Raw genomic sequence first — 57671 nt, forward strand, 5'->3', positions numbered from 1 at the left:
CACGTATTCCAGCTGTACAAGAAGCAGTTAAAAAAGAAATCGGTAAAGAACCACATAAAGGTGTAAATCCTGACGAAGTCGTAGCGATGGGTGCTGCTATTCAAGGTGGTGTTATCACTGGTGATGTTAAAGACGTTGTATTATTAGATGTAACGCCATTATCATTAGGTATCGAAATCATGGGCGGTCGTATGAATACGTTAATTGAACGTAATACTACAATCCCAACATCTAAATCACAAGTTTATTCAACTGCTGCTGATAACCAACCATCAGTTGATATTCATGTGTTACAAGGTGAACGTCCTATGGCTTCTGACAACAAAACACTTGGCAGATTCCAATTAACTGATATTCCACCAGCTCCACGTGGCATACCTCAAATCGAAGTTACATTTGATATCGATAAAAATGGTATTGTTAACGTAACTGCTAAAGACTTAGGTACTAATAAAGAACAAAATATTACAATCCAATCTAGCTCTTCTTTATCTGATGAAGAAATTGATCGTATGGTAAAAGATGCTGAAGAAAATGCTGAAGCAGATAAAAAACGTCGTGAAGAAGTTGACTTAAGAAATGAAGCTGATAGTTTAGTATTCCAAGTTGAAAAAACAATTAAAGACTTAGGCGACAATATTAGCGAAGATGATAAGAAAAATGCAGAAGAGAAAAAAGATGCTCTTAAATCTGCATTAGAAGGTCAAGACATTGATGACATTAAAGCTAAAAAAGAAGAACTTGAAAAAGTAGTTCAAGAATTATCTGCTAAAGTTTATCAACAAGCACAACAACAAGCGCAACAAGCTCAAGGTGCTGAAGGTAACCAACAAAACGATAGCACTGTTGAAGATGCTGAATTTAAAGAAGTTAAAGATGACGAAGATAAAAAATAATAGCTAATCGTTTATAAATAAGTCATATACCATTTTAAATAGTAAGACTATATATAAACTGACAGCCAAAAAGTCAAAGTCAATTGAGCATTGGCTTTGACTTTTTATTTAACATGTTAGTTTAAATGACATTCGCCTCTCAAACAGCATTAAACAGTAGTAAGTGCTTAAAAATTTATCAATTAAAAGGAGCGAGATGAATTGGCCAATAAAAGAGATTACTATGAAGTATTAGGTGTCAGCAAAGATGCCTCAAAAGATGAAATAAAAAAAGCATACCGAAAATTATCAAAAAAATATCATCCTGATATCAACAAAGAAGAAGGTGCAGATGAAAAATTCAAAGAAATTTCTGAGGCCTATGAAATTTTAAGTGATGATAATAAACGAGCTAATTATGATCAATTTGGCCATAGTGGTCCTCAAGGAGGTTTCGGCAACCAAGGATTTGGTGGTCAAGATTTCAGTGGCTTCGGCGGTGGTTTCGAGGATATCTTCAGTTCTTTCTTTGGAGGATCTAGACAACGAGATCCTAACGCCCCACGTAAAGGCGATGATTTACAATATACAATGACTATTGATTTTGAAGAAGCAGTATTTGGTGCAACAAAAGAGATATCTATTAGAAAAGATGTAAAATGTCATACATGTAATGGTGAAGGTGCTAAACCAGGAACCAGCAAAAAAACATGTAGTTACTGTAAGGGATCAGGCCGTACTTCTGTTGAACAAAATACTATACTTGGTCGTGTAAGAACTGAACAAACTTGCCCTAAATGTCAAGGTACTGGTCAAGAATTTGAAGAACCATGTCCAACATGTCATGGTAAAGGTACTGAAAACAAAGTAGTTAAACTAGAAGTTAACGTGCCTGAAGGCGTTGACAACGAACAACAAATTCGCTTAGGTGGTGAAGGTTCTCCAGGTGAGAACGGTGGCCCTAACGGTGATTTATATGTTGTTTTCCGTGTTCGTCCTTCTAAGAAATTTGAACGTGATGGCGACGACATTTATTACAACTTGAACATTAGTTTCCCACAAGCTGCCCTTGGAGATGAAATAAAAGTACCAACGTTAAAAGGCAATGTCATGTTAACTATTCCTTCAGGTACACAAACGGGTAAACAATTTAGACTTAAAGATAAAGGTATTAAAAATGTTCATGGCTACGGTTATGGCGACTTATTCGTTAATATTAAAGTTGTAACACCAACAAAATTAAATGAAAAACAAAAAGAATTAATGCGAGAATTTGCTGAAGTTAGTGGAGAAGAAATTAAAGAACAACATTCTAATTTTAAAGATAAAGCACGTAAATTTTTCAGAGGTGAATAAGCAATGAATTGGGTAGAGCTCTCAATCGTAGTTAACCATGAAGTAGAACCTTTAGTCACTAACATTTTAGAAAATTTCGGTTCAAATGGTGTTGTTATTGAAGATTCTCATGACTTGATACAACCACCTGCCGATAAATACGGTGAAATTTATGAATTAAAATCTGAAGATTATCCTGAATTTGGCGTCCGTTTGAAGGCCTATTTTAACGAAATTAAATTTACAAAGTCTTTAGCAACACAAATAAAAAAAGAAATTTTAAATTTAACCGAATTAGATACCACAGTTTTTACTTATAATACGCAACCTGTGGCTGAAGAAGATTGGGAGAATGAATGGAAAAACTATTTCCATCCTTTTAGAGCTTCGAAACGATTTACAATTGTACCCAGTTGGGAAACCTATACCAAAGATAGTAACGAGGAGCTCTGTATTGAATTAGATCCTGGTATGGCTTTTGGTACGGGTGATCACCCAACGACAAGTATGTGCTTACACGCTATAGAGAAATACGTTTCCTCTGACAAAAATGTCATTGATGTCGGAACTGGATCTGGAATCTTGAGTATTGCATGCCATTTATTAGGTGTACGGCACATCAAAGCGATAGATATTGATGATATGGCAATTAAAGTAGCAATAGAGAACTTTAAAAAGAATCACTGTGATGCTGTTATTGAAGCTAACACTGGTAATTTACTCAAAGATGAAACTAAAAAATACGATGTAGTCATTGCAAATATTTTAGCTCATATTATTGATGAAATGATAGAAGATGCTTATAATACATTAAATGAAGATGGTTATTTTATAACGTCTGGTATTATCACTGAAAAACATTTAGAAATAGAAGCACACATGAAACAGGTTGGCTTTGATATCATTTCAATTGAACAAAATAATGGATGGGTATGCCTTGTTGGTCAGAAAGTGAGTGAATAAGTTGCAACGATACTTTATTAACGAAAACGCTGATGACGGTCAGCGTTTTTTTATTCGAGATAAAAATGACCGTCATCATATTATTAATGTTATGCGCAATTGTGTTGGAGATCATATCATTATTACATTCCAAAATCAAAGCGTATTCGAGTGTGAAATTACAGATATTAATGATGAATATATTCAAATAATGCCGAAAGTCAAATTAGACATACATACTGAATTACCTCTGTATGTAACAATTTGTAGTGGGCTCATTAAGGCAGATAAGTATGAGTGGATGCTTCAAAAAGCTACAGAGCTAGGTGCCAATGAGTTTTGGGCAGTAGATATGGCGCGCTCGGTTGTGAAACTAAATCAAACAAAAGCTATGAAGAAAATTGATAGATGGCAAAAAATTGTCAAAGAAGCTGCCGAGCAAAGTTATCGACTTACTATACCTTCAGTAAAGTACATGTCGAATTTGAAATCCGTTTATGATAAAATAAGTCATTATGACTATATTCTGATTGCATATGAAGAACAAGCAAAGCAAAATGAAAGAAGCCATTTCAGACAATTATTACAATGTTTTAAGCCAAACGATCACGTTTTAATGATATTTGGTCCCGAAGGTGGGTTAACAGAGTCAGAAATCGAGATGTTTAAGGATAATAGTCACACAGTAGGTTTAGGACCTAGAATTTTAAGGGCAGAAACAGCACCATTGTATGCACTAAGTGCAATGAGCTATGAAAATGAATTATTGGGGTGAATGACATGTCAACGGTAGCTTTTCATACATTAGGTTGTAAAGTAAACCATTATGAAACAGAAGCAATTTGGCAATTATTTAAAGAAGCAAATTATGAAAGAGTAGATTTTGAAACCAATGCAGATGTGTATGTTATTAACACATGTACGGTTACAAATACTGGAGATAAAAAAAGTCGACAAGTCATACGTCGTGCTATTAGAAAAAATCCTGATGCAGTTATATGCGTCACTGGTTGTTATGCACAAACATCATCAGCAGAAATTATGGAAATTCCAGGCGTTGATGTTGTAGTTGGTACGCAAGACCGTCATAAATTACTATCATATATAGATGAGTTTCAAAAAGAGCGCCAACCTATTAATGGTGTAGGAAACATTATGAAAAATCGCACCTATGAGGAATTAGATGTACCGTATTTTACAGATCGTACACGTGCTTCATTAAAAATTCAAGAAGGCTGTAATAATTTCTGTACATTTTGCATCATACCATGGGCTCGAGGTTTAATGCGTTCTAGAGATCCGAAAAAGGTTGTTGAACAAGCCACAACGCTTGTCAATGCAGGTTATAAAGAGATTGTGCTCACTGGTATTCACACTGGTGGTTACGGTCAAGACTTGAAAAACTATAATCTAGCACAACTGTTACGCGATTTAGAAACGATTGATGGTCTAGAAAGAATTCGTATTTCTTCAATTGAAGCCAGTCAACTAACAGATGAAGTGATTGATGTCATTGAAAAATCTAATAAAGTTGTCCGTCATTTGCATATTCCGTTACAATCAGGTTCAGATAGCGTGCTTAAACGTATGCGACGTAAATACACGATGGAACATTTTTCAGAACGTCTATCAAAACTTCATAAAGCGTTGCCAGATTTGGCAGTGACAAGTGATGTTATAGTAGGTTTTCCTGGAGAAACTGATGAAGAGTTTCAAGAAACCTTTGATTTTATAGCAAAACATAAGTTTTCTGAATTACATGTATTTCCATATTCTTCACGAATCGGTACACCTGCTGCTCGTATGGATAATCAGATTGATGAAGATGTTAAAAATGAACGTGTTCACAAATTAATTGCTTTAAGTGATCAATTAGCTAAAGAATATGCTTCTAAGTTTGAAGATGACGTATTGGAAGTTATTCCTGAAGAAAAAGGTAGTTTCCATGGTTCACTGGTTGGTTATGCAGATAACTACATGAAAGTACAATTTGATGGTGATGAATCATTGATAGGTCAAATTGTCAAAGTAAAGATTGTACATGCTGATTATCCGCTAAATAAAGGTGAAGCATTAAGAGTAGTTGAACACGCTTCTAATTTATCTGAGCAAGAAGTACTAGTGTAAACTTTCCGCGCTTTACTAATTGACCGCACAATGGAGATATATTATACTAAATAAAGCATAGTCTATTGTACTATGCACATAATTATTAAAGTTCCGTTGATATTTGGAGGGAGGGAAATACAGATGTCTAAAACAGTAGTACGTAAAAACGAATCACTTGAAGATGCGTTACGTAGATTTAAACGTTCAGTATCAAAAAGCGGTACAATTCAAGAAGTACGTAAACGTGAATTTTACGAAAAACCTAGTGTTAAACGTAAAAAGAAATCTGAAGCTGCGCGTAAACGTAAATTCAAATAATTAATAGCTCTGTTGACTCCCTCAACACGAATGTTAATTATATATTAGGTTAGGACTATAAATAGGTTCCAACCAACGAAAAATGGCAATTTCTATTGAAATAACGTAGAAATTGCCATTTTGTTATACTTTTGTTTTTTAGTTTGCAAAGTTATTATCTTTTCATATATTTTAATGATGTATTGCAAAAGTATATTTGAATATGAATTATCGTTTCATGGAACTGTAGAGAAAGTAGTACCAAGCAGGGGTTAAGTGATAACAACATATTATACAAGTGATATTACAATATAAAAAATATAATTAAAAATTCTAAATGCATTTCAAAAATCATTAAACTTTATTATTTAGGTTGTTGATTTTATCAGACTCATTATATCGTTAAAAATAAATACCAGCTATTATTCATTTATTTAATATATTGTTGTTGGAAATCTTATAGATTCTCTTTTATATCCCTATAATCTTAGTCATGATTCATGTATAATCAAAATGGGAGCGAGGTGAATTTATGACAGTTATAAATGGAATACATACCTTTTTCTTGCTGAACTTTTCTTCTGATGTCTCTTGGATATTTGATGTAGCTCAAATTCTTACACATCCATTGATGACACTTATTCTGACAGTCGCTATATTTTTAGGATTTTTATATCAATTATACTCTCCTAAAATTAATTTAATAGGTGTAGTTGCAGCATTATGTTTATTACTATTATTTTTAGGATTTCTCATCAATGGCGACGTCAATTTGATATCGGTAATTTTATTTGGCATAGGGGTAATTTTTGTTATTATAGAGCTCTTTATTGTAGGTGCAATAATAGGCTTTTTTGGCATAGTTCTAATCTCATTAAGCTTAATAATGCTTGGTGATAACTTGTTTATTATGTTATTCAATGTCATTATTGCAGTTATTCTTAGTATTGTTGAATGGGTCATTTTAGTAAAACTTTTAAATCGAAAAATACCTTTTTTTGAAAAAGTTGTACTTAAAGATTCGACAAATGCTGAAGCTGGTTATAGATCTCACGATGACCGTTCTCACTTAGTTGGCAAAATAGCTCGTACTTCTACAGACTTACGTCCAGCAGGCATTATTTTAATAAATGATGAAAGAATAGATGCTGTGTCAGATGGTTCATTTATTTTAAGAAATAAAGATGTCAAAATATTAGAAGTAGAAGGCACTCGAGTTGTAGTAAGAGAGATAGATTAATTTATAGGAGTGATTTAATGTTTAGTATTGGATTTATTGTAATTGCTATTATAATTCTTGTAGCAATTCTTATTTTATTTTCATTTGTTCCAGTTGGACTGTGGATTTCAGCAATTGCAGCAGGCGTTAAGGTTGGAATCGGAACACTCATTGGTATGCGTTTACGTCGCGTTTCGCCTAGAAAAGTAATTGCGCCATTAATAAAAGCACATAAAGCTGGTTTAAACTTAACAACTAATCAGTTAGAATCTCACTACTTAGCTGGTGGTAACGTTGATAGAGTTGTTGATGCAAACATCGCTGCGCAACGTGCAGATATAAATCTACCGTTTGAACGCGGTGCTGCGATTGACTTAGCCGGTCGTGATGTATTACAAGCTGTTCAAATGTCTGTTAATCCTAAAGTTATAGAAACACCTTTTATTACTGGTGTGGCTATGAATGGTATCGAAGTTAGAGCTAAAGCACGTATTACGGTTCGAGCTAATATTTCTCGATTAGTCGGTGGTGCTGGTGAAGAAACAATTATTGCTCGTGTAGGTGAAGGTATTGTTTCAACTATCGGTTCAAGTGAACATCATACACAAGTTCTTGAAAATCCAGATAATATTTCTAAAACTGTATTAAGTAAAGGTTTAGATTCAGGTACAGCCTTTGAAATTTTATCCATTGACATTGCTGACGTAGATATCGGTAAAAATATTGGTGCTGATTTACAAACTGAGCAAGCACTAGCAGATAAAAACATTGCTCAAGCTAAAGCCGAAGAACGTCGCGCGATGGCAGTAGCTAAAGAACAAGAAATGAAAGCAAGTGTACAAGAAATGCGTGCAAAAGTTGTTGAGGCAGAATCTGAAGTACCTCTTGCTATGGCAGAAGCACTACGCAACGGTAATTTAGGTGTCAAAGACTATTATAATTTAAAAAATATAGAAGCTGATACAGGAATGAGAAATGCTATCAATAAACATACAGACAAAGAAGACCCAGAATCACCAAAATAATTAAAGGGGTGATGTCATGAACATTGGTATTCTCATATTTGCTATTTCGGTCATCATTTCAATTATCAGTGCGATGGGGGATAAGAGTCATAAACAACGTCAGAATCAAAAACCACCTAAAAAGAAAGCTCAGTCTAAACCAACATCACGTCAACCACAAAAAGGTTCGTTCTTAGATAAAGTTGGAGATAAGCTAAATGAAATGAATGAAGAAATTTCAGGTGAACATACGAAACATAAAAAAGTACAACACGATAAAAATACCTCTCAACCTGTGTATAAAGATCGTAAATTAGAACGAGAGATTAAGGTGGAAACACAAGATAAAGCACGTCCTACAGTTCAAAGATCTTCAAGGCAACTAACACAATCTCAAAATAGCAATAATGATACCTTACAAACACAGCCATCATCAAGAGATGTTGTGAATAAGCAGCCTTCAAATCAAGATTTAGAACATACACTTATGGATGATTTAAAACGTGTTCGTTTAGATATTGATAATGAAAAAGAAAAGCAACTCGCAATGATTGAGCAAAAAGCAAAAGAAATTATTAGCGATAAATATTTATCACCTAGAGCTAAACAATATCGCTTAAAGCAATTGCTAAACACCAAATCAATCGAACAAAATATGACCCATCAAGCACTACAATTTGATAACAATCCTGTAGTTAATGGTTTAATTTGGCAAGAAATATTGAATAAACCAAAGCAATTATAATATATAACATATTCCACTAATTAAATTGTATGTAGTGGGATATGTTATTTTTTATATTTTGAGCCCATTAGCCAATCTTTTTTAAATTTACAAACACATTAATTTGTATCAATATGGATTGTTTAGTAAACTTTTATTGAAAGTGAGTTTTAATAATTTTCACATCCAAGGTTATCTAGTTATCATGATATAATAATCATAAATTGACCTATTTATATCATGCAGTAAAAATTTGATAAATAATGTTACTTGTAAAGGAGCCCGTTTATGCCAGAAATAATTCAAATCGACAACATTAATCAATCTCAAGCTTTAATCGGAAATAATGATGAGCATTTAAAAGCGCTAGAGGATGCATATGATGTTGTCATACATGCCAGAGGTCAAGAAATTGCTGTTAAAGGCGAACGTCTGGAGCATGTTGAAAAGGCAGAACAAATTCTTAAAAATTTATTAAAAGTTATAGAACTCGGCCATGTTATTACACTTAAAGACGTAGAAGCTGCTATTAAAATGGCTGATAATAATACTTTGCAATTTTTATTAGATTTATATGAGGATGAAATTACAAAAGATGCATATGGTAAAACCATTCGTGCAAAAACTATGGGACAACGTATGTATGTCAATGCAATGCAACGAAATGATTTAGTTTTTGGCGTGGGTCCTGCTGGCACTGGAAAAACATTTTTAGCTGTTGTTTATGCAGCTAAACAATTACGAAAAGGGAAAGTCAAACGCATTGTGCTAACACGCCCTGCTGTTGAAGCTGGTGAATCTTTAGGATTTTTACCAGGTGATTTAAAAGAAAAAGTAGATCCTTACTTAAGACCATTATATGATGGCTTAAATACGGTATTAGGTCGTGAACAAACAGCACGTTTTATTGAAAGAGGAATTATCGAAATTGCACCACTTGCTTATATGAGAGGTCGTACATTAGATGATGCCTTTGTGATTTTAGATGAAGCACAAAACACAACACATGCTCAAATGAAAATGTTTTTAACAAGGTTGGGCTTCGATTCAAAAATGGTTGTTACTGGAGATCAAACCCAAATTGATTTACCTAAAGGCGTTAAAAGTGGTTTGAAAGAAGCTATAAGCAAATTGCAAGGGGTAAATGGTATTCATATTATGAATTTGGATCAATCCGATGTTGTTAGACATCCTTTAGTAGGTAAAATTATCGCAAGATATGATGGGGAGGTAAAATAAACATGTTTACCATAGATTTTAGTGACCACACGCAAATGGTTGATGAAGCATGGTTTCAACAAATTGACGATTTACTTAACTTTGCAAAAGAACAAGAAGGTATTACACAAGATGCAGAATTATCCGTGACATTTGTAGATAAAGAAGAAATTCAACAAATTAATAAAATATATCGAGATAAAGATAAAGTAACCGATGTTATATCCTTTGCTTTGGAAGAGGATGAACCTGAAATAACAGGCTTGGAGATACCTCGCGTACTAGGTGATATTATTATATGTACAGATGTAGCACAAGAACAAGCTACGACATATGGTCATTCATTTGAACGAGAGTTAGGCTTTCTTGCTCTTCATGGATTTTTACATTTATTAGGCTATGATCATATGAATGAAGAAGATGAAAAGAAAATGTTTGGTCGGCAAGAAACAATATTAACTGCATATGGACTGACGAGAGATTAAAGAGTTTAAACGTTTTAGATACGCCTTTAATGGTTTTAAAGCACTGCTTGTTAAAGACCATAATTTCTTACTTCATCTTATCATTTCAATACTTGTTATTGTTTTAGGATTTATCTTTCAACTTAACAGATATGAGTGGCTTTTTATCCTATTATCCATATTTCTTGTCTTAACATTAGAAGCACTGAATACGGCTATAGAATTTGTTGTTGATTTAGTAACATTGGATTATCATGAGTTTGCAAAGTACGCCAAAGATATCGCGGCTTTTAGTGTCATGCTAGTATCTATCTTTGCTATTATTACTGGACTAATTATTTTTATTCCTCATATATTTTCGTAAAGGAGTTTGTTACAATGAGTTATCAACAACATTATTTTGAAGAAGCTCAAAAAGCTCAAAGTAACGCTTACACGCCTTATAGTCAATTTAAAGTAGGCGCTTATTTGAAAACTAAGGATGGCAGAGGGTTTTATGGTGCCAATGTTGAAAATGCATCTTATCCTGCAACAATTTGTGCAGAACAATCCAGTCTTGCCGCAGCAATCGCTCTTGGATATCAGCCTGGGGATTTTGAATCAATAACTGTGACAGTTAATAGTATAAAACCAACATCGCCATGTGGTATTTGTAGACAAGTTTTAAAAGAATTATGTGATGATGATATGCCCATATATATGACAAATAATACAGGTGAAATGCGTGCTTCCTCAGTTTCAGAATTGTTACCATTTGGATTTTCCGGAAAGGATTTAGAAAATTAATGACAGTACATAAATCAGGTTTTGTTTCAATTATAGGTCGACCAAATGTTGGTAAATCAACATTTGTTAATAGAGTGATTGGCCATAAAATAGCAATAATGTCAGATAAAGCTCAAACAACGCGTAATAAAATTCAAGGCGTAATGACGCGAGATGATGCGCAAATTATTTTTATCGATACACCAGGTATTCATAAGCCAAAGCATAAGCTTGGTGATTATATGATGCGCGTGGCTAAAAATACATTGTCTGAAATTGATGCTATCATGTTTATGGTCAATGTAAACGAAGATATCGGACGTGGTGATGAATATATCATGGACATGCTACGTAATGTGAAGACACCCGTATTTTTAGTATTAAATAAAATTGATTTAGTACATCCAGATTCTTTGATGCCACGTATCGAAGCTTATCAAAAATATATGAACTTCACTGAGATAGTACCTATTTCAGCATTAGAAGGACTTAATGTTGACCATTTTATAGATGTGCTTAAAAGCCATTTACCAGAAGGACCAAAGTATTATCCTGACGATCAAATTTCAGACCATCCCGAACAATTTGTTGTTAGTGAAATCATTCGTGAAAAAATATTACACTTAACTAGCGAAGAAATCCCTCATGCTATTGGCGTGAATGTCGATAGAATGATTAAAGAAAATGAAGATCGTGTTCGCATTGAAGCAACGATATATGTTGAACGTGATTCTCAAAAAGGAATCGTTATTGGTAAAGGTGGAAAAAAATTAAAAGAAGTAGGTAAACGTGCACGTCATGATATTGAAATGTTACTTGGTTCCAAAGTATATTTAGAATTGTGGGTAAAAGTTCAAAAGGATTGGAGAAATAAAGTGAATTTTATACGTCAAATTGGATATATTGAAGACCAAGATTAAACAGAGAGTGGGTGTTATTTATGCTCATGAAACAAAAAGGGATTATTATTAAGTCTGTGGATTATGGTGAATCAGATAAAGTAATTACTATCCTTAATGAACATGGCGCTAAAGTACCCTTAATGGTACGTCGTGCAAAAAAAGCCAAAAGTGGTTTTCAAGCTCATACACAATTATTTGTGTATGGCTTATTTATTTATAACCAATGGCGTGGAATGGGAACCCTTAATTCTATTGATGTTATAAATCAGCATTACGAGTTAAGGCTTGATTTATACACACATAGCTACGCATCACTTAGTGCTGAAATTATAGACAAAGCCATGGACGATCAAGAAATTTCAAAATATTATTATGAATTATTGCATTTTGTTTTAACAAAAATTACTGCAGGTACTTCTGCACAGCTAATGTCGATAATTACGATGTTGAAATGTATGCATAAATATGGCTTTTCCGCAAACTTTAACCATTGTGTCATAACTGGTTCAACTAATCCGTCTAACTTAATAGGGTACAGTTTTAAATTTCATGGTGCTATTTCACAAGAAGCAGCTTATCGAGATCCACATGCCTTATTAATATCAAATAAAACCTTGTACCTGTTAAATATATTACAACAATTACCCATTGAAAAAATGAATCAACTTAGCATCCATCAAGAGATTATAAACGAAATGTCTGACTTTATGATTATGTTATATAGAGAATATGCTGGTGTATTTTTTAAAAGTCAAAAATTAATTAATCAACTCAATAGATTAGAACCCAAATAACTATTAAAACCTCCCATAACTGTTGTCCATTTCTAGACAATCTTTTTACGGGAGGTTTTATTTAGCTATTGATAATCTATTGCGCACAGAATTAGCAAGTATTAACCTTTACGTATATCTTAAAATTTAACTTTTTCTGTTAAAAATGCTTCTAATTCAGCAATCGGCATACGTACTTGATCCATAGAATCACGATCACGAACAGTTACTTGATTGTCTTCTAATGAATCAAAGTCAAATGTAATACAATAAGGTGTTCCAATTTCATCTTGTCGACGATATCGCTTACCAATTGATTGGGATTCATCAAAATCAATAGCAAATTTTGAACTTAAATCTTCAAAAATCTTAATCGCTTCTCCTGAAAGCTTTTTACTCAATGGCAACACTGCTGCTTTATACGGCGCTAAAGCAGGGTGGAAATGAAGAACCGTACGAGCGTCTTTACTGCCTTCAACACCTTCTTGATCATAGGCATCACACAAGAACGCTAATGTTACACGGTCAGCACCAAGAGACGGTTCGATACAATAAGGAATATATTTCTCATTTGTTTCAGGATCATGATATTTAAAATCTTCTCCTGAATGCTCACTATGTTGTTTTAAGTCGAAGTCAGTACGGCTTGCAATACCCCATAATTCACCCCAACCAAATGGGAATTTATATTCTATATCAGTCGTAGCGTTAGAATAGTGAGATAACTCATCTTCATCATGGTCTCTTAAACGCATATTTTCTTCACTAATATTTAAGTCTTTTAACCACTGACTAGCAAAAGTTTTCCAATAGTTCTGCCATTCGATTTCTTCGCCAGGCTTACAGAAGAATTCTAATTCCATTTGTTCAAATTCTCTTGTTCTAAAAATAAAGTTACCTGGTGTAATTTCATTACGGAATGATTTACCTATTTGACCAATACCAAATGGCAACTTTTTACGCATAGAGCGTTGCACATTTTTGTAATTAACAAAAATACCTTGCGCAGTCTCTGGACGTAAGAAAATTTCATTTGTTGAATCTTCTGTTACACCTTGGAAAGTTTTAAACATAAGGTTAAATTGACGAATATCTGTCCAATTTGCAGTACCACTTACAGGACAAACAATGCCTTCTTCATCGATAATGCGCTTCATTTCATCAAAACTCAAGCCATCAGCAATAAAGTTTTCGTCTCCTTTTTGTTGTTGCATATAATCTTCAATTAGTTTGTCTGCACGATAACGAATTTTACTATCTTTATTATCAATCATAGGGTCATTAAAATTACCTAAATGTCCAGAAGCTTCCCAAGTTTTAGGATTCATTAAAATCGCTGCATCAATCCCGACGTTATAAGGTGATTGTGTAATAAATTTTTGCCACCATGCTTTTTTAACGTTATTTTTTAATTCTACACCAAGAGGCCCATAATCCCATGTATTTGAAAGCCCTCCGTATATATCACTGCCAGGGAATACAAACCCTCTGTGCTTTGCTAACGAAACAATTGTATCCATATCTTTTACCATATGCTTATCCTCTCCTTGTACACAAAAACGTCCCAAAGACGTTGATATAATATATCTCCATCTTTGGGACGAGTCATTATTTTTAACCGAATAATAAATATTCGTTTATTAACATATTAACCCGCGGTTCCACCCAAATTAGTGTAGCCACTCTCTTTACTTATCAAATTGTTATGCCAATGTCATCGTTAAGCTTGCACCGTCCTTAACTCGCTTAAGTTTATTCTAATTGAAAGTATTTTTTTAAGCAAGTATTTATATGTATTTGTAGCAACAACCATTTACAGTTATAATATAATAGAAATTAAGAGGGGTGAAGACCTATAGAACTTAGTAAAAGGCAAGAGCAAATAATTGATATTGTTAAGCATGAAGGACCTATCACTGGTGAGCATATTGCTGAACACCTAAATCTTACACGAGCAACTTTAAGACCTGATTTAGCTATTTTAACTATGTCTGGTTTTTTAGAAGCACGACCTCGCGTTGGCTATTTTTATTCTGGTAAATCTAAAAATAAAATATTTAAAGATCAATTGCGCCAATATAATGTCAAAGATTACATGTCACATCCAGTTGTAGTAAAGGGAGATATGACTGTTTACGATGCCATTTGCACGATTTTCTTAGAAGATGCGAGCACATTGTTCATTGTGAATAACAATAATGATTTTATAGGCATTTGTTCTCGCAAAGATTTATTACGCGCTTCTATGATTGGTGAGGATATACATACTATGCCGATTAGTATCAATATGACAAGAATGCCAAACGTCACATATTTAGAGGAATCGGAATTAGTCGTATATGCTGCAAATCAAATGATAGAAAAAGAAATTGATGCTTTACCTGTAGTTAGAAAAAAAGACAATAATAAATACGAAGTTGTGGGTCGTATTTCAAAAACAACAATAACAAAACTTTTTGTATCTTTATTTAAAGAATAGGTGGTATACATTAATGGAAAATATAAAGATTATTATTGCCTCAGATTCAATTGGAGAGACAGCTGAACTCGTGGCACGGGCTTGTGTGTCTCAATTTAATCCTAAACAATGCAAAAATGAATTTTTAAGATATCCTTATATCGAATCGTTTGAAAATATTGATGAAGTCATTCAAGTTGCGCATGACACAAAGGCTATCATTGTTTATACATTAGTTAAACCTGAAATGCGCAAATATATGGAAGCAGAACTTAAAGATAAACAGATTCAGTCTGTTGATATTATGGGTCCATTGATGAGTATATTATCAGAGTCAGTTGAACAAACACCTTATTATGAGCCTGGAATGGTTCATCGATTGGACGATGCTTATTTTAAAAAAATAGATGCGATTGAATTTGCTGTAAAATATGATGATGGTAAAGATCCAAAAGGTTTGCCAAAAGCAGATATCGTGCTCATAGGTATTTCAAGAACATCGAAAACACCGCTATCTCAATATCTTGCTCATCGTAGTTATAAAGTAATGAATGTGCCAATTGTACCAGAGGTTACACCGCCTGATGCACTATTTGAAATAGATCCTGCAAAATGTATTGCACTTAAAATTAGTGAAGATAAATTAAATCGTATTCGAAAGCAACGTTTAAAACAACTTGGCTTAGGAGATTCTGCACGTTATGCAACCGACGCTAGAATTAAAGAAGAAATTAAATACTTCGAAGACATTGTTGCACGGGTAGGATGTCCTGTTATCGATGTTTCTGACAAGGCGATTGAGGAAACTGCAAATGATGTTATTGCACTTATAGAACAGCGTCAATCAAAATAATATCTTTTGAAACAAAAAAGCGTTATAATTTGACGACTAACAAGTAATAGGTGATCGAAATTGCGAATAGAACAATCCGTGATTAATGAAATAAAAGAAAAAACTGATATCTTAGATTTGGTAAGTGAATACGTTAAATTAGAAAAAAGAGGGCGCAATTATATAGGTTTGTGTCCTTTTCATGATGAAAAAACACCTTCATTTACAGTTTCTGAAGATAAGCAAATTTGTCATTGCTTTGGTTGTAAAAAGGGTGGAAATGTCTTTCAATTTACACAAGATATAAAAGATATCTCTTTTGTTGAAGCAGTGAAAGAATTAGGTGCACGTGTCAATATAAACGTTGATATTGGTACACCTTCAGAAACACCACAAATCGCATCTGATGACTTAAAAATGATAGAGATGCACGAATTGATGCAAACATATTATCAATATGCTTTATTAAAAACAGTTGAAGGGGAAGAAGCATTAAACTATTTAAAACAACGCGGTTTTACCGACGAGTTAATTCAACAACGCGGCATAGGATATGCCCCAGATAATGCACACTTCTGTTTAGATTTTTTAACAAAGAATGACTATGATATTGAATTTGCATACGAAGCAGGGCTACTGTCCAGAAATGAAGAAAACTTTAGCTACTATGATCGCTTTAGAGACCGCATCATGTTTCCATTAAACAATGCACAAGGACGTATTGTAGGCTATTCAGGCAGAACCTATCGTAATCAAGAGCCCAAATATTTAAACAGTCCTGAAACACCTATATTCCAAAAGAGAAGGTTATTATATAATCTTGATTATGCTAGAAAACGTATACGTAAAAATGATGAAGTTATTCTCTTAGAAGGATTTATGGATGTCATTAAGTCAGACGCTGCAGGATTAAAACACGTAGTTGCCAGCATGGGAACAGCTCTATCACAAGAGCATATAACATTTTTAAAAAAATTAACCAGCAATGTTACCCTTATGTTTGATGGCGACTTTGCTGGTAGAGAAGCTGCACTTAAAACAGGCCAAGTATTATTACAACAAGGACTTAATGTTTATATTATACAGTTACCAAATGATATGGATCCAGATGAATATATAGTGAAATATGGTAAAGAGGAATTTTTGAATTTTGTAGCTACTGAAAAGAAATCTTTTATTGTCTTTAAATACAAGACGAAACAAGACGAAATACAACATAATGATTTAGCCTACGAACGATATTTGAAGGAAGCTATACAAGATGTCGCATTTGTACAATCAAATATTCTGAAAAACAAAATTGTTCAAGATGTAGCTGGTGTGTTTAATATTGAGGCAAATCGTTTAAATAATGAAATAGCTCAACAATCTCATTCAATTACTGAATATGATTACGATAACTATTATTCTGGTGCATATTTTCATGATAATCAGCCTATGCATGCGCCTCAAATAGACAATTTTAATCATTTAAATAAACGTGAAAAAGCAGAGCGTGGCTTACTAAAACATTTTATGAATGATAAAGATACATTTTTAAATTATGCAGCAAATATCAATAGTCAACTTTTTTCTAATCCCTCTTTCAAACAAATATTTGAGATATTAAAAGATTTTTATGCTGAAAATGACAATTATCATATCAGCGATTTCATTCAATATACAGATTCTAGTGATTTGAGAGAAATGATGATTTCACTAGATAATTATGATTTAAATTTAGAGCCTTTTGACCATGAAATTGAAGACTATATCGCGACCTTAATGGAAAATAATGATGAAGATTCGATTGAAATCTTAAATCACAAGTTAAACGAAGCTCAGCGTACCGGCGATATTGATATGGTTAAATACTATTTACAAATGATTGTTCAAAAAAATCAACAACGAATGTGATGATGTAACAAATGATAAGTATTTCAAAACATAATAATATTAGTACACAGACTGTTTCTATTTTAAGGTTTATATTGTATAATGGTTATTATGCGCTTTTAATGGGTAAATATAGTCTGTGATTGATATTTGTCTATTAATTCAAAATGATTATAACGTAGTAAATAAAAATAACGACAATACTTGTGCGTAATTGTTATGAATTTTTAATTATACTATCGACATTATATAAGTTTGTTATATAATTAAATATCGCTATTGAAAGCTTATATTATTTTCGGGAGGCCTTTTCATGTCTGGTAACAAAGTAAAAATTAAAAAGCAAACAATTGATCCTACTTTAACTTTAGAAGATGTAAAAAAACAATTGCTTGAAAAAGGTAAAAAAGAAGGCCATTTGAGCCATGAAGAAATTGCAGAAAAAATGCAAAACTTCGATATGGACACCGATCAAATGGATGAATTTTTTGATCAATTGAATGATAATGACATTTCACTAGTAAACGAAAAAGATAGTTCAGATACCGATGAAAAACTTAATCCAAATGATTTAAGTGCACCTCCAGGCGTTAAAATAAATGATCCTGTCCGCATGTACTTAAAAGAAATTGGACGTGTTAACCTTCTTAATGCACAAGAAGAAATTGAATTAGCAAAACGTATTGAGCAAGGCGATGAAATTGCTAAATCACGTTTAGCTGAAGCAAACTTAAGACTTGTGGTAAGCATAGCTAAAAGATATGTAGGACGAGGCATGTTATTCCTTGACTTAATTCAAGAAGGCAACATGGGACTAATTAAAGCTGTGGAGAAGTTTGACTTCAATAAAGGGTTTAAATTCTCAACTTATGCAACGTGGTGGATTAGACAAGCAATTACTCGTGCAATTGCTGACCAAGCACGTACAATTCGTATCCCAGTGCATATGGTAGAAACGATTAATAAATTAATCCGCGTTCAACGTCAATTACTTCAAGATTTAGGACGAGATCCTGCACCTGAAGAAATTGGTGAAGAAATGGACCTACCTCCTGAAAAAGTTCGAGAAATACTAAAAATTGCTCAAGAACCAGTGTCTTTAGAAACGCCAATCGGTGAAGAAGATGATAGTCATCTTGGTGATTTTATTGAAGACCAAGAAGCTCAAAGTCCTTCTGACCATGCAGCTTATGAATTGCTCAAGGAACAGCTCGAAGATGTGTTGGATACATTAACTGATAGAGAAGAAAATGTATTGCGCTTAAGATTCGGTTTAGACGATGGACGAACACGCACTTTAGAAGAAGTTGGTAAAGTATTTGGTGTAACAAGAGAACGTATTCGTCAAATAGAGGCAAAAGCTTTGAGAAAACTTAGACATCCAAGTCGAAGCAAACGCTTAAAAGACTTTATGGACTAAATCATATCGCTTTATTCGGCTGAGACAATATAAGATGTCTCAGCCTCTTTTACATAAAGGAGAAATCAATGATATCACTAAATAAAAGATTGCAAACTGTTAGCAAATATATTCAACCAGGCGTTTTGGCTGACATTGGTTCAGATCATGCTTATTTACCCATCTATGCAGTTCAACATCATTTATGTAATAACGCAATAGCAGGAGAAGTTATCGAAGGACCGTTTAAGGCAGCTAAACAAAATGTCCGTGCACATCACTTAACACAACAAATAGATGTTCGATTAGGCGACGGCTTAGCAGTTATTTATGATAATGACGTAATTGATTCAATATCAATTTGTGGCATGGGTGGACCGCTCATTGCTAAAATATTAACTGAAGGCCAGGCAAAATTATCAAAACAAACACGACTTATCCTTCAAAGTAATATTCAAACTGAGACGTTGCGTAAAACGCTAGTAAATTTAAACTTTACTATTATTGCGGAAGAAATTTTGATAGAAAAAGGTCATATTTACGAAATTGTTGTCGCAAAGTATAGCAATGAGAAACCACAATATACTAAATACGAACTTAAATTTGGTCCCATCTTGTTGCGCAATAAAAGTGATATTTTCTTTTCGAAGTGGCATCGTGAACTTACTGCACTAAAACATATAAAAAAACAGTTAAATCCAACGACACATCAGGAGAGACTTCAAGAGGTCTCTCTTGAAATCGATTTGATTGAAGAGGTGTTAGCCAATGAAAATTGATGAATTAATGCAAATAATTGAAAAACATGTCCCTTTAAAAACTGCCGAATCATGGGATAATGTTGGCTTATTAATTGGTGACAAACATACAAAGATGACTGGAATTTTAACTGCGTTAGATTGCACAAATGAAGTGGTTGAAGAAGCATTAACAAGAGAAATCAACACTATTATATGTCATCATCCTTTAATCTTTAAAGGACTGACATCCATTACAGATGACGGTTATGGACAGTTGATACGTAAAATAATTCAACACGATATCCAAGTTATCGCGTTACACACTAATTTAGATCACTATTACAAAGGTGTCAACGCTATGCTAGCTACCAAATTAAAATTGCAAGATACTGAAATATTAGTGCCTCAAACTACAACTTATTACAAAGTTCAAACATTTATTCCCGAAGAACATTTGGAACAATTTAAACGCCAAATTAGTAAAGCTGGATTAGCACAAGAAGGCAACTATGAATATTGTTTTTTTGAAAGTAAAGGTACGGGACAGTTTAAACCAGTAGGTGAAGCTAATCCTTTTATCGGTAAAATAGATCACATTGAATATGTGAATGAAGTTAAGCTTGAATTTATGATTCAATCACAACAACGTAAACTTGCAGAACATTTAATTCAACAGTATCATCCTTATGAAACACCAGTTTATGATTTTATTGAACTATCAAAAGAAGCTGATAGCGGTTTAGGAATGATTGGAAATTTAGCAACACCTCAAAATGTTAAAGATTTTATTCAAGAAACAAAATCCACTCTAGCTATTCCAAGCTTGCGTTATGCTGGAAAACCTGATATAACAATTAGTCGAGTTGCAATCATTGGCGGCTCAGGTATCGGCTTTGAGCACGTAGCATTTCAAAGAGGAGCAGATATTTTTGTAACTGGAGATGTTAGACATCATGATGCGCTCGATGCAAAAACAGAAGGCATGAATATTTTAGATATCAACCATTATAGTGAATACGTCATGAAAGATGGTTTGAAACAGCTATTATCTGATTGGTTAACTGATCATGAAGCTGATATAACAATAGCATCTTCTTCTATCAATACTGATCCATTTCAATACTATTAATCATAGTAAAATAAACATAAATTAGGAGGCATTTTCATGTCCAAGCATCCATTTGAAACATTTAATTTAGAATCAACCATGCTAGATGCGATTAAAGATTTAAATTTTGAAAAGCCTACGGAAATACAAAATCGTATTATTCCTAAAATATTAAAAAGAACAAATTTAATCGGACAATCTCAAACTGGTACAGGTAAATCACACGCTTTTTTATTGCCACTCATGCATTTAATTGACATAGATCTTCAAGAGCCTCAAGTGATCGTGGTTGCACCAACCAGAGAACTAGCTCAACAACTTTATCAGGCTACTCAGCATTTGGCACAATTCAAATCAAACGTTAAGGTTTCATTGTTTATCGGGGGAACTGACATTGAAAAAGACAAACAACGTACGCATATACAACCACAATTCATCATTGGTACACCTACACGGATTAATGATTTAGCAATGAGTGGTCATTTACATGTTCATTTAGCTTCGTACTTAATTATCGATGAAGCAGATTTAATGATTGATTTAGGATTAATAGATCAAGTAGATCAAATTGCAGCGCGTCTAAATGATACGTCAAATATTGCAGTCTTTAGCGCAACTATACCTAAATCACTGCATCCATTTTTAAACAAATATCTAAATCAACCAGAGTTCATAGTTGTCGATAATCAATCTCAAAATAAGAAAAATATCGAATTCTATCTTATTCCAACAAAAGGTACAGCTAAAGTTGAAAAAACATTACAATTAATTGATATTTTAAATCCTTATTTATGTATTATTTTCTGCAATAGTCGTGAAAATGCTAATGAATTAGCAGACTCTCTAAATGCATCTGGCATCAAAGTCGGCATGATACATGGAGGTTTAACACCGCGTGAACGTAAACAGCAAATGAAACGCATTCGCAATTTAGACTTCCAATTTGTTATTGCAAGTGATTTAGCTTCTCGTGGAATCGATATTGAAGGTGTGAGCCATGTTATCAATTTTGATGTACCAAATGATATCGATTTCTTCACACATCGAGTTGGAAGAACAGGACGAGGTAATTATAGAGGCGTAGCTATTACACTATATAGTCCTGATGATGAACATAATATTTCATTAATTGAGGACAAAGGTTATCAATTTGAAACGGTCGATATCAAAAACAATGAATTACAACCAGTGAAATCATTCAATACACGGAAAAAGCGCGAACGTAAAGACGACCACTTAACTAATGAAGTAAAGCAAAAAGTACGTAGTAAATCTAAAAATAAAGTGAAGCCTGGCTATAAAAAGAAATTTAAACAACAGGTTGAACAAATGAAGCGTCAAGAAAGAAAACAATATAGCAAACGACAAAATAGACAGAATAGAAAAAACAAAAAAGGTTAGGTGATAGTTATGCTATTAGGATCTCATGTGTCAATGAGTGGTAAAAAAATGTTACAAGGTGCTGCTGAGGATGCGCATAGTTACGGAGAATCAACATTCATGATTTATACCGGTGCGCCACAAAATACACGTAGAAAAAAGATAGAAGATTTAAATATCGCAAAAGGTCATGAAGCAATGAAATCCTATGGCCTATCAAATATTGTAGTACATGCGCCTTACATTATTAATATCGCTAATACTACAAAACCAGAAGTTTTCGAATTAGGCGTCAATTTTTTACAAAATGAAATTGAACGTACTCAAGCGATAGGAGCTAAAGATATCGTCTTACACCCTGGTTCACATGTTGGTGCTGGTGCAGATGCCGGTATTAAACGTATTATTGAAGGTTTGAATGAAGTACTAACGAATGATAATGACGTTCGTATCGCACTTGAAACAATGGCAGGAAAAGGCTCTGAAGTTGGACGCTCTTTTGAAGAGATTGCACGCATTATTGATGGTGTAAACAACAATGAACGTTTATCTATTTGTTTTGATACATGTCATACTCATGATGCTGGATATAATGTTAAAGAAGATTTTGACGGTGTTTTAAATGAATTTGACAAAATAATTGGTGTTGATCGCATCAAGGTTGTTCACGTCAATGATAGTAAAAATGAACGTGGTGCACATAAGGATCGTCATGAAAATATTGGATTTGGATACATTGGCTTTGATGCATTAAATTATATTGTCCATCATGATGCTTTTAAAGATATACCTAAAATTCTTGAAACACCTTTTGTAGGTGAAGATAAGAAAAATAAAAAAGCACCTTACAAGCTTGAAATTGAGATGCTAAAAGCACAACAATTTGATCCAAAACTCAAAGATAAATTGCTAACGCAATAACTATTTAAAAACTGAGATTTTGATAAAGTCTCAGTTTTTGCAATTCTATCGTAAAGGTTACTATTTACAAATTTTATAAATATATGTATAGTAAATTGCGGGGTGAAAAGATGTCAACACCAGTATTTGAATTGAGAAATATTAATTATTATTTTGATCATAAGCAAGTTCTTGAAAATATTAATATTAAAATAAATAAAGGTGACTTTTTAGCAATTGTCGGTCCAAATGGTGCCGGGAAGTCAACGTTGTTAAAGATTATCCTCGGATTATTGCCGTTGCAAACTGGCGACATTTATGTAGATGGGCAACAATATAAAAAGAAAAAGTCATCATTAAAAATAAGCTATGTATCACAAAAAGCAATTGCTTTTAATGCAGGATTTCCTGCAAGTGTAAGAGAAGTCGTTATGAGTGGCTTAACGAAAACAAAGCGACTTTTTCAACACTTTAATAAAAACGATTATCAACAAGTAGAACATGTCTTAAACAAATTGAATATTAGTCATTTAATGCATAAAAATATTGCCAAACTTTCTGGCGGTCAACAACAACGCGTCCTTATTGCACGTGCACTAATATCTAACCCTAGTGTACTTGTATTGGATGAGCCCACTAATGGCATTGATGCTAAACATGTTAGTGAATTTTATGAAACATTAGAAACATTAAAGAGAGAAGGCATCACTATCATTTTAGTTACACATGATATAGGTGTTGTAGCAGATACTGCAACAACAGTGGCTTGTTTAAATAAACATCTTCATTTTCATGGTACAACAGAAGCGTTTAAATCTTTGGATGAAGTCGAAATTTCTAAAATTTATGGTCACCCAATACAATTTGTTGACCATCAACATAACCGACAATGTTGTCAAAAATCATAATACTAATATCACTAGGAGTCAGATTATGTTATTAAATGTATATCATTATCACACAAGTTTGATTAGAGGTGTTTACTTTTGATCGATGCATTATTAAACTTTGATTTTATGAGATACTCATTGATTAGCGGACTTTTAATAGGTTTTATTGCACCATTGATTGGCGCATTTATTGTGGTTCGTAGATTATCCCTTATTGCTGATGCTTTAAGTCATGTCACTTTAGGTGGAATATCTTTTGGCATGTTTATACTAACCGTTTTTCCTGCACTCATTATCATAAATCCAATGTGGTTTGGCATACTTTTTGCAATCATAGGTGCCTTACTTATTGAAAAATTACGTACTTCTTATACAAATTATCAAGAAATAGCTATCCCAATAATTATGAGTGCAGGTATCGCTTTAAGTGCCATATTTATATCTTTGGCAGATGGTTTTAATCAAGAAATAGTTGGATTACTCTTTGGATCGATTAGCGCAGTAAGTTTAAGTGATTTAGTGACAATTATTATTATTACTATAATTGTATTCAGCTTTGTCATGCTATTTTACAAAGAAATGTTTATCCTATCATTTGATGAAGAATATGCTACCGTTATCGGCATTCCAAAATGGATACAATTCTTATTTATTATTATTGTGGCTATGGTAATCTCAGCATCCATGCGCGTAGTTGGTATTTTATTAGTAAGTGCATTAATCACTTTGCCTATTGCAATTTCTATGAGAATTACAAATGGCTTTAAACAACTTATCATCAGTAGTATTATACTAGGGGAATTGTCAGTTGTATTAGGTTTAGTATTAGCATTTTATATGAACATTTCTCCTGGTGGTGTTATCGTTGCTTTATTAGTGATAATGCTAGGATTAACTATGCTACTACAAAAAGTAAATTTTAAAAAGGGTGTTTAATTATGAATACAAATGATGCTATTAAAATCCTTAAAGATAATGGTTTAAAATATACAGATAAGAGAAAACACATGCTTGATATTTTTGTTGAAAAAGATAAATATATTAACGCAAAGCATATCCAACAACAATTAGATCAACATTATCCTGGAATTTCTTTTGATACTGTCTATAGAAACTTACATTTATTTAAAGATTTAGGAATCATTGAAAGTACAGAACTAGACGGAGAAATGAAATTTAGAATTGCATGTACAAATCACCACCATCACCATTTTATTTGTGAACAATGTGGTGATACTAAAATCATTGAATATTGCCCAATTGATGAAGTTAAACAATTTTTACCAAACGTTGATATCCACACGCATAAACTTGAAATATATGGTACATGTGAGTCTTGTCAACATAAATCACATTAACTTTTCATCAATCATATTTATACCAATAAATGTTTAAATATAGGTCAATAGTCTGAATTTCCTTCCATTTAAGTATTTATATTAGTTTTATGTTTAAAATAATTTCAAATGCGCTATAGTAATATAGTAAGAATAATAATATAGTATATGGATAAGCAAATACTTTGTTGTATCCCAGATTACTTGTTATTATGAGTTAGAACATATTTAGGAGGATGATTAATAATGGCTTTTGAATTACCAAAATTACCATATGAAGCAGATGCATTAGAACCACATATTGATAAAGAAACAATGGAAATCCATCATGATAAACATCATAATACGTATGTGACTAAATTAAATTCTGCAGTTGAAGGTACAGACTTAGAGTCTAAATCTATTGAGGAAATTATTGCCAATTTAGATAGCGTTCCTGAAAACATTCAAACAGCTGTACGTAATAATGGTGGTGGACACTTAAACCATTCACTATTCTGGGAATTTTTAACTCCTAATTCTGAAGAAAAAGGTACTGTAGTTGATAAAATTAAAGAACAATGGGGTTCTTTAGATGAATTCAAGAAAGAATTCGCTGACAAAGCTGCAGGTCGTTTTGGTTCAGGTTGGGCATGGTTAGTTGTAAATAACGGTAAATTAGAAATTGTTACAACGCCTAACCAAGACAACCCATTAACTGAAGGAAAAACACCTATCTTATGTATAGATGTATGGGAACACGCATACTACTTAAAATATCAAAATAAACGTCCTGATTATATTAGTGCATTTTGGAATGTGATAAATTGGGAAAAAGTTGACGAATTATATAATGAAGCTCAAAAATAATTAGTCACATATCACGGTCTCGCTATCGAGACCGTTATTTTTTTACCAAAATAATAGAAATATCTCGCGATTTCATATATCATTTGATAGTAGAGAAGTTGAATAGAGGTAGGTTATTTTGCTTAAAAGGTTAAAGGAAAAATCAAACGATGAAAAAATAAGAAATACAATGAATCACCGCATTAATTTTATATTCGGACTCATTGTCTTTATTTTTGTAATAATTGTACTCAGATTAGGATACTTGCAAATCGCACAAGGCTCACATTACAAACAAGAAATCAAAGATAACGAAAATATCACTGTAAATGAATCTGTACCACGGGGACGTATATTAGATCGAAACGGCAAAGTGCTTGTAGATAATGCTTCAAAAATGGCTATTACATATACGAGATCTAAGAAAACATCCCAACAAGAAATGTTAGACACGGCTAAAAAGTTAGCCAAATTAATTCATATGGATACAGATAAAATAACAACTAGAGACAAACAAGACTTTTGGATACAACTTCATCCGAAACAAGCCCAGCAAATGATGACAAAAGAACAAAACTTAATTGATGATGGTAGTATTACTCAAGATCAATACGATGAAGCACTTCATAATAAAATAAGTAAAAAGCAATTAAATTCATTCTCTAAAGATGATTTGCAAGTACTAGCAATCTATAGAGAAATGTCAGCTGGTTCAACTTTAGACCCACAAATGATTAAAAATAAAGATGTTTCAGAAAAAGAATATGCAGCCGTATCTCAACAGTTAAATAAATTACCTGGCATTAATACAACTATGGATTGGGATCGTAAATATCCTTATGGTGATAGCCTAAGAGGTATTTTTGGTAATGTTTCTACACCTGCTGAAGGTGTACCTAAAGAATTAACGGAACAATATCTTGCTAAAGGCTATTCTAGAAATGATCGTGTGGGCAAGTCATATTTGGAATATCAATATGAAGATGTGTTACGTGGTAAGAAAAAAGAAATGAAATATACGACCGATAAATCAGGACGTGTTATTAATTCTGAAGTAATCAATCCAGGTGCACGTGGTCATGATTTACAACTAACTATAGACATCGATTTACAGAAAAAAGCTGAGGAGTTATTAGAAAAGCAAATTAATAAATTAAGAAGTCAGGGTGCAAAAGATATGGATAACGCTATGATTGTTGTTCAAAACCCTAAAAACGGTGATATCTTAGCAATGGCTGGTAAACAAATTGATAAAAATGGTAAGCTAACTGACTATGACATTGGTAACTTCACAGCACAGTTCGCAGTTGGGTCATCAGTGAAGGGTGGCACACTACTTGCTGGATATCAAAATAACTCCATAAAAGTTGGTGAAGAAATGGTAGACGAACCACTACATTTCAGAGGCGGACTCACTAAACGCTCTTATTTTAATAAAAATAATCGTATTACAATCAATGACAAAGAAGCCTTAATGCATTCATCGAACGTATATATGTTTAAAACTGCATTAAAATTAGCTGGAGATCCATATTCATCTGGCATGACATTACCAACCGATATCTCAGCAGCGGGGCAAAAACTTCGTAAAGGCCTTAATCAAGTAGGCTTAGGAGTAAAAACTGGCATTGATTTACCAAACGAAACTGCAGGTCAAACGGCACCATTGACAAATAATCCTGGTAATTATTTAGACTTAGCGATAGGACAATACGATACCTATACGCCAATACAATTGTCGCAATATGTGTCTACAATTGCTAATAACGGATATCGCATACAACCTCATATCGGTCTTGCAATACATGATTCTACAAATACCGATGAGTTAGGACCACTTAAGAAAAAAATTAAGGGTAACGTATTAAATAGAGTCAATAATACACAAGATCAACTTGATGAAGTTAAAGCAGGCTTTAAAATGGCCTTTAATAAACAAGACGGTACTGGATATGCAAGTTTCCATAAAACCACTGTGCCTTCTGCAGGAAAAACAGGTACAGCTGAAGTCTTCCAAAATGGCGAATCACGTGTTAATTCAACATATATTGGATATGCACCGATAGATAATCCACAATTAGCATTTTCTATCGTTTATACAAATCAACCGGTGCCACCACCATGGTTAAACGGTGGCGATTTAGGAAGAGATATTATTAATTACTATTTTAAAGATCATGCCGATAAAAAGGATAACGATGGTAATAATGAAACAGATTAACATCAAAATGTATATAGGTTTAAGCTAACAATAATAGCCGTCTAATACATCAACAATCCACTTAAGACTTAATATTCATTGCAGAAGTATAGGTGTTCATTTAGCAGCTATTAACACAGCTAATTAAAAATAGTACTTTTCAATTAAGTATGATAGTGGTATGATTAATAAGTCGTATTTAGATAAGGTAAGGAGGTATAATCATGCGCGTAAACGTTACATTAGCTTGTACAGAATGTGGTGACAGAAACTACATCTCAACTAAAAACAAAAGAAATAATCCTGAACGTGTTGAAATGAAAAAATATTGTTCACGTGATAATAAACATACTTTACACCGTGAAACTAAATAATTTGGTAATGGTTTGACAAGCTAGGACATTATTCCTAGATAAATTAGCCAGTAAGTGAGTTTTGTAAATTCATTTACTGGCTTTTTTATTGGCTTTGAATAGAAATCATACAGATAAAAAGATTTAGGTGTTGCAATTTTAATCCGTTTTATTTATGTTCAAACCGTTTTAATTATTACAAATTATCGTTTTGTATAAATGACAATATATTTTATAAACGTTATAATAAGTGGATAAGAGGGTGATAGATTGACTAAAAAACAAATTCGTCAAAATATGATTTCAAAGATGAAATCTTTTGATGCTTCTTCTAAAAAAACTGCAGACCTATGGCTAAAGGGTCAATTATTCCAGCAAGAAGTATTTCAAAAAGCTCAAAAAATTTCTATCGTGCTTTCTATGCCCCATGAAGTGAATACATATGACATTATAGAAACGGCAATTAAAATGGGAAAACAAATATATGTTCCTCACACTGATTATAATGAAAATCATATGACATTTAAGCAATTATTATCATTAAATGATATAAGTAAAGATGCAAAAGGAATTAATTATTCTACTTCAAACACGGCTACAACCAATGAGTTAGATTTAATTATTGTCCCTGGTGTAGCCTTTAATAAAGACGGATATAGAATAGGCTACGGGGGCGGATATTATGACCGCTTTTTAAGTGAACATCCTTCTCATACGATTAGTTTAGTTTATGATTTCCAAATCGTGAACTTTGCAACTGATTATTATGATCAGGCTGTGGATCAATTAATTATTTATACAACATAGCGCTATGGAGGACGCCATGAAATTAGAAAAACTTTATTGGAAATCAAGTTATTACTGGATTAGATATTTAAACTATGACTATATATATCAAAATAGCGAACAGCATGAACTATGGTTATGCAATAGAAAAAAACAGTCTCTCATTATTATTAAAGATACCGTTAACTCATCACAAGAAATTAGATTTGACAAATCAAAGATTAAAGAAAACATCAATGATATTGCGCTAAAATTTAACTTCCAACCAAAAACCTGTGATTTTTACTACTTTTCGGACAAACCTGTCCCCATTGAAGATTTACAAGAATTACAGCCGTTAAAAATAAGTGTTAAAATAATAGCGTCTGAAGCTGATGCGCAACAATGTATACCGAATAAATTTTTACGTCGTCTTTTTAATAAAAAAGATAGTAAAACAACAGCTTATTACAAAAAAAGAGTGCTAAATCAAAATCCTCTAGACAAATATATGGCAAAATTTTCTCCTGCTACCTATAGTTTAATTACTATAAATATTGTAATTTGGCTTAGCATGATATTACTATTAAATCGCTTTTCAAATATAAAGCTCTTAGACATGGGTGGTTTAGTCCACTTTAACGTTGTTCATGGAGAATGGTATAGACTTATTACTTCGATGTTCTTACACTTTAATTTTGAACATATATTGATGAATATGCTATCGCTTTTTATATTTGGTAAAATTGTTGAAGCGATTATAGGCCCAATGAAAATGTTGATTTTATATATTATTTCTGGACTTTTCGGAAATTTTTTATCTTTGTCTTTTAATACTGATACTGTTTCAGCTGGTGCTAGTGGGGCAATTTTTGGGCTTATAGGTGCCATAATAGCAATGATGATAATAAGTAAAGTTTATTCTCGTAAGATGATTGGCCAATTATTGATTGCATTAGTTATACTAATTGGGTTTTCGCTGTTATTATCAAACGTTAATATCATGGCACACCTTGGTGGTTTTATATCTGGCTTATTACTAATCTATATAGGCTATTATTATAAAGCGAATCGGAATATTTTTTGGTTGCTCTTAATCGTATTTTTAATACTTTTCATTTTATTGCAGGTTAGAATATTCACGATTAAAGAAGATAATATTTACAATATTCTTATAGAAGATGAAATGAATCATTATAACTATAACGAAGCCGAAAAAATAGTTTCACAGACGTTGGATAATCATTATGATGATGCTAAAACATACTATTTAAAGGGGTTAATTACAGCAGCTACCAAATCTAAAGCTGAGAGCATTGCTGAGTGGGAAAGGGGATTGCGCAATTATCCTAATTCAGGATTATTAAATTATGAATTAGCTATCGCAAATCGATCACTTAGTGACAATAAAAAAGCTGAAAAATATATTAATCATGCTTTAAAGGTAGAACCCAACAATGCGGATTATTTAAATTTAAAAAAAGAGTTGAAAATAGTCAATGAAGACAAAAATTAATAATTTTTATGATGTTCAACAATTACTTAAAGAATTTGGCTATATTATTTATTTTAAAAATCCAAAAGATACGTGTGAAATGATGGCACAAGAGATTAGAAGCTTATTTGATTATCAGCTTATTTCAAAAGATACTTATTTAAAAAGTTTATTGATTATTAACCAAAGAAGGAATGAACACAAATGAAGAACATAATTTTAGCAGCAGATATTGGTGGCACAACTTGTAAACTAGGCATCTTTGATGAACAATTGAATCAATTAAAAAAATGGTCGATTCATACAGATACTTCTGATCCATCAGGTGTGACATTATTAACACAAATTAAACAATCATTTGAAAAACAACTACCACAACAAAATTACACAATGGACAATGTAATAGGCCTTGGGATAGGAGTTCCTGGTCCTGTTGATTTTGAAAGTGGTGTTGTATATGGTGCTGTTAATCTACATTGGCCAAACCATGTAAATGTAAGAGAAATTTTTTCCAAAATGCTTGATTGTCCAATTTATGTAGATAATGATGCTAATGTTGCAGCACTTGGCGAAAAACATAAAGGTGCCGGCAAAGGTGCCGATGATGTTGTAGCTATTACACTTGGTACTGGACTTGGCGGAGGCGTAATCTCTAACGGAAAATTAGTTCATGGACACAATGGTTCAGGTGCGGAATTAGGACACATTCGAACAGATTTTGATCAAAGATTTGATTGTAATTGTGGACATGCTGGTTGTATTGAAACTGTTGCTTCAGCTACTGGTGTGGTTAATTTAGTTAACTTTTATTATCCAAAATTAACTTTTAAATCATCAATTTTACCTTTAATTAAAGAAAATAAAGTTACTGCAAAAGCAGTTTTTGATGCAGCAAAAGCTGGTGATCAATTCTGTATTTTTATCACTGAAAAGGTTGCTAATCATATTGGCTATTTATGTAGTATCATTAGTGTAACTAGTAACCCTAAATATATTGTGCTAGGTGGTGGTATGTCTACAGCAGGTGCAATATTAATAGAAAACATCAAAACTGATTTTCATCATTATGCGTTCAAACCGGCTCAGAACAATACAGAGATTGTTCAAGCTAAACTAGGTAATGATGCTGGTATTACAGGCGCTGCCGGTTTAATTAAAACTTATATTATTGAAAAGGATGGTGTTAAATAATGGCTATTGTAGATGTAGTTGTTATTCCAGTAGGTACAGAAGGACCAAGTGTAAGTAAATATATTGCAGAAATACAAACAAAATTAAAAGAGTTTAAAGACCAAGGGAAAATTGATTATCAATTAACACCTATGAATACTTTAATAGAAGGCGATTTAAAAGATTTATTTGAAGTAGTACAAGCCATACACGAATTACCATTTGATAAAGGATTAGACCGAGTTTGTACGAATTTACGTATAGATGATCGAAGAGATAAAAAACGTAAAATGAATGATAAACTAAAATCTGTCCAAAAACATTTGGACAACAAAGGTGAATAAATTATGAGAATTTCAAAACTAACGTTAGGTTTAGTTGATACCAATACTTATTTTGTTGAAAATGATCATTCCGTTATTTTATTTGATCCCGCAGGTGAAGTAGATAAAATCTTTAAAAAATTAAATCAAATTAACAAACCATTACAAGCTGTTTTATTAACACATGCGCATTTTGATCATATAGGCGCACTTGATGAAGTATTAGCAAAATATCCAGTTCCCCTATATATGAATGATGAAGAATTCAGCTTTCTGACTACACCAGAAAAGAACGGATCTGAAAAATTCCAACAATATGGTATGCCAATAGTTGTTAGCACAGCTAAACCTAAGCCGCTTCAAGAAGGCCATGCAAATATTCAAGGCTTTGAGTTTGATGTCTTGCATACACCAGGACATTCTCCAGGTAGTTTATCTTATGTCTTTAATGACTTTGCAATAGTTGGTGATACACTATTTAATAATGGCATAGGACGAACAGATTTATATCGTGGTGATTACGAAACATTAGTTGACTCTATCAAAGATAAACTCTTTGAATTAGATGGCGATTTACCTTTGTTCCCTGGACACGGAGATTATACGACAGTTGATGATGAACAATTAAATCCCTATTTAAATGGTTAAAGTAAAAATAACACCTCCTACGTTTATATATGTAGGAGGTGCTTTTATGAAAATATTATTTAAGGAAATTGTTAACAAAGCGATACAACAGAATGCAAGTGATATTCACTTTATTCCAAGTCAAACTACTGTCATCATTAAATTTCGTGTTAATGACCAACTTGTAGATTATGAAGAATTAAATTTAAGCATCTATACTAAACTGTTAACGTTTATGAAATTTCAAGCTGGCTTAGATGTATCAACACATCAAATCGCCCAAAGTGGAAGATATACCTATCAATATAAGCAACAATATTACTTAAGAATCTCAACTTTACCACTATCATTAGGTACAGAAAGTTGCGTCATTCGTATCGTACCACAATACTTTCAACAACATAAAACGTGTTACCAATTTAATGATTTCAAACAGTTTATGAATAAAAAGCAAGGATTGTTATTATTTAGTGGTCCAACTGGATCTGGTAAAAGTACACTGATGTATCAAATGGTTTTATATGCACAACAAGAGCTTAATTTAAATGTTATTACAATTGAAGATCCAGTTGAACAGTTGATATCAGGCATTACACAAGTATCTGTAAATGATAAAGCAGGCATTAATTATGTATCAACATTTAAAGCTATTCTGCGCTGTGATCCTGATGTTATCTTAATTGGCGAAATTAGAGATGCCAGTATCGCAAAATGTGTTATTCAGGCAAGTTTAAGTGGCCATTTAGTATTATCTACAATTCACGCAAACAACTGCAAAGGAACTTTATTAAGATTATTAGAAATGGGAATTTCAGTTCAAGAAATATGTCAATCAATTAATTTAATCTCTAATCAAAAACTCATTACCACCCTAAATCAACAACGAGCATTGGTTTGCGAAATGATGATAAATCATCAAATAGAATACTTTTTTGAACATAATCATACCTTGCCTAAATCATTTCATCATTTATCACAGTTAATTGGTAACATGTCAAAAGAAGGGGTCATTTGTGAAGAAACTGCTAATAAATATACTTAATTATCATCGCAAGCCTTTAACTCACAAACAACAAGCAGAGTTGTTATTAAGCTTGTGTAATCTGTTAGACAATGGTTTTACATTACTTGAAAGCTTTAAATTCCTTAATTTTTATTATCTTTCTAAAAATGTACAGTTAGCATCACAAGTAATAAGCACTATAAAAAGCGGAGGTAATTGCTACGAAGTTTTAAAATTATTAACATTTTCTCCAGGTATTCTTTCACAAATTTATTTTGCAGAACAGTATGGTGAATTTACTAATTCATTAAGACAAACAGCTCAATATATGCAACGACATATCAAAGCAAAAGAACGGTTTATTAAAACCATACAATATCCAATCGTTTTAATTATTGTTTTTCTTGGCATACTGACAACTTTAAAATTAACTGTCTTACCTCAATTTACACAACTTTATGACACTATGAATGTTCCTGTATCACGAGGACAACATCTCCTTACAATACTTATCAGCTACCTACCTAATATTATTTTACTATTCTCAACTTTATTAATGATTTCTGTACTCATAATAAAATACTTTTTAAAACGTATCGATGTATATAAGCAAATACAATTTATAACTCATATACCTATTGCTAACAACTATTATAAATTGCTAATGACATATAAATTAGCTAACGAACTAGCATTGTTTTATAAGAATGGTATATCACTGCAAAAAATAGTATCTATATATACTGAGCAGAACAATGATATGTTTTTAAATTACCTTGGACAGCGATTATTAGAAAAATCTAATCAAGGTCAATCATTATCACAAATTCTCAAAGATGAAGCTTGTTTTCAAAATGATTTAATTAAATTTTTAGAACAAGGAGAAAAGAGTGGCAAATTAGATATAGAATTGCACTTTTATAGTCAAATCCTTATTCAGCAATTTGAAGAAAGAGTCAATAAACATTTAAAATTTATTCAGCCTTTCATCTTTATTATTTTAGGTTGCTTTATCATCACTATTTATCTAGTCATCATGTTACCAATGTTCAATTTGATTCAAACAATTAAATAATAAAGGAGCTAATTATGAAATTTTCTTTTTATAAAAAATGCAAAGCGTTTACACTAATAGAAATGTTATTAGTATTACTAATTATTAGTGTCTTGCTTATCTTAATTATTCCAAACATTGCCAAACAAACAGCACATGTACAATCAACAGGTTGTGAAGCACAAGTAAAGATGGTCAATAGCCAAATAGAAGCCTATACTCTAAAGCATAATGGATCTCCAAAAAGCATTGATGATTTAATTTCTGAGGGTTTTATTAAAGATGGTCAAAAGAATTGCAAATCTGGGGAAACCATCAGCATATCAAATGGTGAGGCAGTTGCAAATTAACAAAGCTAAAGCATTCACTTTAATTGAAACAATGCTTGCCTTATTTATCATACAACTTCTTCTTTTCATCTCAATAAGCTATCTTTCAACTTATCATTACATTCAATCTGCTCACAATAATAATGTAACATTACTAATCAATCAATTTGACTTTTATAAATCTAAAGCACTTCGGAATCATCAATCCATTACTTTATTATTTTCAAAAAACAGTAATCAAATAAAAGTGATTGAACAACATGGTCAAAAGTATCATTTTAGTATCTCTAATGGTTATATTTACCGTATATCTAATATTTCACTTCTAACTTTCAATGCCCAAGGAGAAATCAACCAATTTGGTTCTCTTTATATAAAATATCCAACTGCAACTTATAGAATAATTTTTAATATCGACCAAGGGAGAATACGTTATGAAAAAATATAGACTTCAAGGTGTACTACTTATTGATAGTCTATTCGGACTGTTAATCGTTGTTTTAATATATACGACGATAATCAGTTCATTTCAACAATTAATTAATAATTATCAAGAGGAGTTATATCATTTGGATAATTTAAACGTCATGCTAAACGCAGTTAAGCACTACAAATTTCAAGAATTAGCTAAAGGAGTTACTGTTGATGAGTATTATATTCATTTAAACTCATCATCAATTTGTGGTTTAAATGCACAGACACATATTAAAACATGTATTAAAATTTAGGATCGCTTCATTTACGTTAATTGAGATGCTATTAACCCTTTTTATAACCTTCACCCTCTGTATGTTGCTTCCTCTCTTTATTCATAATGCAAATTACTATTTTCATCAAGCAACGAATGCTTTTGATGTTGAATATGAATTATTTGCTATATCATTACACCAAAATAAAGTTTTTCAGCATGCTACTTTTGAAGTCAAAACTCCTCAGAAGATACTGATAAAAAAGAATCATGAATTACTATGGCTCAAATATCAATCTCATAAAATAATTTTAGAATATCCACACAAAGGTAATATTATTTTATTAAACGATGTACAGTCAGCGTCCTTTACTATTGTGAACCATCAATTTATTAAAATTCATTTGCAAAGTGGAGGTGTCATGAATACTTATGAAAAAAACTTATACCTATCACAATAAAGCTTTTATAAGTATCGCGCTTCTTGTAATTTTTACAATTTATCTATCACTTTTATTTTTATATACGGTACAATATACAGTAAAGCTTAAGACTTTAAATAATTTAGAAATGTATTACAATAATCAGATTATTGAGACGTTCAAAAAAGGAAGATGACATTGTTTAATTTTACAAAACCAATTATTTTTATTGGATTTATGGGTACTGGAAAATCAACGTTAGCACAATTTATGGCTCAAAAGCTCACTCTATCTTTTGTTGACTTAGATCAATTCATTGAAATAAACGAGCAGCAATCAATACCTGAAATATTTGCAACACGTGGTGAACAACATTTTCGTGAGTTAGAATATCATTACTTAAAAGAAGCGTTACAGCAATTTGATATTATTGCAACAGGTGGGGGAATTATTGAAAATGATGCTTCCTTTCATTATCTAAAAACGCAACAAAATGTGATATGGTTAGATTGCGACATCGATATAATTTATCAAAGAATTGTTAACGATTCACATCGACCTAATGCTAAAAGCAAAACCAAATCCCAATTAAAAAGCTTGTATTTAACAAGGGTTTCAAGATATAATGAAATCGCATTCATAAAAGTGAATAGTAGTTTTTCTATTCAACAACTTTATGAAGAGATTATCAATAGCATAAATCGCGATTGATCAGTATTAGAGAGCATAAAGTAGTTAAACTACTTTGTCGCCGAAGGTGCAAGTTGTATAAACGAAACTCTCAGGCAAAAGGATAATACTGTAACGCATCCTGAATTCGTTTATAAACAGGGTAGCTTTGGCTATCCTGTTTTTTTATAAAATAATAGGGGGTTTTTAAATGACAAGCGAATTAAAAAAAACACCATTGTATCAAAACTATGTAGATAGTGGTGCTAAGATTGTAGAATTCGGTGGATGGGCTATGCCTGTTCAATTTACTAGTATTAAAGATGAACATAAAGCAGTTCGATATGATATTGGGTTGTTCGATGTCAGTCATATGGGAGAAATAGCTATTAAAGGTAATGATGCTAGTAAATTTGTCCAATATTTACTTTCAAATGATACAAACAACTTAACTGATAATAAAGCTCAATACACTGCTTTATGTAATGAAGAAGGCGGTGTCATTGATGATTTAGTAATTTATAAATTAGAAAATAATGATTATTTATTAATCGTCAATGCTGCAAATACTGATAAAGACTTTACTTGGATAGAAAAGCAAAGTTCAAAGTTTGATGTGACAGTATCAAATGTTTCAGACAAATATGGTCAATTAGCTATTCAAGGACCAAAAGCAAGAGATTTAGTCAGTCAATTAGTTGATATAGATGTTAGTGAAATGAAACCTTTTGAATTCAAACAAAATGTAAAATTATTAGGAAAAAATGTAATTCTATCACAATCTGGATATACTGGTGAAGACGGCTTTGAAATCTATTGTGATATTAATGATACTGTTGATATTTGGAACGGCTTGTTAGAACACGATGTTGTACCATGTGGCCTTGGTGCACGTGATACATTACGTTTAGAAGCTGGGTTGCCATTACATGGTCAAGATTTAACAGAGAGTATTACACCATATGAAGGCGGAATTGCCTTTGCAGCTAAACCTTTAATTGAAGAAGACTTTATCGGTAAATCTGTCTTGAAAGATCAAAAAGAAAATGGTTCTAAACGAAGAACTGTAGGCCTAGAATTATTAGAAAAAGGCATAGCTCGTACTGGTTATGAAGTTATGGATTTAGATGGTAACGTGATTGGAGAAGTCACTTCTGGTACTCAATCACCAACATCTGGAAAATCTATTGCTTTAGCAATTATTAACCGTGACGAATTTGAAATGGGACGGGAATTATTAGTTCAAGTTAGAAAAAGACAATTAAAAGCTAAAATTGTTAAAAAGAATCAAATTGAAAAATAATTAAGGGGTGTGTACTTTGAGTCATCGTTATATTCCATTAACTGATAAAGATAAGCAAGAAATGTTAGATACTATTGGTGCGAAATCTATTAATGACCTATTTGGAGATGTACCTAAAGATATTCTTTTAAATAGGAATTTAAATATTGCTAGTGGAGAGTCTGAAACCACTTTATTGAAACGTTTAAACAATATAGCAAATAAAAACATTACGAAAGAGACGCATACTTCATTTTTAGGCGCTGGTGTATATGATCACTACGCACCATCTGTCGTAGATGCAATGATTTCACGATCAGAATTCTATACCGCTTATACACCTTATCAACCCGAGATTTCTCAAGGTGAGCTTCAGGCTATTTTTGAATTTCAAACACTGATTTGTGAATTAACAAATATGGATGTTGCCAATTCTTCAATGTATGATGGCATAACAAGTTTTGCCGAAGCTTGTATCTTAGCTTTTAACCATACTAAGAAAAACAAAATCGTTGTATCTAAAGGTTTACATTATCAAGCATTACAAGTTTTAGACACGTATGTGAAAGTACGCAAAGATTTCGAAGTTGTTGAAGTAGATCTTGACGGTACAGTTACTGATTTAGACAAATTAGAAGCAGCTATCGATGATAATACAGCTGCAGTTGCAGTACAATATCCTAATTTCTATGGATCAATTGAAGACTTGGAAAAAATCCATTCATTTATTGAAAATAAAAAAGCATTATTTATCGTCTATGCAAATCCATTAGCGTTAGGCTTACTGACACCTCCAGGTTCATTTGGTGCAGATATTGTAGTAGGCGATACGCAACCATTCGGTATTCCAGCACAATTTGGTGGGCCACATTGTGGATATTTTGCAACGACCAAAAAGTTAATGCGTAAAGTACCAGGTCGTTTAGTTGGGGAAACACAAGATGACCACGGAAATCGTGGATTTGTTTTAACTTTACAAGCTAGAGAACAACACATTCGTCGTGATAAAGCCACATCTAACATTTGTTCAAACCAAGCACTTAATGCACTAGCTTCATCAATTGCTATGTCTGCGCTTGGTAAACAAGGGATTTATGATATTGCAGTTCAAAATCTAGAACATGCAAATTATGCAAAAGAACAATTTAAGTCTCATGATTTTAAAGTTTTAGATGGTACATCATTTAATGAATTTGTGGTTCAATTTGATAAACCAATTGCAGATATCAACGCTCAATTAAAAGACGAAGGTATTATTGGCGGATTTGATCTTGGTGCCGTATCAGATGACTTGAACAATCATATGTTGATTGCAGTTACTGAATTAAGAACAAAAGAAGAAATTGATACATTCGTTAAGAAAGCTGGTGAGTTAAATGGTAAGTAAATCTAGCCCATTAATTTTTGAAAGATCTAAAGAAGGAAGATATGCGTATTCATTACCACAATCTGATATCAAAACCGACGCTGTATCATCAATTTTAGATGAGAAATTTATCCGAAAAGAAAAAGCGGAATTACCTGAAGTTGCTGAGTTAGACTTAGTTCGTCACTATACAGAGTTATCAAACAAAAACTTTGGTGTTGATTCTGGGTTTTATCCTTTAGGTTCTTGTACGATGAAGTATAATCCAAAAATTAATGAAAAAGTTGCACGTATTCCAGGATTTGCTGAATCTCATCCGCTCCAAGATGAGGATCAAGTTCAAGGCTCTTTAGAAATTATTTATAGCCTACAAGAAGAACTTAAAGAAATAACTGGCATGGATGAAGTCACACTTCAACCAGCTGCAGGTGCTCACGGTGAATGGACTGCATTAATGATTTTCAAAGCGTATCATCAAAAAAATGGTGAAGGCCATCGAGATGAAGTTATTGTTCCTGATTCTGCTCATGGTACAAATCCTGCTTCTGCATCATTTGCCGGATTTAAATCTGTCACTGTAAAATCAAATGAACGTGGAGAAGTTGATATTGATGACTTGAAACGTGTTGTTAATGAAAATACAGCAGCTATTATGTTAACTAATCCAAATACATTAGGAATTTTCGAAAAAAACATCATGGAAATTCGTGAAATCGTACATGAAGCAGGAGGATTACTTTATTATGATGGTGCGAACTTAAACGCTATCATGGATAAAGTACGCCCAGGAGATATGGGATTTGATGCCGTACACTTAAACCTTCACAAAACATTTACAGGTCCACATGGTGGTGGCGGCCCTGGTTCTGGACCAGTTGGTGTAAAAAAAGAATTAGCTAGCTATTTACCTAAACCTATGGTTATTAAAGAAGGGCAAACATATAAATACGACAATGACATTGAAAATTCTATTGGACGTGTCAAACCATTTTACGGTAACTTTGGTATTTATTTAAGAGCGTATACTTACATCAGAACGATGGGTGCTGAAGGTCTTAAAGAAGTATCTGAAGCTGCAGTATTAAATGCTAACTATATTAAAGCTAGTTTGAAAGACTATTTTGAAATACCTTATGAACAGTATTGTAAACATGAATTTGTGCTTAGCGGTTCTAAACAAAAAGAACATGGCGTGCGTACACTCGATATGGCAAAACGTCTACTAGACTTTGGTGTACATCCACCAACAATCTATTTCCCATTAAATGTTGAAGAGGGAATGATGATTGAACCAACAGAAACTGAGTCTAAAGAAACACTCGACCACTTTATTAATGCAATGATTGAAATTGCAGAAGAAGCAAAAAACGATCCTGATAAAGTATTAGAAGCACCACATACCACTATTATTGATCGTTTGGATGAAACACAAGCAGCACGTAAACCAGTATTAAAATTCGAAAATTTGCACGCTGAAAAAGAATAATCATAAATAATCCCTTATAGACAAGCACGTTTCTCTATAAGGGATTTATTTTTTCTAAAATCCAATATCTTAGTTCCATATATTAAAAACACATGAGCGCACATTGCTAGTGGCGGGCCCCCAGCACAAAGAAATGCGAAGCCATTTTTCAAGCGGGGCGAGTTGAAGTGGCTGAAAGCTGTCCTCTAAGAAAGCCAATCATAGGAAGTGTAGTCAATAAATTAGCCAGTAAATGAATTTACAAGAAACTCACTTACTGGCTAATTTTTCTAATGATGTCCCAAACGCATCTAATTTTTATCGTATTACTTTTTGGACTTGATTTTACCAGTCCATTTTTTATAGCCACCTTTTAACATATAAAGGTTTTTGTAGCCATTTTTCTTTAATATTCTTGCAGCACGATAACTTGCTATACCATTTGCATCACAAAGATAAATAGGTTGATCTTTTCTCAAACCTTGAAATCTTTGTTTAAACATCGTGATAGGAATATTTCGGGCACCATTAATATGTCCGTAATCGTAATCAACTTTCTCTCGCACATCTATCACTTGTGCTTTTCTTAGACCACTATGAAATTCATTTTGATCTAATTCTGTTACGGATCTTTTGTTCAAAATCCAATTATATAGCATGTAAAGAATGATTAAAACAATAATCGCTATAGCAATGATCAAAGAGATATTCATCTTGCATCCTCCCTAAATTACCGATATTATAATTATAAGACTGTTGGCGCAAATTATCAAAATAATTTAATGCTAATTCCGTAAATTATTTTAGTAATTTTACTTTAATGCTAGCATAGAAATATATAGATTAGTGAATGGAGTTTTTTTATGACTGAAACATGGAATTTTATCAATACTGGTAGTCATGATCCTTTTTATAATATGGCTATGGATGAAGCCTTATTAAACTTTGTTGCCAGTGGTGACATTGGGCCAGTTATTCGCTTTTATACGTGGAATCCTGCAACATTATCAGTGGGATACTTTCAGCGATTAACGAAAGAAATTGATATTGATAAAGTAAAAGAAAAAGGTTTCGGACTTGTAAGACGTCAAACCGGAGGACGTGGTGTTCTTCATGATAAAGAACTAACATACAGTGTTATTGTTCCTGAATCTCACCCTAATATGCCTTCTACTGTAACAGAAGCGTATCGCGTTATTTCACAGGGATTATTAGAAGGATATAAAGAACTTGGGTTAGACGCTTACTTTGCTATACCTAAATCAAAAGAAGAAAGAGAAAAGCTTAAACAACCTCGGAGTGCAGTATGCTTTGATGCTCCAAGTTGGTATGAATTGGTAGTTGAAGGGAGAAAAATTGCAGGAAGTGCACAAACAAGACAAAAAGGGGTTATCCTTCAGCACGGTTCATTACTTCAAGATGTTGATGTTGATGAATTATTTGATATGTTTATCTTCAAAAACGAGCGTTTAAAAAGTAAAATGAAAGCTGCTTTTGTAGATAAAGCTGTTGCCCTAAATGATATTGCTGATCACTATATTTCTATCACGGATATGGAACAAGCATTTGAAAAAGGTTTCAAACAAGGATTAGGTATAGAATTAAAGCCACTCACTTTGACAGATGAACAATTGCAAGAAGTAAAAAAACTCGAAGATAAATATCGTTCAGATGAATGGAATTATAGAAAATAATCACTTCTTTAATAAAACAGGGTCTGTGACGTAAATCCATAATAAACAGCAGTAAGATAATTTTTAGAAAATATCTTACTGCTGTTCTCTATTTTCACAATACTTCGTATTGTTAGCACGCTTTCTTAGGAGACAGCTTCAGCCACCCCAACTTGCTTTGTCCGTTGGCTTTCTTTTCGAAAGCCTATCTGTTGGGGCCCCTCCCCAACTTACTTTGTTCGACGAAATACTTTTCGCTTTTCTCTTTGTTGGCCCCCTCAGGAGTCTCACCTTAAATACTACGTATTAACATGTAATTTTACCTTTAAATGCTAAAAAATTAGTCACTTTCGTATAATTTATTATCTAATACATAAGGGAAAAGACAATTTCTATCAAATAATTTTAATAGAAATTGTCTTTTTACATTGTTTAAGAACTTAATGTCCCAGACCCTGTCTTATTGTACTTATTTACGATGTCTTTTTCGATATTTTCTTACAGCACGACGGTATTTGCGCTGATCCTCAGTCAAAAAGAAGAAATAGTAAATTAAATAAATAATTATGATGATAATGATAAGCCCAAAAATTGTCTTGGCAAATGAAACTACGAATACATTAAAATTCAAGATTAATCCTATAGCTGCTATAGCTAGAACAAGATAAAATATAAAATTTTTCACATTAAAACTCCTCGATATAATTCATTGCTTATTTTGTTGTTTGATTGTCACTTAAATTAACTTGTCCAAGTTCTGATTGTCCTTTTTTTAATTTCTTAGTATCCTTTGACTGATATCCAGATTTGATATCATCTAAAGCTGATGTTAAATCTTTATTTAATGATTTGATAACTTTATGTTTTTTCTTATTATCACTATTTAAATCATGCTCATTCACAGAAGATTGATAATTTGAATAGGCTTCAGAAAGTTTATTATCGATTTCATCTAATTTGTCTAAGTTCTCTTTTTTAACCTTAGATGAAGTTTTAGTCAAATCAAGTTTATTATACATATCTATAGCCTTAGTAATTTGTTGATAATATTCAGCAGAAGCTTTAAGAAATTTAGCTTCTTGGTTATTTGATGCTGCTTGTTTTTTATTATTTTTATCTTTTTCTAAAGCTTTAACTTTTTCTTTTTCTGATGTAACTTCACTGTTTAATTCTTGAATTTTTAATTTAAGCTGATGATTATCATCTCTTAACTGTGTCGTTTTATCTTCAAGTGGTCCTAAATTTTGAGATCCACAACCCGCTAAGAGTAACGACGCACCGATTGCCAAAACTATTTTTTTCATACGTATCTCCCTGTTTGAATATCACTTTATTTCTCCAATTATTATGCTATCATTTTAAAGTATAGATAAAAATACTACAAATGTTAACTAAGGAGGATTAATTATGAGTAAATTATCCCAAGTACGCCAACAGATATTAGATGCTAAAAAGTTAGATGCCATTGTGATATTATCCGATTTTAACCGCAGATATTTATCTGGGTTTACTGGCACAAGCGGCGCTTTAATTATTAGTCAGCAACAAAATATATTAATCACAGATTTTAGATATATTAAACAAGCTACAGAACAGGCAACTGATTTTGAAATTATAAATCGTACGCATGATCTTATCACAGAAGTAAAACAAGTGCTACTAGATAAGGGCTTCTCCACAATTGGTTTCGAGGGGCATTTAGTAAGTTACGATACCTATAAATCATTACAAGATAATACGATTACTTTTAGTTCAATTGCAAATGAAATCGAAACGATTCGTGAAATAAAATCATCCGCTGAAATCGACCTCATTAAAGAAGCAGCACATATCGTTGACGATACATATAATTATATTTTAACCGTCGCTAAAGCAGGCATGACTGAAAAAGAAATAAAAGCTTTATTAGAAAGTAAAATGCTACATCTTGGTGCAGATGGACCATCATTTGATACGATTGTTGCATCGGGCTATCGTGGTGCATTACCACATGGTGTGGCTAGTGATAAAATCATTGAGCAAGGGGATATGATTACTTTAGATTTCGGAGCATATTATCATGGTTATTGTTCTGATATAACACGTACATTCGGCATAGGAAAACCTAAAGCTCAATTGGAAGAAATATACAATATTGTATTAGAGTCACAGCAATTAGCAATCAATCAAATTAAAGCAGGTATGACCACACAACAAGCTGATGCTTTGGCAAGAGATTATATTGACAAGCATGGCTATGGGGACGCGTTTGGTCACTCTTTAGGGCATGGTATCGGATTAGACATTCATGAAGGGCCTTTGTTATCAAAAAACACGAATAATACATTAAAAGTTAATAATTGTGTTACCATTGAACCAGGTATTTATGTTGAAGGTCTTGGTGGTGTTCGAATAGAAGACGACATTTTAATTACAGAAAATGGCTGCGAAGTCTTTACTAAATGTACGAAAGACCTTATTATTTTATAGAAAGCGTATAATTGAGGAGGAAACTGAATGATTTCGGTTAATGATTTTAAAACAGGTTTAACAATTTCTGTAGATAATGCTATTTGGAAAGTTATCGACTTCCAACATGTAAAACCAGGTAAAGGTTCTGCCTTTGTTCGTTCGAAATTACGTAACTTAAGAACAGGTGCTATTCAAGAAAAAACTTTCCGCGCTGGTGAAAAAGTCGAACAAGCTATGATTGAAAATCGTCGTATGCAATATCTATATGCTGACGGAGATAACCATGTATTTATGGACAATGAAACATTTGATCAAACTGAATTATCTGGAGATTATTTAAAAGATGAATTAAATTACTTAAAAGCAAACATGGAAGTTCAAATTCAATCTTATGAAGGCGAAACAATTGGAGTTGAATTACCTAAAACAGTTGAGTTAGTAGTAACTGAAACCGAACCAGGTATTAAAGGGGATACTGCAACTGGTGCTACTAAATCTGCCACAGTTGAAACAGGATATACTTTAAACGTCCCATTATTTGTCAATGAAGGGGATACTTTAATTATTAATACTGGTGATGGTAGCTACATTTCAAGAGGATAGTCCTTGTAATACAACATTGAATTAAGCACACGATATAGACCATTATTTGTGCATATTAATAATGCTATTTTAGCACGCCATCTATTATCATTATGAGTTGAGCTGAGGCAAACATAAACTGTCTTAGCTCACTTTTATTTTGATTTTCATAGTAATAAACATCCCTTGCTTGAATTGACTCTAGCAGTCCAGTAAAATATACGAGTAAAGGAAAACAATCTTAAGGAGTCATTCATATGAATTTTAAAGAAATCAAAGAATTAATTGAAATTCTTGATCAATCAAACTTAACTGAAATCAACATTCAAGAAAAAGATAATATAGTTAGTCTAAAAAAAGAAAAAGAAACTGAAATCATTACACCACAATATTCAACTCAAGCTGCACCTGTTTATCAATCAAGTGAATCAAACTCAGCCTCACCTGTTAGTCAAAACGATGCTGCTACTGCTGAAAAACCACATTCAGATGAAAACTATAATACAATAAATGCACCAATGGTTGGCACATTTTATAAGTCACCATCTCCAGAAGAAGAAGCTTATGTTCAAGTCGGAGATAAAGTTACAAATGATTCAACCGTTTGTATATTAGAAGCTATGAAATTATTCAATGAAATTCAAGCTGAGATTACAGGTGAAATCGTAGAAATATTAGTAGAAGACGGACAAATGGTAGAGTATGGCCAACCGTTATTTAAGGTGAAATGATGAAAAAAGTATTAATTGCAAATCGTGGTGAAATCGCCGTACGCATCATACGTGCATGCCATGATTTAGGTATCCAAACAGTTGCAATCTATTCTGAAGGGGACAAAGACGCATTACATACTCAAATTGCTGATGAAGCATATTGCGTTGGTCCTACTCAGTCAAAAGATTCTTATTTAAATATTCCAAATATCTTATCAATTGCTACGTCAACAGGCTGTGATGGCGTACATCCAGGTTATGGATTTTTAGCTGAAAATGGAGACTTTGCTGAGTTATGCGAAGCCTGTCAATTAAAATTTATTGGACCTAGCTTTGAATCTATCCAAAAAATGGGGATTAAAGATGTAGCAAAAGCGGAAATGATTGCAGCAAATGTACCTGTAGTACCAGGTAGCGAAGGATTATTACAGTCGATTGATGATGCTAAACAAATTGCTAATCATATTGGTTATCCAGTAATAATTAAAGCGACTGCAGGTGGCGGCGGAAAAGGCATTCGTGTCGCACGTAATGATCAAGAATTAGAAAAAGGATATAAGATGACTCAACAAGAAGCAGAGACTGCATTTGGTAATGGAGGATTATATCTTGAAAAATTCATAGAGAATTTCCGACATATAGAAATTCAGATTATTGGTGATCAATTTGGACATGTAGTTCATCTTGGAGAACGCGATTGCACAATCCAACGACGCATGCAAAAGTTAGTTGAAGAATCCCCATCACCTATTCTAACTGAAGCTAAAAGAGAGGAAATGGGTGCTGCTGCAGTGAGAGCAGCACAAGCAGTTAACTATGAAAATGCAGGAACGGTAGAATTTATTTATGATTTAGATGATGATCAATTTTATTTCATGGAAATGAACACAAGAATTCAAGTTGAACATCCTGTCACTGAAATGGTAACAGGCATTGACTTAGTCAAACTTCAATTAAAAGTGGCCATGGGTGAAGCATTACCATTTACACAAAGTGATATAAAAATTAATGGGCATGCCATTGAATTTCGTATTAATGCTGAAAATCCATATAAAGATTTTATGCCATCACCTGGAAAGATTACACAATACTTAGCTCCAGGTGGCTTTGGAGTGAGAGTTGAATCAGCATGCTATACAAACTATACTATACCACCATTTTATGATTCTATGGTTGCAAAGCTTATCGTTCATGAACCAACAAGACGTGAAGCCATTAATACAGGAATTCGAGCTTTAAGTGAATATTTAGTATTAGGTATTGATACTACTATTCCATTCCATTTAAAATTATTAACGAATGATATTTTCCAAAGTGGTTTATTTAATACTAAATTCTTAGAACAGAACAATGTCATGTCTGATGAAAATTAATTAGGAGGTACGATTTATGGTAAATGTTGCAGATTATACAAATAAAAATTTAGGTAAAGTTGAAATCGCACCAGAAGTTTTATCCGTGATTGCCATTATAGCGACGTCTGAAGTAGAAGGTATATCAGGACATTTTGCTGACTTAAAAAATACAAACTTAGAAAAAATTAACCATAAAAACTTTAATAAACTATTAAAAATAGATGCTAAAGAGGAAGGCATTAACATTGATGTTTACTGTTCTTTAAAACATGGCACTAAAATTTCCAAAGCGGCAAGTAACATTCAATCCGCTATCTTTAATTCTATAAAAACAATGACGGCAATTGAATTAAATCAAATTAATGTGCACATCACACATATTACAGTTGAGAAATAAGACACACAATAGAAGGAGTTATTTATGAGTCGAAAAGAATCAAGAACTCAAGCATTTCAAACACTATTCCAGCTCGAAATGAAAGATAGTGATTTAAGCATTAGTGAAGCGATAAATTTTATTAAAGATGATCATCCTGACTTAGATTTCACCTTTATCCATTGGTTGGTTACTGGTGTGAAAGACCATGAGCCAATATTGGATAAAGCAATTGAACCTCATTTAAAAGATTGGTCATTAAATCGTTTATTAAAAACGGATCGTATTATTTTAAGAATGGCAACATTTGAATTACTGCATAGTGATACGCCACCAAAAGTGATCATAAATGAGGCGGTGGAACTTACAAAGCAATTCAGTGATGATGATCATTATAAATTTATCAATGGTGTTTTAAGCAATATAAATTAACAGTAATTGAGTGATAATTTATGACAGAATATTTAAGTGTCAGTACATTAACTAAATACATCAAATATAAGTTTGATCAAGATCCACATTTGCAATCTGTATTAATTAAAGGTGAATTATCAAATTTTAAACGTCATTCAAGTGGCCATCTCTATTTCAATGTTAAAGATCAAAATAGTGTTATTAGCGCAATGATGTTTAAAGGTAACGCAGCGAAAATTAATTTCGATCCTAAAGAAGGAGACGAGGTGCTCATTGAGGCACGCGTCTCAGTATACGAACGCCGTGGCAACTATCAAATCTATGTCAATAAAATGCAATTAGATGGTATAGGTAATTTATACCAACGCCTTGAAGAATTGAAAAAGAAATTAACTAAAGAAGGCCTTTTCGACCAACAATATAAAAAATCAATTCCAAAATATCCTAAAAAAATTGCCATTCTAACCGCAAGCACTGGTGCAGCTATTCGTGATATTCAAACAACAATAGAAAGTCGATATCCATTAGTCGAAAAGATTCCCATTAGTACACTTGTTCAGGGAACACAAGCAAAGCAAGATATCATTGAAAAAATTCGATATGCTGATAGTTTAAATGTTGACACAATTATCGTTGGACGTGGTGGTGGATCTATTGAAGACTTATGGAACTTTAATGAAGAAGAAGTTGTTCGAGCAATTTATAATTGCCAAACTCCTATTATTTCGGCAGTTGGCCATGAAACAGATTTTACTTTAAGTGATTTTGCTGCTGATATCCGTGCAGCCACACCAACACAAGCTGCTGTTATAGCAACACCAGATCAATATGATCTTATGCAACAAATTAAACAGCAACAATTTACATTAACTCGATATATAAAACAACGTATTGAACAGCATCGCAAACAATTACAACATATCTCATCATATTATAAATTTAAGCAACCTTCATTATTGTACGATCAACAGATACAACGACGTGATGATTTAGAAAAACAGTTAAATTTAAAAATAATTACAAAGCTTAAAGAGCAAAAGCAAAATTTACAAATAATACAGCAACGATTTAACATCAAAAATTTCAAACAGCATATATTAACTGAACAACGACAAACGAATCAGCTTGAAACCAATTTAACAAAAATAATACAACACCAGTTAAAACAATTTAACACATTATTGCATAATCAAGTTGAACAACTTAATCATTTAAGCCCAACCAATACAATGTTACGAGGTTATTCAATTATTCACAAAGATAATCAAGTTGTGACAAGCACACATGATTTAACGGTTAATGATGATATCACTTTAAATATGAAAGATGGTCAAGTAGAAGCTACTATTAAGAAAGTAAGGTGTGACAATGAGTAAAGATCAGCAAAGTTTTGAACAAATGATGGAAGAACTAGAAAATATCGTTACAAAATTAGATAATGAAACGGTGTCGTTAGAAGAATCTTTAGCCCTATATCAACGTGGCATGACATTATCAGCTGCTTGTGATACTACCTTAAAAGAAGCCGAGCAAAAAGTGAATGATTTAATGAAAGACGAATCAAAGGAAGATCATGATGACGAACCTATCGAAGAATGACTTAATTTCACAAGTCAACCAAGTATTAGACGATCTTATTCCTCAGTCAAAGCTCGGTACAAACCTTGAGGAAAGCATGCAATATTCAATTAATGCAGGGGGTAAACGCGTTCGCCCGCTATTACTTCTTCTTACATTGGATATGTTGAACAAAGATTATCAATTAGGATTAGCTACAGCAGCTGCTTTAGAAATGATACATACGTACTCGCTTATACATGATGATTTACCTGCTATGGATGATGATGATTATCGTCGTGGTAAGTTAACTAACCATAAAGTATTTGGCGAATGGAAAGCAGTTTTAGCAGGTGATGCACTATTAACTAAAGCTTTTGATGTCATTTCAAATGATACTCAACTTGATAACGATATTAAAGTTAAATTAATACAACGTTTAGCTTTTGCAAGTGGTCATCTAGGCATGGTCGGTGGACAAGCACTTGATATGCAAAGTGAGACTCAGGCAGTGGATATTTCAACATTAGAACAAATTCATAGAGCTAAGACTGGTGCGTTACTTACCTTTGCTGTCATGGCTGCAACTGATATTGCTCAAGTCAATGAGCATGTTGCAGAGCATCTTAATTTATTTAGCCAACATTTAGGATTAATGTTTCAAATCAAAGATGATTTACTTGATGTTTATGGAGAAGAATCAAAATTAGGTAAAAAAATTGGCAGCGACATAGATAATCATAAAAGTACGTATGTCTCATTATTAGGAAAAGATGATGCCGAAGAAAAATTAACAATGCATAAAAATGCTGCCCTAAATGAACTTGAGCAACTTAAAGAGGATTATGATATAAGTCAGCTAAAAGATATCGTTGAATTATTTTATACACGTGATCATTAAAATCAATTATAACATAACAACAAAAGGGGTATCCTTTTGTTGTTTTTCTGTACGAAACTAGTCAACTTATAAATATTCAAAACAATTGCAAAATGTATAAATGGTTTTCTAGCCACAACCTAAATATTCTAGTTAATAGCGTATTATTTTGAATCAAACATCTCTCGTCAATCATTTGTACACAACACACTCACACTATTTTATGTTCAAATTCAAATATCTATTCATAATAGCATTAGTAGTAGTTCTTTTAGCATTGTGATAAGATAAATGTATAAATATTCGTAAATAGAGGTGTTCATATTGGCTAAAAAATCTGTAAGACATATAAAAATAAGAGAAATTATTTCAAACGAACAAATAGAAACTCAAGATGAATTAGTTAAACGTTTGAATGAATATGAACTCAATGTAACACAAGCTACTGTCTCAAGAGATATTAAAGAATTACAACTTATTAAAGTTCCAGCACCATCAGGTCATTATGTTTATAGCTTGCCTAACGATAGAAGATATCATCCGCTTGAAAAATTGGGAAGATATCTTATGGACTCATTTGTAAATATAGAAGGTACTGGTAATCTTTTAGTTTTAAAAACATTACCAGGCAATGCACAATCGATTGGTGCCATTCTGGATCAAATTGATTGGCCAGAAGTGCTAGGAACAATTTGTGGTGATGACACATGTTTACTCATTTGTAGAGATGAAAATGCTAGTAATGAGATTAAATCTCGAATTTTTAACTTATTATAAGGATGCGATGAATGTATGCTACAGAATTTATCAATCAAACAATTTGCCATCATTGACGAATTAGAAATTCAATTTTCTGATGGACTAACTGTTTTGAGTGGTGAAACAGGTGCTGGAAAATCTATTATTATTGATGCCATAGGACAATTAATTGGTATGAGAGCGTCATCCGACTTTGTGCGTCATGGCGAAAAGAAAGCCATTATTGAAGGTATCTTCGACATAGATAATAGCATTGAAGCCATTTCGATACTTTCCGAACTTGGCATAGATATCGATGAAGATTTTTTGTTAGTGAAACGTGAAATATTTAGCTCTGGTAAAAGTATCTGTCGCTTAAATAATCAAACCGTTACCCTTCAAGATTTACGTAAAGTTATGCAAGAATTATTAGATATACATGGTCAACATGAAACGCAATCCTTATTAAAGCAAAAATATCATTTAAAATTACTTGATGATTATGCCGAAGATAAATACTTAAAGTTAAAAGAGCAGTATCAAGACATATTTCGTTCTTATAAACAGAAACAAAAAGAACTTGAAGAGCTTGAATCTGCTGATCAAGCACTACTGCAACGTTTAGACTTAATGAAGTTTCAGTATGAAGAATTACAAGAAGCTCAATTAAAAGAAGATGAAGAAGAACAACTAGAAAGTGACATTAATCGTATTCAAAATTCTGAAAAGTTAAGCATTGCACTAAATAACGCTCATATGACATTAACAGATGACAATGCCATAACCGATCGTTTATATGAGTTTAGCAATCAATTACAAGTTATTAATGACATTTTGCCAAATAAATACCAAAAACTTAAAGAGGAAGTAGATCAATTCTACTATACTTTAGAAGATGCTAAACACGAGCTATATGATGACATGACTAATACAGAATTTGATGAGCAAGTATTAAATGAAGCAGAATCTAGAATGAATTTATTAAATAATTTAAAACGAAAGTATGGCAAGGATATTCCTAGTTTGATCACTTATCAAAGTAAGCTCGAACATGAAATTTCAAAAATTGAAAACTACGAAGAAAGTACGGCACAACTAAAAGAAGAGATTAACATACTTAAAGATAGGGTTTATGATAAAGGACAACAGTTATCTAAGGAACGACGAAATGTTGCTCTTGAATTAAGAGATCATATTGTTGCGGAAATTCGCAATTTACAAATGAAAGATGCAAATTTAGAAATTGCCTTTCAACCACTTGAAGAACCGAATCAAGACGGTATTGAGTTTGTAGAGTTCTTAATAAGTCCTAATAAAGGAGAACCATTAAAAAGCTTAAATAAAGTTGCTTCAGGCGGTGAATTATCACGTATCATGCTTGCACTAAAAAGTATTTTTGTTAAATCAAGAGGTCAAACAGCTATTTTGTTTGACGAAGTAGATTCAGGTGTTTCAGGACAAGCTGCTCAAAAAATGGCAGAAAAAATGCAAGATATCGCTTCTTATATACAAGTTATATGTATTTCGCATTTGCCACAAGTAGCTTCTATGAGTGATCACCATCTATTAATAAGTAAAGCCTCGGATGATAGTCGCACAACAACACATGTGAAAGAGTTAAAAAATGAAGAACGTATTAATGAGGTCGCGCGCATGATCTCGGGTGCACATGTTACTGATTTAACACGTGAAAATGCAAAAGAAATGATATCACAAAATCAACGTCAAACTTAAACATAATAATAATGATGTGGAGCTGAGTCGTATGCATTATAAACAATTGATTCAGAAAAAAGAAAATTTTACTGGAAATATAAGAATTTTATTTGCAAATGAAGAAAAATATATTGCTGCAATTATTAATCTTTTAAAAACGACACACGCACATATTTATATATATGATATTGAGGATGCTTCCGAGTTAATACGTTCTTATGATTTAGATATTCAATTATTAAGACGTATTCACTTTAAATTAAATGATAATTTGCGAGATTTATTTTATTCTTGTAGCCAAGATTTGGAAAAAGATTCAACAAGCATTTTGGTTAAAGGCAATATATCTACAACCCGTTTTAAAAAGTTTTTAACACAAGCATTTGGCAATGCTTCTCAATCATTTAATCACATTGCTTGTTTTGATTTACCACAATATTATAAGACGTTAGTTTTAAGTGATGTCGTATATCAACGTTTTCCGGAATATAAAACAAAAATAAACACAATTTTTAATTTGAAACGTTTTGCGCAATCAATGGAGTATGATCATTTTAATATTGGCATTTTATCATCGGTTAACCAACCTTTTGTGAAAATCTCGTCTTCGATTGATGCCGCAAAATTAAAAGAGCACTTTGCTAAAATGAACGAACGCTTTATTACCGTAGATGGTCCAATCACTTTGGATAATGCTATTGACAAAAATATTGCTATTCAAAAAAATGAAATGTCTGAGGTAGCTGGTGAAGTTGATGCATTACTTGTTCCTGATATAGATGTTGGTAATGCCATTTATAAATCATTCACATTGATAGGTCATGCTCAAGTAGCGAGTATTCTACTTGGAGCAGCAATACCAATTTCCTATACATCAAGATCTGATCAATTACAAACAATTATCGATTCAATTCATTTAGCTATAAGTTTAAGTTAAACAAAAACATAAACTATACAGTACGCAAATAATTTTTGAGTTTTATAGCTTTAAGAGTAAATAAATATCAAAATAAAGAATAATTCTTCATTTTGTTAAATTACATGTTGTAAAATGATTTAGTGAAATTAATATATAACTATATTTAAAAGTCATTGAACTTCATAAATGCGTAGTTAAAAATGAAGTTGTAAAGACGGGAGTTTTATCAATGTCAAAAAACCAATATGATTTAGTCGTGTTAGGCGGTGGAACTGCAGGTTATGTTGCCGCAATTAGGGCATCACAACTTGGTAAAAAAGTAGCAATTGTTGAACGACAATTGCTTGGTGGTACTTGTCTGCATAAAGGATGCATACCAACCAAATCTTTATTGAAATCTGCCGAAGTTATACATACAGTTACACAAAGTAGTGAATATGGCATAAAAATTAATGATTTTTCCATTGATTTCAACAAAATTATGCAACGGAAGACGCAAATAGTTAATCAAATGTTCCAAGGTGTTCAGCATTTAATGAAACAAAATCATATTGATATTTTTAATGGAACTGGCCGAATTTTAGGGAGTTCAATATTCTCACCTCAAAGTGGAACGATTTCCGTAGAATATACTGATGGGCAATCAGAATTACTGACAAATCAATTTGTACTTATCGCAACTGGCTCTAGACCAACAGAATTACCATTTTTACCTTTTGATCATCACACTGTATTATCGAGTGATGATGTATTGAATCTAGATACATTACCTCACAGCATAGCCATTATTGGTGCTGGTGTCATTGGTTTAGAATTTGCTTCACTTATGATTGATTTAGGTGTTCATGTACATGTAATTGAATCATCATCTCGCGTACTGCCTACTGAGAGTGAGCGTATTTCTCAAGCCATTCAAAAAGCATTAGAACAACGTGGTGTACATTTTCATTTAAATGTAGAATTAACTAAAGATACAGTTAATATTACAACAGAAAAAATCGATTTTACATTGAAGGATAACCAAATAATTAATGTTGATAAAGTGTTAGTTGCAGTTGGTCGTAAACCTAACACTTTAGATATTGGGTTAAACAACACTAAGATCACTTGTAATGATGCAGGTTATATAAATATCAATAAATTTCAACAAACTGAAGAACAACATATATATGCAGCCGGAGATTGTATAGGTAAATTACAACTCGCACATGTTGGCTCGAAAGAAGGTATCGTTGCCGTAGAACATATGTTTGAACATAATCCTATTCCTATAGATTATCAATTAATGCCTAAATGTGTATATACATACCCAGAAATCGCTTCTATAGGAATGAATGATAATGATGCAACAGTACAAGATATTGAATTCGAACGCTATACATTACCACTTCGTGCAAATGGTAAAGCAATGATAGTGTCAGCGGACAATCAAGCTGGATTTATCGACGTTATAGTTCGTGCAGATGATAAGGAAATCATTGGTATACAAATGTTTGGAACACATGTTACCGAACTAATTAATGAGGCTGCATTATTACAATTTATGAATGGTTCTGCGTTAGAATTAGGATTAACAACACATGCACATCCATCCATGTCAGAAATATTGATGGAAGCAGGATTGAAAATAGAGAATAGAGCTATTCACGTTTAATTAGGAGGAAATACAATGAAAGATTATCAATCTGTCGGATTAACCGAAGATGATTTAAAAGCCATTTTCAAAGGAATGGATTTAGGAAGAAAAGTAGATGAGCGCTTATGGTTATTAAATCGAGCTGGTAAAATACCTTTTGTTGTCAGTGGTCAAGGGCAAGAAGCGACTCAAATTGGTATGGCTTACGCACTTAAAGAAGGAGATATTTCCTCACCTTATTATCGAGATTTAGCTTTTGTAACGTATATGGGTATGAGCCCTTATCAAATTATGTTAAATTCATTTGGTAAAAAAGATGATGTTAACTCTGGAGGGAAACAAATGCCTGCCCACTATGGCTATAAAGCAAAAGGTATGCTTTCCCAAAGTTCTCCTGTAGGGACTCAAATTCCACATACAGCTGGTGCAGCGCTAGCACTGAAGATGGATAAAAAAGAAAATATAGCTGTGGCAACTATCGGTGAAGGAAGTACTAATCAAGGTGACTTCCATGAAGGTCTAAACTTTGCTGGTGTGCATAAGTTGCCTTTAGTGTGTGTTATTATCAATAACAAATATGCAATTTCAGTGCCTGATTCATTACAATACGCTGCCGAAAAATTATCAGATAGGGCAATAGGCTATGGTATAAAAGGGATTACAGTTGATGGTAACGATCCAATTGCTGTTTATGCTGCCATGAAAGAAGCTAGAATACGTGCATTAAATGGTGATGGCCCAACGTTAATAGAAGCCGTTACAGCTCGAATGACACCGCATTCTTCTGACGATGACGATCAGTATCGCAGTAAAAGTATTAAAGAGGGATTAAAAGCAAATGACTGTAATGTCAAATTTAAATCTTACTTACTGGACACTGGCATTATTGATCAAACATGGTTAGATAAAATAGAAAATGAACATAAACATATCATCAATCAAGCAACTAAAGATGCCGAAGCTGCAGACTACCCTAATGTAGAAGAAGCTTACACACATGTATATGAAGAAGGGAGTAGTCAAAATGGCTAAATTATCTTATTTAGATGCTATTCTACAAGCTCAAGATATCGCTA

Annotated in this window: 65 protein-coding genes and 1 riboswitch (1 of these 66 running past the window's edge); of the genes, 61 read left to right on the forward strand and 4 right to left on the reverse strand. The window is 32.6% G+C overall.

Going from position 1 to position 57671, the window contains the following annotated elements; genetic code table 11:
- The 15 genes from CD041_RS12265 to recO form a co-directional block, all read left to right on the forward strand.
- Positions 1 to 896 (forward strand): Hsp70 family protein (locus tag CD041_RS12265; protein WP_258027197.1); only part of this gene is annotated, 896 nt, incomplete at its 5' end.
- Positions 897 to 1097: 201 nt separating this feature from the next.
- Positions 1098 to 2231 (forward strand): molecular chaperone DnaJ, encoded by a 1134-nt coding sequence (gene dnaJ, locus CD041_RS02080; protein ID WP_002478111.1) that lies wholly within the window; start codon positions 1098 to 1100, stop codon positions 2229 to 2231.
- A 3-nt stretch (positions 2232 to 2234) separates the two neighbouring features.
- Positions 2235 to 3173: a 50S ribosomal protein L11 methyltransferase gene (gene prmA, locus CD041_RS02085; RefSeq protein ID WP_037544379.1), complete on the forward strand. Its 939-nt coding sequence runs from the start codon at positions 2235 to 2237 to the stop codon at positions 3171 to 3173.
- 1 nt (position 3174) lies between these two features.
- Positions 3175 to 3927, forward strand: coding sequence for a 16S rRNA (uracil(1498)-N(3))-methyltransferase (locus CD041_RS02090; protein WP_070648461.1), 753 nt, complete (start codon positions 3175 to 3177; stop codon positions 3925 to 3927).
- Between the two features lie 5 nt (positions 3928 to 3932).
- Entirely contained in the window at positions 3933 to 5279 is a 1347-nt protein-coding gene (gene mtaB, locus CD041_RS02095; protein ID WP_037540772.1) for a tRNA (N(6)-L-threonylcarbamoyladenosine(37)-C(2))-methylthiotransferase MtaB, read from the forward strand.
- Between the two features lie 123 nt (positions 5280 to 5402).
- Positions 5403 to 5579: a 30S ribosomal protein S21 gene (gene rpsU / locus CD041_RS02100; RefSeq protein WP_000048060.1), complete on the forward strand. Its 177-nt coding sequence runs from the start codon at positions 5403 to 5405 to the stop codon at positions 5577 to 5579.
- Between the two features lie 511 nt (positions 5580 to 6090).
- Positions 6091 to 6798, forward strand: a complete 708-nt coding sequence (locus tag CD041_RS02105; protein ID WP_062077682.1) for an NfeD family protein — start codon at positions 6091 to 6093, stop codon at positions 6796 to 6798.
- Positions 6799 to 6815: 17 nt separating this feature from the next.
- Positions 6816 to 7802 (forward strand): flotillin-like protein FloA, encoded by a 987-nt coding sequence (gene floA, locus CD041_RS02110; protein ID WP_002458986.1) that lies wholly within the window; start codon positions 6816 to 6818, stop codon positions 7800 to 7802.
- Positions 7803 to 7818: 16 nt separating this feature from the next.
- The gene (locus tag CD041_RS02115) at positions 7819 to 8526 is read left to right on the forward strand and encodes a hypothetical protein (protein ID WP_002458987.1); all 708 of its coding nucleotides are present in this window, start codon (positions 7819 to 7821) and stop codon (positions 8524 to 8526) included.
- Positions 8527 to 8793: 267 nt separating this feature from the next.
- Entirely contained in the window at positions 8794 to 9744 is a 951-nt protein-coding gene (locus tag CD041_RS02120) for a PhoH family protein (protein ID WP_002458988.1), read from the forward strand.
- Positions 9745 to 9746: 2 nt separating this feature from the next.
- Positions 9747 to 10208, forward strand: coding sequence for an rRNA maturation RNase YbeY (gene ybeY, locus CD041_RS02125; RefSeq protein WP_002458989.1), 462 nt, complete (start codon positions 9747 to 9749; stop codon positions 10206 to 10208).
- Entirely contained in the window at positions 10204 to 10551 is a 348-nt protein-coding gene (locus tag CD041_RS02130; RefSeq protein ID WP_080606564.1) for a diacylglycerol kinase family protein, read from the forward strand. Before ybeY ends, CD041_RS02130 begins: the two co-directional genes overlap by 5 nt.
- Before the next feature lie 14 nt (positions 10552 to 10565).
- Positions 10566 to 10973: a cytidine deaminase gene (gene cdd / locus CD041_RS02135; protein WP_002458991.1), complete on the forward strand. Its 408-nt coding sequence runs from the start codon at positions 10566 to 10568 to the stop codon at positions 10971 to 10973.
- A complete protein-coding gene (era, locus tag CD041_RS02140) occupies positions 10973 to 11872 on the forward strand; it encodes a GTPase Era (protein WP_002458992.1) in 900 nt (299 codons plus the stop codon). Before cdd ends, era begins: the two co-directional genes overlap by 1 nt.
- A gap of 20 nt (positions 11873 to 11892) precedes the next feature.
- On the forward strand, positions 11893 to 12648 hold the full coding sequence (recO, locus tag CD041_RS02145; protein ID WP_002458993.1) for a DNA repair protein RecO: 756 nt from the start codon (positions 11893 to 11895) through the stop codon (positions 12646 to 12648).
- A gap of 119 nt (positions 12649 to 12767) precedes the next feature.
- On the opposite strand, the gene CD041_RS02150 is transcribed toward recO, so the two are convergent.
- Entirely contained in the window at positions 12768 to 14159 is a 1392-nt protein-coding gene (locus tag CD041_RS02150) for a glycine--tRNA ligase (RefSeq protein WP_002478117.1), read from the reverse strand.
- Positions 14160 to 14482: 323 nt separating this feature from the next.
- Between CD041_RS02150 and ccpN the strand changes: the two genes are divergently transcribed.
- From ccpN to gcvPB, 30 genes are all read left to right on the forward strand, one after another.
- Positions 14483 to 15106 carry a transcriptional regulator CcpN gene (gene ccpN / locus CD041_RS02155; RefSeq protein WP_014533295.1) on the forward strand — a complete coding sequence of 208 codons (624 nt, stop codon included), beginning with the start codon at positions 14483 to 14485 and terminating at the stop codon, positions 15104 to 15106.
- Between the two features lie 13 nt (positions 15107 to 15119).
- Complete coding sequence (locus CD041_RS02160; protein WP_002458996.1) at positions 15120 to 15938, forward strand: pyruvate, water dikinase regulatory protein; 819 nt, start codon at positions 15120 to 15122, stop codon at positions 15936 to 15938.
- Between the two features lie 60 nt (positions 15939 to 15998).
- The gene (gene dnaG, locus CD041_RS02165; RefSeq protein WP_080606565.1) at positions 15999 to 17813 is read left to right on the forward strand and encodes a DNA primase; all 1815 of its coding nucleotides are present in this window, start codon (positions 15999 to 16001) and stop codon (positions 17811 to 17813) included.
- A 292-nt stretch (positions 17814 to 18105) separates the two neighbouring features.
- Positions 18106 to 19212: an RNA polymerase sigma factor RpoD gene (gene rpoD / locus CD041_RS02170; protein ID WP_080606566.1), complete on the forward strand. Its 1107-nt coding sequence runs from the start codon at positions 18106 to 18108 to the stop codon at positions 19210 to 19212.
- A gap of 68 nt (positions 19213 to 19280) precedes the next feature.
- Positions 19281 to 19970, forward strand: a complete 690-nt coding sequence (locus tag CD041_RS02175; RefSeq protein WP_002478120.1) for a tRNA (adenine(22)-N(1))-methyltransferase — start codon at positions 19281 to 19283, stop codon at positions 19968 to 19970.
- A complete protein-coding gene (locus CD041_RS02180; RefSeq protein WP_070815401.1) occupies positions 19960 to 21060 on the forward strand; it encodes a Nif3-like dinuclear metal center hexameric protein in 1101 nt (366 codons plus the stop codon). The genes CD041_RS02175 and CD041_RS02180 overlap by 11 nt, the downstream gene beginning before the upstream one ends.
- A gap of 36 nt (positions 21061 to 21096) precedes the next feature.
- The gene (locus CD041_RS02185) at positions 21097 to 22440 is read left to right on the forward strand and encodes a DEAD/DEAH box helicase (RefSeq protein ID WP_002459001.1); all 1344 of its coding nucleotides are present in this window, start codon (positions 21097 to 21099) and stop codon (positions 22438 to 22440) included.
- Positions 22441 to 22449: 9 nt separating this feature from the next.
- Entirely contained in the window at positions 22450 to 23340 is an 891-nt protein-coding gene (locus CD041_RS02190) for a deoxyribonuclease IV (protein ID WP_070648468.1), read from the forward strand.
- Positions 23341 to 23435: 95 nt separating this feature from the next.
- On the forward strand, positions 23436 to 24227 hold the full coding sequence (locus CD041_RS02195; protein ID WP_172412353.1) for a metal ABC transporter ATP-binding protein: 792 nt from the start codon (positions 23436 to 23438) through the stop codon (positions 24225 to 24227).
- 78 nt (positions 24228 to 24305) lie between these two features.
- Positions 24306 to 25145 carry a metal ABC transporter permease gene (locus CD041_RS02200; protein ID WP_002478125.1) on the forward strand — a complete coding sequence of 280 codons (840 nt, stop codon included), beginning with the start codon at positions 24306 to 24308 and terminating at the stop codon, positions 25143 to 25145.
- 2 nt (positions 25146 to 25147) lie between these two features.
- The gene (locus CD041_RS02205) at positions 25148 to 25567 is read left to right on the forward strand and encodes a Fur family transcriptional regulator (protein ID WP_002459005.1); all 420 of its coding nucleotides are present in this window, start codon (positions 25148 to 25150) and stop codon (positions 25565 to 25567) included.
- 225 nt (positions 25568 to 25792) lie between these two features.
- Positions 25793 to 26395, forward strand: a complete 603-nt coding sequence (locus CD041_RS02210) for a superoxide dismutase (protein WP_002459006.1) — start codon at positions 25793 to 25795, stop codon at positions 26393 to 26395.
- Positions 26396 to 26513: 118 nt separating this feature from the next.
- Complete coding sequence (locus CD041_RS02215) at positions 26514 to 28595, forward strand: peptidoglycan D,D-transpeptidase FtsI family protein (RefSeq protein WP_070648472.1); 2082 nt, start codon at positions 26514 to 26516, stop codon at positions 28593 to 28595.
- Between the two features lie 203 nt (positions 28596 to 28798).
- Positions 28799 to 28948 (forward strand): 50S ribosomal protein L33, encoded by a 150-nt coding sequence (gene rpmG, locus CD041_RS02220; protein ID WP_001830957.1) that lies wholly within the window; start codon positions 28799 to 28801, stop codon positions 28946 to 28948.
- A 249-nt stretch (positions 28949 to 29197) separates the two neighbouring features.
- Complete coding sequence (locus tag CD041_RS02225) at positions 29198 to 29734, forward strand: 5-formyltetrahydrofolate cyclo-ligase (RefSeq protein WP_002459008.1); 537 nt, start codon at positions 29198 to 29200, stop codon at positions 29732 to 29734.
- Between the two features lie 16 nt (positions 29735 to 29750).
- The gene (locus CD041_RS02230; RefSeq protein WP_002478127.1) at positions 29751 to 31208 is read left to right on the forward strand and encodes a rhomboid family protein; all 1458 of its coding nucleotides are present in this window, start codon (positions 29751 to 29753) and stop codon (positions 31206 to 31208) included.
- Positions 31192 to 31395: a YqgQ family protein gene (locus tag CD041_RS02235; protein ID WP_070648475.1), complete on the forward strand. Its 204-nt coding sequence runs from the start codon at positions 31192 to 31194 to the stop codon at positions 31393 to 31395. The genes CD041_RS02230 and CD041_RS02235 overlap by 17 nt, the downstream gene beginning before the upstream one ends.
- Complete coding sequence (locus CD041_RS02240) at positions 31392 to 32378, forward strand: ROK family glucokinase (RefSeq protein ID WP_070648477.1); 987 nt, start codon at positions 31392 to 31394, stop codon at positions 32376 to 32378. Before CD041_RS02235 ends, CD041_RS02240 begins: the two co-directional genes overlap by 4 nt.
- Positions 32378 to 32701, forward strand: coding sequence for an MTH1187 family thiamine-binding protein (locus CD041_RS02245; protein ID WP_002459012.1), 324 nt, complete (start codon positions 32378 to 32380; stop codon positions 32699 to 32701). Before CD041_RS02240 ends, CD041_RS02245 begins: the two co-directional genes overlap by 1 nt.
- Before the next feature lie 3 nt (positions 32702 to 32704).
- The gene (locus CD041_RS02250) at positions 32705 to 33328 is read left to right on the forward strand and encodes an MBL fold metallo-hydrolase (RefSeq protein ID WP_002459013.1); all 624 of its coding nucleotides are present in this window, start codon (positions 32705 to 32707) and stop codon (positions 33326 to 33328) included.
- A 46-nt stretch (positions 33329 to 33374) separates the two neighbouring features.
- Complete coding sequence (gene comGA, locus CD041_RS02255) at positions 33375 to 34349, forward strand: competence type IV pilus ATPase ComGA (RefSeq protein ID WP_080606567.1); 975 nt, start codon at positions 33375 to 33377, stop codon at positions 34347 to 34349.
- Positions 34321 to 35385 carry a competence type IV pilus assembly protein ComGB gene (comGB, locus tag CD041_RS02260; protein WP_070648479.1) on the forward strand — a complete coding sequence of 355 codons (1065 nt, stop codon included), beginning with the start codon at positions 34321 to 34323 and terminating at the stop codon, positions 35383 to 35385. The genes comGA and comGB overlap by 29 nt, the downstream gene beginning before the upstream one ends.
- Before the next feature lie 14 nt (positions 35386 to 35399).
- On the forward strand, positions 35400 to 35714 hold the full coding sequence (gene comGC, locus CD041_RS02265) for a competence type IV pilus major pilin ComGC (RefSeq protein ID WP_002459016.1): 315 nt from the start codon (positions 35400 to 35402) through the stop codon (positions 35712 to 35714).
- A complete protein-coding gene (gene comGD, locus CD041_RS02270) occupies positions 35647 to 36141 on the forward strand; it encodes a competence type IV pilus minor pilin ComGD (protein WP_225306455.1) in 495 nt (164 codons plus the stop codon). Before comGC ends, comGD begins: the two co-directional genes overlap by 68 nt.
- On the forward strand, positions 36128 to 36421 hold the full coding sequence (locus CD041_RS02275) for a hypothetical protein (RefSeq protein ID WP_070648483.1): 294 nt from the start codon (positions 36128 to 36130) through the stop codon (positions 36419 to 36421). Before comGD ends, CD041_RS02275 begins: the two co-directional genes overlap by 14 nt.
- Before the next feature lie 61 nt (positions 36422 to 36482).
- Entirely contained in the window at positions 36483 to 36842 is a 360-nt protein-coding gene (locus CD041_RS02280; RefSeq protein WP_002459019.1) for a competence type IV pilus minor pilin ComGF, read from the forward strand.
- A 153-nt stretch (positions 36843 to 36995) separates the two neighbouring features.
- A complete protein-coding gene (locus CD041_RS02290) occupies positions 36996 to 37514 on the forward strand; it encodes a shikimate kinase (protein ID WP_002459021.1) in 519 nt (172 codons plus the stop codon).
- Positions 37511 to 37610, forward strand: a riboswitch (glycine riboswitch). It overlaps the preceding gene by 4 nt.
- Before the next feature lie 73 nt (positions 37611 to 37683).
- Positions 37684 to 38775: a glycine cleavage system aminomethyltransferase GcvT gene (gene gcvT, locus CD041_RS02295; protein WP_037544364.1), complete on the forward strand. Its 1092-nt coding sequence runs from the start codon at positions 37684 to 37686 to the stop codon at positions 38773 to 38775.
- Between the two features lie 16 nt (positions 38776 to 38791).
- Positions 38792 to 40141, forward strand: a complete 1350-nt coding sequence (gene gcvPA, locus CD041_RS02300) for an aminomethyl-transferring glycine dehydrogenase subunit GcvPA (RefSeq protein WP_002478134.1) — start codon at positions 38792 to 38794, stop codon at positions 40139 to 40141.
- Positions 40131 to 41606: an aminomethyl-transferring glycine dehydrogenase subunit GcvPB gene (gene gcvPB / locus CD041_RS02305; protein WP_002478135.1), complete on the forward strand. Its 1476-nt coding sequence runs from the start codon at positions 40131 to 40133 to the stop codon at positions 41604 to 41606. Before gcvPA ends, gcvPB begins: the two co-directional genes overlap by 11 nt.
- Before the next feature lie 305 nt (positions 41607 to 41911).
- On the opposite strand, the gene CD041_RS02310 is transcribed toward gcvPB, so the two are convergent.
- Complete coding sequence (locus CD041_RS02310) at positions 41912 to 42298, reverse strand: rhodanese-like domain-containing protein (RefSeq protein WP_002459025.1); 387 nt, start codon at positions 42296 to 42298, stop codon at positions 41912 to 41914.
- Between the two features lie 150 nt (positions 42299 to 42448).
- Here CD041_RS02310 and lipM point away from each other — a divergent pair, with 150 nt between their 5' ends.
- Positions 42449 to 43279, forward strand: a complete 831-nt coding sequence (lipM, locus tag CD041_RS02315) for an octanoyltransferase LipM (RefSeq protein ID WP_002459026.1) — start codon at positions 42449 to 42451, stop codon at positions 43277 to 43279.
- A gap of 448 nt (positions 43280 to 43727) precedes the next feature.
- On the opposite strand, the gene CD041_RS02325 is transcribed toward lipM, so the two are convergent.
- Positions 43728 to 43943, reverse strand: a complete 216-nt coding sequence (locus CD041_RS02325; protein WP_002459027.1) for an SA1362 family protein — start codon at positions 43941 to 43943, stop codon at positions 43728 to 43730.
- A gap of 28 nt (positions 43944 to 43971) precedes the next feature.
- Positions 43972 to 44562 (reverse strand): putative periplasmic lipoprotein, encoded by a 591-nt coding sequence (locus CD041_RS02330; protein WP_002478136.1) that lies wholly within the window; start codon positions 44560 to 44562, stop codon positions 43972 to 43974.
- Positions 44563 to 44665: 103 nt separating this feature from the next.
- Here CD041_RS02330 and CD041_RS02335 point away from each other — a divergent pair, with 103 nt between their 5' ends.
- From CD041_RS02335 to CD041_RS02405, 15 genes are all read left to right on the forward strand, one after another.
- Positions 44666 to 45727: a M24 family metallopeptidase gene (locus tag CD041_RS02335; protein WP_002459029.1), complete on the forward strand. Its 1062-nt coding sequence runs from the start codon at positions 44666 to 44668 to the stop codon at positions 45725 to 45727.
- 27 nt (positions 45728 to 45754) lie between these two features.
- Entirely contained in the window at positions 45755 to 46312 is a 558-nt protein-coding gene (gene efp / locus CD041_RS02340) for an elongation factor P (RefSeq protein ID WP_002459030.1), read from the forward strand.
- 236 nt (positions 46313 to 46548) lie between these two features.
- Positions 46549 to 47022, forward strand: a complete 474-nt coding sequence (gene accB, locus CD041_RS02345) for an acetyl-CoA carboxylase biotin carboxyl carrier protein (protein WP_037544360.1) — start codon at positions 46549 to 46551, stop codon at positions 47020 to 47022.
- Complete coding sequence (gene accC / locus CD041_RS02350; protein WP_002478138.1) at positions 47022 to 48377, forward strand: acetyl-CoA carboxylase biotin carboxylase subunit; 1356 nt, start codon at positions 47022 to 47024, stop codon at positions 48375 to 48377. Before accB ends, accC begins: the two co-directional genes overlap by 1 nt.
- Positions 48378 to 48393: 16 nt before the next feature.
- On the forward strand, positions 48394 to 48756 hold the full coding sequence (locus tag CD041_RS02355; RefSeq protein ID WP_002459033.1) for an Asp23/Gls24 family envelope stress response protein: 363 nt from the start codon (positions 48394 to 48396) through the stop codon (positions 48754 to 48756).
- Positions 48757 to 48780: 24 nt separating this feature from the next.
- On the forward strand, positions 48781 to 49167 hold the full coding sequence (gene nusB, locus CD041_RS02360) for a transcription antitermination factor NusB (protein WP_002459034.1): 387 nt from the start codon (positions 48781 to 48783) through the stop codon (positions 49165 to 49167).
- 20 nt (positions 49168 to 49187) lie between these two features.
- Complete coding sequence (gene xseA, locus CD041_RS02365) at positions 49188 to 50525, forward strand: exodeoxyribonuclease VII large subunit (RefSeq protein ID WP_070648490.1); 1338 nt, start codon at positions 49188 to 49190, stop codon at positions 50523 to 50525.
- Entirely contained in the window at positions 50518 to 50748 is a 231-nt protein-coding gene (locus tag CD041_RS02370; RefSeq protein ID WP_002459036.1) for an exodeoxyribonuclease VII small subunit, read from the forward strand. The genes xseA and CD041_RS02370 overlap by 8 nt, the downstream gene beginning before the upstream one ends.
- Positions 50726 to 51607, forward strand: coding sequence for a polyprenyl synthetase family protein (locus CD041_RS02375; protein ID WP_070648492.1), 882 nt, complete (start codon positions 50726 to 50728; stop codon positions 51605 to 51607). Before CD041_RS02370 ends, CD041_RS02375 begins: the two co-directional genes overlap by 23 nt.
- 303 nt (positions 51608 to 51910) lie before the next feature.
- Positions 51911 to 52363, forward strand: a complete 453-nt coding sequence (gene ahrC, locus CD041_RS02380; protein WP_002478141.1) for a transcriptional regulator AhrC/ArgR — start codon at positions 51911 to 51913, stop codon at positions 52361 to 52363.
- Between the two features lie 15 nt (positions 52364 to 52378).
- Positions 52379 to 54058: a DNA repair protein RecN gene (gene recN, locus CD041_RS02385; RefSeq protein WP_002459039.1), complete on the forward strand. Its 1680-nt coding sequence runs from the start codon at positions 52379 to 52381 to the stop codon at positions 54056 to 54058.
- A gap of 31 nt (positions 54059 to 54089) precedes the next feature.
- On the forward strand, positions 54090 to 54977 hold the full coding sequence (locus CD041_RS02390; RefSeq protein ID WP_002459040.1) for a phosphate acyltransferase: 888 nt from the start codon (positions 54090 to 54092) through the stop codon (positions 54975 to 54977).
- A 211-nt stretch (positions 54978 to 55188) separates the two neighbouring features.
- On the forward strand, positions 55189 to 56613 hold the full coding sequence (lpdA, locus tag CD041_RS02395) for a dihydrolipoyl dehydrogenase (RefSeq protein ID WP_070648494.1): 1425 nt from the start codon (positions 55189 to 55191) through the stop codon (positions 56611 to 56613).
- A 15-nt stretch (positions 56614 to 56628) separates the two neighbouring features.
- On the forward strand, positions 56629 to 57627 hold the full coding sequence (locus CD041_RS02400; protein WP_002459042.1) for a thiamine pyrophosphate-dependent dehydrogenase E1 component subunit alpha: 999 nt from the start codon (positions 56629 to 56631) through the stop codon (positions 57625 to 57627).
- Positions 57620 to 57671: the start of an alpha-ketoacid dehydrogenase subunit beta gene (locus tag CD041_RS02405; RefSeq protein ID WP_002478144.1), read on the forward strand. 932 nt of this gene lie beyond the right edge of the window; only the first 52 of its 984 coding nucleotides appear in the window; it begins with the start codon at positions 57620 to 57622; its stop codon lies off the right edge, out of view. The genes CD041_RS02400 and CD041_RS02405 overlap by 8 nt, the downstream gene beginning before the upstream one ends.

Origin of the sequence: Staphylococcus lugdunensis (genome assembly GCF_002901705.1) — a bacterium.
Classification (GTDB): domain Bacteria; phylum Bacillota; class Bacilli; order Staphylococcales; family Staphylococcaceae; genus Staphylococcus; species Staphylococcus lugdunensis.

What these genes read in the sequence shown, in the direction of transcription:
- prmA (WP_037544379.1), top strand. Translation starts at nt 2,235, where the DNA reads ATGAATTGGGTAGAGCTCTCAATCGTAGTTAACCATGAAGTAGAACCT.
- mtaB (WP_037540772.1), top strand. Translation starts at nt 3,933, where the DNA reads ATGTCAACGGTAGCTTTTCATACATTAGGTTGTAAAGTAAACCATTAT.
- rpsU (WP_000048060.1), top strand. Translation starts at nt 5,403, where the DNA reads ATGTCTAAAACAGTAGTACGTAAAAACGAATCACTTGAAGATGCGTTA.
- CD041_RS02105 (WP_062077682.1), top strand. Translation starts at nt 6,091, where the DNA reads ATGACAGTTATAAATGGAATACATACCTTTTTCTTGCTGAACTTTTCT.
- floA (WP_002458986.1), top strand. Translation starts at nt 6,816, where the DNA reads ATGTTTAGTATTGGATTTATTGTAATTGCTATTATAATTCTTGTAGCA.
- CD041_RS02115 (WP_002458987.1), top strand. Translation starts at nt 7,819, where the DNA reads ATGAACATTGGTATTCTCATATTTGCTATTTCGGTCATCATTTCAATT.
- CD041_RS02120 (WP_002458988.1), top strand. Translation starts at nt 8,794, where the DNA reads ATGCCAGAAATAATTCAAATCGACAACATTAATCAATCTCAAGCTTTA.
- ybeY (WP_002458989.1), top strand. Translation starts at nt 9,747, where the DNA reads ATGTTTACCATAGATTTTAGTGACCACACGCAAATGGTTGATGAAGCA.
- cdd (WP_002458991.1), top strand. Translation starts at nt 10,566, where the DNA reads ATGAGTTATCAACAACATTATTTTGAAGAAGCTCAAAAAGCTCAAAGT.
- era (WP_002458992.1), top strand. Translation starts at nt 10,973, where the DNA reads ATGACAGTACATAAATCAGGTTTTGTTTCAATTATAGGTCGACCAAAT.
- recO (WP_002458993.1), top strand. Translation starts at nt 11,893, where the DNA reads ATGCTCATGAAACAAAAAGGGATTATTATTAAGTCTGTGGATTATGGT.
- CD041_RS02150 (WP_002478117.1), bottom strand. Translation starts at nt 14,159, where the DNA reads ATGGTAAAAGATATGGATACAATTGTTTCGTTAGCAAAGCACAGAGGG.
- CD041_RS02160 (WP_002458996.1), top strand. Translation starts at nt 15,120, where the DNA reads ATGGAAAATATAAAGATTATTATTGCCTCAGATTCAATTGGAGAGACA.
- rpoD (WP_080606566.1), top strand. Translation starts at nt 18,106, where the DNA reads ATGTCTGGTAACAAAGTAAAAATTAAAAAGCAAACAATTGATCCTACT.
- CD041_RS02175 (WP_002478120.1), top strand. Translation starts at nt 19,281, where the DNA reads ATGATATCACTAAATAAAAGATTGCAAACTGTTAGCAAATATATTCAA.
- CD041_RS02180 (WP_070815401.1), top strand. Translation starts at nt 19,960, where the DNA reads ATGAAAATTGATGAATTAATGCAAATAATTGAAAAACATGTCCCTTTA.
- CD041_RS02185 (WP_002459001.1), top strand. Translation starts at nt 21,097, where the DNA reads ATGTCCAAGCATCCATTTGAAACATTTAATTTAGAATCAACCATGCTA.
- CD041_RS02190 (WP_070648468.1), top strand. Translation starts at nt 22,450, where the DNA reads ATGCTATTAGGATCTCATGTGTCAATGAGTGGTAAAAAAATGTTACAA.
- CD041_RS02205 (WP_002459005.1), top strand. Translation starts at nt 25,148, where the DNA reads ATGAATACAAATGATGCTATTAAAATCCTTAAAGATAATGGTTTAAAA.
- CD041_RS02210 (WP_002459006.1), top strand. Translation starts at nt 25,793, where the DNA reads ATGGCTTTTGAATTACCAAAATTACCATATGAAGCAGATGCATTAGAA.
- rpmG (WP_001830957.1), top strand. Translation starts at nt 28,799, where the DNA reads ATGCGCGTAAACGTTACATTAGCTTGTACAGAATGTGGTGACAGAAAC.
- CD041_RS02230 (WP_002478127.1), top strand. Translation starts at nt 29,751, where the DNA reads ATGAAATTAGAAAAACTTTATTGGAAATCAAGTTATTACTGGATTAGA.
- CD041_RS02235 (WP_070648475.1), top strand. Translation starts at nt 31,192, where the DNA reads ATGAAGACAAAAATTAATAATTTTTATGATGTTCAACAATTACTTAAA.
- CD041_RS02240 (WP_070648477.1), top strand. Translation starts at nt 31,392, where the DNA reads ATGAAGAACATAATTTTAGCAGCAGATATTGGTGGCACAACTTGTAAA.
- CD041_RS02245 (WP_002459012.1), top strand. Translation starts at nt 32,378, where the DNA reads ATGGCTATTGTAGATGTAGTTGTTATTCCAGTAGGTACAGAAGGACCA.
- CD041_RS02250 (WP_002459013.1), top strand. Translation starts at nt 32,705, where the DNA reads ATGAGAATTTCAAAACTAACGTTAGGTTTAGTTGATACCAATACTTAT.
- comGA (WP_080606567.1), top strand. Translation starts at nt 33,375, where the DNA reads ATGAAAATATTATTTAAGGAAATTGTTAACAAAGCGATACAACAGAAT.
- comGC (WP_002459016.1), top strand. Translation starts at nt 35,400, where the DNA reads ATGAAATTTTCTTTTTATAAAAAATGCAAAGCGTTTACACTAATAGAA.
- comGD (WP_225306455.1), top strand. Translation starts at nt 35,647, where the DNA reads ATGGTCAAAAGAATTGCAAATCTGGGGAAACCATCAGCATATCAAATG.
- CD041_RS02275 (WP_070648483.1), top strand. Translation starts at nt 36,128, where the DNA reads ATGAAAAAATATAGACTTCAAGGTGTACTACTTATTGATAGTCTATTC.
- CD041_RS02280 (WP_002459019.1), top strand. Translation starts at nt 36,483, where the DNA reads ATGTTGCTTCCTCTCTTTATTCATAATGCAAATTACTATTTTCATCAA.
- CD041_RS02290 (WP_002459021.1), top strand. Translation starts at nt 36,996, where the DNA reads ATGACATTGTTTAATTTTACAAAACCAATTATTTTTATTGGATTTATG.
- gcvT (WP_037544364.1), top strand. Translation starts at nt 37,684, where the DNA reads ATGACAAGCGAATTAAAAAAAACACCATTGTATCAAAACTATGTAGAT.
- gcvPB (WP_002478135.1), top strand. Translation starts at nt 40,131, where the DNA reads ATGGTAAGTAAATCTAGCCCATTAATTTTTGAAAGATCTAAAGAAGGA.
- CD041_RS02310 (WP_002459025.1), bottom strand. Translation starts at nt 42,298, where the DNA reads ATGAATATCTCTTTGATCATTGCTATAGCGATTATTGTTTTAATCATT.
- lipM (WP_002459026.1), top strand. Translation starts at nt 42,449, where the DNA reads ATGACTGAAACATGGAATTTTATCAATACTGGTAGTCATGATCCTTTT.
- CD041_RS02330 (WP_002478136.1), bottom strand. Translation starts at nt 44,562, where the DNA reads ATGAAAAAAATAGTTTTGGCAATCGGTGCGTCGTTACTCTTAGCGGGT.
- CD041_RS02335 (WP_002459029.1), top strand. Translation starts at nt 44,666, where the DNA reads ATGAGTAAATTATCCCAAGTACGCCAACAGATATTAGATGCTAAAAAG.
- efp (WP_002459030.1), top strand. Translation starts at nt 45,755, where the DNA reads ATGATTTCGGTTAATGATTTTAAAACAGGTTTAACAATTTCTGTAGAT.
- accB (WP_037544360.1), top strand. Translation starts at nt 46,549, where the DNA reads ATGAATTTTAAAGAAATCAAAGAATTAATTGAAATTCTTGATCAATCA.
- accC (WP_002478138.1), top strand. Translation starts at nt 47,022, where the DNA reads ATGAAAAAAGTATTAATTGCAAATCGTGGTGAAATCGCCGTACGCATC.
- CD041_RS02355 (WP_002459033.1), top strand. Translation starts at nt 48,394, where the DNA reads ATGGTAAATGTTGCAGATTATACAAATAAAAATTTAGGTAAAGTTGAA.
- nusB (WP_002459034.1), top strand. Translation starts at nt 48,781, where the DNA reads ATGAGTCGAAAAGAATCAAGAACTCAAGCATTTCAAACACTATTCCAG.
- xseA (WP_070648490.1), top strand. Translation starts at nt 49,188, where the DNA reads ATGACAGAATATTTAAGTGTCAGTACATTAACTAAATACATCAAATAT.
- CD041_RS02370 (WP_002459036.1), top strand. Translation starts at nt 50,518, where the DNA reads ATGAGTAAAGATCAGCAAAGTTTTGAACAAATGATGGAAGAACTAGAA.
- CD041_RS02375 (WP_070648492.1), top strand. Translation starts at nt 50,726, where the DNA reads ATGACGAACCTATCGAAGAATGACTTAATTTCACAAGTCAACCAAGTA.
- recN (WP_002459039.1), top strand. Translation starts at nt 52,379, where the DNA reads ATGCTACAGAATTTATCAATCAAACAATTTGCCATCATTGACGAATTA.
- CD041_RS02390 (WP_002459040.1), top strand. Translation starts at nt 54,090, where the DNA reads ATGCATTATAAACAATTGATTCAGAAAAAAGAAAATTTTACTGGAAAT.
- lpdA (WP_070648494.1), top strand. Translation starts at nt 55,189, where the DNA reads ATGTCAAAAAACCAATATGATTTAGTCGTGTTAGGCGGTGGAACTGCA.
- CD041_RS02400 (WP_002459042.1), top strand. Translation starts at nt 56,629, where the DNA reads ATGAAAGATTATCAATCTGTCGGATTAACCGAAGATGATTTAAAAGCC.